The 57,671-nt window shown below is 72.2% G+C and carries 49 protein-coding genes (1 of these 49 running past the window's edge); 21 read left to right on the top strand and 28 right to left on the bottom strand.

Annotated elements, in window-relative coordinates; all coding sequences use genetic code 11:
* Positions 1-33: 33 nt before the first annotated feature.
* Positions 34-1,158: a 5-dehydro-2-deoxygluconokinase gene (gene iolC / locus N865_RS05980; protein ID WP_245603686.1), complete on the bottom strand. Its 1,125-nt coding sequence runs from the start codon at positions 1,156-1,158 to the stop codon at positions 34-36.
* Between the two features lie 5 nt (positions 1,159-1,163).
* Complete coding sequence (locus tag N865_RS05985; RefSeq protein ID WP_034802868.1) at positions 1,164-2,168, bottom strand: Gfo/Idh/MocA family protein; 1,005 nt, start codon at positions 2,166-2,168, stop codon at positions 1,164-1,166.
* Positions 2,169-2,511: 343 nt separating this feature from the next.
* On the opposite strand from N865_RS05985, the gene N865_RS05990 reads away from it, so the two are divergent.
* The 5 genes from N865_RS05990 (at position 2,512) to N865_RS06010 (ending at position 6,788) form a co-directional block, all read left to right on the top strand.
* Positions 2,512-3,510, top strand: a complete 999-nt coding sequence (locus tag N865_RS05990) for a substrate-binding domain-containing protein (RefSeq protein WP_034802871.1) — start codon at positions 2,512-2,514, stop codon at positions 3,508-3,510.
* A 72-nt stretch (positions 3,511-3,582) separates the two neighbouring features.
* Complete coding sequence (locus tag N865_RS05995; protein WP_034802874.1) at positions 3,583-4,653, top strand: ABC transporter permease; 1,071 nt, start codon at positions 3,583-3,585, stop codon at positions 4,651-4,653.
* A 1-nt stretch (position 4,654) separates the two neighbouring features.
* Positions 4,655-5,479 carry an ATP-binding cassette domain-containing protein gene (locus N865_RS06000; RefSeq protein ID WP_034802877.1) on the top strand — a complete coding sequence of 275 codons (825 nt, stop codon included), beginning with the start codon at positions 4,655-4,657 and terminating at the stop codon, positions 5,477-5,479.
* Between the two features lie 33 nt (positions 5,480-5,512).
* Positions 5,513-5,926 carry a universal stress protein gene (locus N865_RS06005; RefSeq protein WP_034802880.1) on the top strand — a complete coding sequence of 138 codons (414 nt, stop codon included), beginning with the start codon at positions 5,513-5,515 and terminating at the stop codon, positions 5,924-5,926.
* A gap of 121 nt (positions 5,927-6,047) precedes the next feature.
* Positions 6,048-6,788, top strand: coding sequence for a GntR family transcriptional regulator (locus tag N865_RS06010; protein ID WP_034802883.1), 741 nt, complete (start codon positions 6,048-6,050; stop codon positions 6,786-6,788).
* 73 nt (positions 6,789-6,861) lie between these two features.
* On the opposite strand, the gene serS is transcribed toward N865_RS06010, so the two are convergent.
* Positions 6,862-8,184, bottom strand: a complete 1,323-nt coding sequence (gene serS, locus N865_RS06015) for a serine--tRNA ligase (RefSeq protein WP_034802886.1) — start codon at positions 8,182-8,184, stop codon at positions 6,862-6,864.
* A gap of 238 nt (positions 8,185-8,422) precedes the next feature.
* Here serS and N865_RS06020 point away from each other — a divergent pair, with 238 nt between their 5' ends.
* Positions 8,423-10,081 (top strand): ABC-F family ATP-binding cassette domain-containing protein, encoded by a 1,659-nt coding sequence (locus N865_RS06020; RefSeq protein ID WP_034802889.1) that lies wholly within the window; start codon positions 8,423-8,425, stop codon positions 10,079-10,081.
* Between the two features lie 37 nt (positions 10,082-10,118).
* Here the strand turns inward: N865_RS06020 and N865_RS06025 are convergent, their stop codons facing one another.
* On the bottom strand, positions 10,119-10,379 hold the full coding sequence (locus N865_RS06025) for a GlsB/YeaQ/YmgE family stress response membrane protein (protein ID WP_034802892.1): 261 nt from the start codon (positions 10,377-10,379) through the stop codon (positions 10,119-10,121).
* Between the two features lie 105 nt (positions 10,380-10,484).
* On the opposite strand from N865_RS06025, the gene zwf reads away from it, so the two are divergent.
* Positions 10,485-11,918 (top strand): glucose-6-phosphate dehydrogenase, encoded by a 1,434-nt coding sequence (gene zwf / locus N865_RS06030; RefSeq protein WP_034802895.1) that lies wholly within the window; start codon positions 10,485-10,487, stop codon positions 11,916-11,918.
* 323 nt (positions 11,919-12,241) lie between these two features.
* Positions 12,242-15,322 carry a LuxR C-terminal-related transcriptional regulator gene (locus N865_RS23245; RefSeq protein ID WP_034802898.1) on the top strand — a complete coding sequence of 1,027 codons (3,081 nt, stop codon included), beginning with the start codon at positions 12,242-12,244 and terminating at the stop codon, positions 15,320-15,322.
* Between the two features lie 89 nt (positions 15,323-15,411).
* On the opposite strand, the gene N865_RS06040 is transcribed toward N865_RS23245, so the two are convergent.
* Both N865_RS06040 and N865_RS06045 read right to left on the bottom strand, forming a co-directional pair.
* Positions 15,412-15,774, bottom strand: a complete 363-nt coding sequence (locus N865_RS06040) for a cupin domain-containing protein (protein ID WP_034802901.1) — start codon at positions 15,772-15,774, stop codon at positions 15,412-15,414.
* Positions 15,775-15,841: 67 nt separating this feature from the next.
* On the bottom strand, positions 15,842-16,378 hold the full coding sequence (locus tag N865_RS06045; protein WP_034802904.1) for a GNAT family N-acetyltransferase: 537 nt from the start codon (positions 16,376-16,378) through the stop codon (positions 15,842-15,844).
* A 131-nt stretch (positions 16,379-16,509) separates the two neighbouring features.
* Between N865_RS06045 and N865_RS06050 the strand changes: the two genes are divergently transcribed.
* The 3 genes from N865_RS06050 to N865_RS21630 all read left to right on the top strand — a co-directional run bounded on the left by N865_RS06050 (position 16,510) and on the right by N865_RS21630 (position 18,698).
* The gene (locus N865_RS06050) at positions 16,510-16,767 is read left to right on the top strand and encodes a hypothetical protein (protein ID WP_245603687.1); all 258 of its coding nucleotides are present in this window, start codon (positions 16,510-16,512) and stop codon (positions 16,765-16,767) included.
* A 186-nt stretch (positions 16,768-16,953) separates the two neighbouring features.
* Positions 16,954-18,117, top strand: a complete 1,164-nt coding sequence (locus tag N865_RS06055) for a lysylphosphatidylglycerol synthase transmembrane domain-containing protein (protein WP_169735706.1) — start codon at positions 16,954-16,956, stop codon at positions 18,115-18,117.
* A gap of 41 nt (positions 18,118-18,158) precedes the next feature.
* On the top strand, positions 18,159-18,698 hold the full coding sequence (locus N865_RS21630; RefSeq protein WP_051510254.1) for a copper chaperone PCu(A)C: 540 nt from the start codon (positions 18,159-18,161) through the stop codon (positions 18,696-18,698).
* Here N865_RS21630 and glsA read toward each other — a convergent pair.
* Positions 18,679-19,758, bottom strand: coding sequence for a glutaminase A (gene glsA / locus N865_RS06065; RefSeq protein WP_051510255.1), 1,080 nt, complete (start codon positions 19,756-19,758; stop codon positions 18,679-18,681). The genes N865_RS21630 and glsA overlap by 20 nt on opposite strands.
* A gap of 1 nt (position 19,759) precedes the next feature.
* The gene (locus tag N865_RS06070) at positions 19,760-21,595 is read right to left on the bottom strand and encodes an SLC13 family permease (protein ID WP_034802909.1); all 1,836 of its coding nucleotides are present in this window, start codon (positions 21,593-21,595) and stop codon (positions 19,760-19,762) included.
* 279 nt (positions 21,596-21,874) lie between these two features.
* On the opposite strand from N865_RS06070, the gene N865_RS06075 reads away from it, so the two are divergent.
* Together N865_RS06075 and N865_RS06080 are read left to right on the top strand one after the other, a co-directional pair.
* Complete coding sequence (locus tag N865_RS06075; protein ID WP_034802911.1) at positions 21,875-23,413, top strand: leucyl aminopeptidase family protein; 1,539 nt, start codon at positions 21,875-21,877, stop codon at positions 23,411-23,413.
* Complete coding sequence (locus N865_RS06080; protein WP_034802913.1) at positions 23,410-25,101, top strand: AbgT family transporter; 1,692 nt, start codon at positions 23,410-23,412, stop codon at positions 25,099-25,101. Before N865_RS06075 ends, N865_RS06080 begins: the two co-directional genes overlap by 4 nt.
* A gap of 100 nt (positions 25,102-25,201) precedes the next feature.
* Here the strand turns inward: N865_RS06080 and N865_RS06085 are convergent, their stop codons facing one another.
* The 6 genes from N865_RS06085 to N865_RS06110 form a co-directional block, all read right to left on the bottom strand.
* Positions 25,202-25,708 (bottom strand): hypothetical protein, encoded by a 507-nt coding sequence (locus N865_RS06085; protein ID WP_034803085.1) that lies wholly within the window; start codon positions 25,706-25,708, stop codon positions 25,202-25,204.
* Between the two features lie 115 nt (positions 25,709-25,823).
* Entirely contained in the window at positions 25,824-26,801 is a 978-nt protein-coding gene (locus N865_RS06090) for a cation transporter (protein WP_245603691.1), read from the bottom strand.
* A 122-nt stretch (positions 26,802-26,923) separates the two neighbouring features.
* A complete protein-coding gene (locus N865_RS06095; protein ID WP_051510257.1) occupies positions 26,924-27,775 on the bottom strand; it encodes an ABC transporter permease in 852 nt (283 codons plus the stop codon).
* Positions 27,772-28,671, bottom strand: coding sequence for an ABC transporter ATP-binding protein (locus N865_RS06100; protein WP_034802915.1), 900 nt, complete (start codon positions 28,669-28,671; stop codon positions 27,772-27,774). The genes N865_RS06095 and N865_RS06100 overlap by 4 nt, the downstream gene beginning before the upstream one ends.
* A 160-nt stretch (positions 28,672-28,831) precedes the next feature.
* Positions 28,832-29,860 (bottom strand): Gfo/Idh/MocA family protein, encoded by a 1,029-nt coding sequence (locus N865_RS06105; protein WP_034802917.1) that lies wholly within the window; start codon positions 29,858-29,860, stop codon positions 28,832-28,834.
* Positions 29,857-30,408, bottom strand: a complete 552-nt coding sequence (locus tag N865_RS06110; RefSeq protein WP_034802920.1) for a DinB family protein — start codon at positions 30,406-30,408, stop codon at positions 29,857-29,859. The genes N865_RS06105 and N865_RS06110 overlap by 4 nt, the downstream gene beginning before the upstream one ends.
* Before the next feature lie 59 nt (positions 30,409-30,467).
* Here N865_RS06110 and N865_RS06115 point away from each other — a divergent pair, with 59 nt between their 5' ends.
* Positions 30,468-31,568 carry a diacylglycerol/lipid kinase family protein gene (locus tag N865_RS06115; RefSeq protein WP_034802923.1) on the top strand — a complete coding sequence of 367 codons (1,101 nt, stop codon included), beginning with the start codon at positions 30,468-30,470 and terminating at the stop codon, positions 31,566-31,568.
* Between the two features lie 89 nt (positions 31,569-31,657).
* Here N865_RS06115 and efeB read toward each other — a convergent pair whose 3' ends face one another.
* From efeB to efeU, 3 genes are all read right to left on the bottom strand, one after another.
* A complete protein-coding gene (gene efeB, locus N865_RS06120) occupies positions 31,658-33,001 on the bottom strand; it encodes an iron uptake transporter deferrochelatase/peroxidase subunit (RefSeq protein WP_084327990.1) in 1,344 nt (447 codons plus the stop codon).
* Positions 32,998-34,152 carry an iron uptake system protein EfeO gene (gene efeO, locus N865_RS06125; RefSeq protein ID WP_034802926.1) on the bottom strand — a complete coding sequence of 385 codons (1,155 nt, stop codon included), beginning with the start codon at positions 34,150-34,152 and terminating at the stop codon, positions 32,998-33,000. Before efeO ends, efeB begins: the two co-directional genes overlap by 4 nt.
* Positions 34,153-34,327: 175 nt before the next feature.
* The gene (gene efeU / locus N865_RS06130) at positions 34,328-35,176 is read right to left on the bottom strand and encodes an iron uptake transporter permease EfeU (RefSeq protein ID WP_034802929.1); all 849 of its coding nucleotides are present in this window, start codon (positions 35,174-35,176) and stop codon (positions 34,328-34,330) included.
* 238 nt (positions 35,177-35,414) lie between these two features.
* Between efeU and N865_RS06135 the strand changes: the two genes are divergently transcribed.
* Complete coding sequence (locus N865_RS06135; RefSeq protein ID WP_051510276.1) at positions 35,415-36,104, top strand: DUF2461 domain-containing protein; 690 nt, start codon at positions 35,415-35,417, stop codon at positions 36,102-36,104.
* Between the two features lie 116 nt (positions 36,105-36,220).
* On the opposite strand, the gene N865_RS06140 is transcribed toward N865_RS06135, so the two are convergent.
* The gene (locus tag N865_RS06140; protein ID WP_211244867.1) at positions 36,221-37,096 is read right to left on the bottom strand and encodes a methyltransferase domain-containing protein; all 876 of its coding nucleotides are present in this window, start codon (positions 37,094-37,096) and stop codon (positions 36,221-36,223) included.
* An 81-nt stretch (positions 37,097-37,177) separates the two neighbouring features.
* On the opposite strand from N865_RS06140, the gene N865_RS06145 reads away from it, so the two are divergent.
* Entirely contained in the window at positions 37,178-38,365 is a 1,188-nt protein-coding gene (locus N865_RS06145) for a flavin-containing monooxygenase (protein WP_034802932.1), read from the top strand.
* A gap of 24 nt (positions 38,366-38,389) precedes the next feature.
* On the opposite strand, the gene N865_RS06150 is transcribed toward N865_RS06145, so the two are convergent.
* The 5 genes from N865_RS06150 to pheA form a co-directional block, all read right to left on the bottom strand.
* Positions 38,390-40,933 (bottom strand): CHAT domain-containing protein, encoded by a 2,544-nt coding sequence (locus N865_RS06150; RefSeq protein WP_157557583.1) that lies wholly within the window; start codon positions 40,931-40,933, stop codon positions 38,390-38,392.
* Positions 40,934-41,020: 87 nt separating this feature from the next.
* Positions 41,021-41,512 (bottom strand): carboxypeptidase regulatory-like domain-containing protein, encoded by a 492-nt coding sequence (locus N865_RS06155; protein ID WP_034802938.1) that lies wholly within the window; start codon positions 41,510-41,512, stop codon positions 41,021-41,023.
* A gap of 1 nt (position 41,513) precedes the next feature.
* Positions 41,514-42,095, bottom strand: a complete 582-nt coding sequence (locus tag N865_RS06160) for an RNA polymerase sigma factor (RefSeq protein WP_034802941.1) — start codon at positions 42,093-42,095, stop codon at positions 41,514-41,516.
* Positions 42,092-43,729, bottom strand: a complete 1,638-nt coding sequence (locus N865_RS22640; RefSeq protein ID WP_051510259.1) for a S8/S53 family peptidase — start codon at positions 43,727-43,729, stop codon at positions 42,092-42,094. Before N865_RS22640 ends, N865_RS06160 begins: the two co-directional genes overlap by 4 nt.
* A 321-nt stretch (positions 43,730-44,050) precedes the next feature.
* Positions 44,051-44,998: a prephenate dehydratase gene (gene pheA, locus N865_RS06170; RefSeq protein ID WP_084327995.1), complete on the bottom strand. Its 948-nt coding sequence runs from the start codon at positions 44,996-44,998 to the stop codon at positions 44,051-44,053.
* Positions 44,999-45,157: 159 nt separating this feature from the next.
* Between pheA and N865_RS06175 the strand changes: the two genes are divergently transcribed.
* A complete protein-coding gene (locus N865_RS06175; protein ID WP_051510260.1) occupies positions 45,158-47,350 on the top strand; it encodes a hypothetical protein in 2,193 nt (730 codons plus the stop codon).
* Positions 47,351-47,410: 60 nt separating this feature from the next.
* Positions 47,411-49,393, top strand: coding sequence for a potassium transporter Kup (locus N865_RS06180; protein ID WP_245603688.1), 1,983 nt, complete (start codon positions 47,411-47,413; stop codon positions 49,391-49,393).
* Positions 49,394-49,464: 71 nt separating this feature from the next.
* On the opposite strand, the gene N865_RS06185 is transcribed toward N865_RS06180, so the two are convergent.
* From N865_RS06185 to N865_RS06200, 4 genes are all read right to left on the bottom strand, one after another.
* On the bottom strand, positions 49,465-50,217 hold the full coding sequence (locus tag N865_RS06185) for a glycosyltransferase family 2 protein (protein WP_034802944.1): 753 nt from the start codon (positions 50,215-50,217) through the stop codon (positions 49,465-49,467).
* A gap of 14 nt (positions 50,218-50,231) precedes the next feature.
* Positions 50,232-51,116: a DUF5926 family protein gene (locus tag N865_RS06190; protein WP_034802947.1), complete on the bottom strand. Its 885-nt coding sequence runs from the start codon at positions 51,114-51,116 to the stop codon at positions 50,232-50,234.
* A gap of 115 nt (positions 51,117-51,231) precedes the next feature.
* Complete coding sequence (locus N865_RS06195) at positions 51,232-52,770, bottom strand: LLM class flavin-dependent oxidoreductase (protein ID WP_034802950.1); 1,539 nt, start codon at positions 52,768-52,770, stop codon at positions 51,232-51,234.
* Positions 52,771-52,788: 18 nt separating this feature from the next.
* Positions 52,789-53,256 carry an ATP-binding protein gene (locus N865_RS06200; protein ID WP_084327997.1) on the bottom strand — a complete coding sequence of 156 codons (468 nt, stop codon included), beginning with the start codon at positions 53,254-53,256 and terminating at the stop codon, positions 52,789-52,791.
* 254 nt (positions 53,257-53,510) lie between these two features.
* Between N865_RS06200 and N865_RS06205 the strand changes: the two genes are divergently transcribed.
* Positions 53,511-54,185, top strand: a complete 675-nt coding sequence (locus tag N865_RS06205; protein ID WP_034802953.1) for a PadR family transcriptional regulator — start codon at positions 53,511-53,513, stop codon at positions 54,183-54,185.
* Between the two features lie 195 nt (positions 54,186-54,380).
* Here N865_RS06205 and N865_RS06210 read toward each other — a convergent pair whose 3' ends face one another.
* Positions 54,381-54,911 (bottom strand): nitroreductase family deazaflavin-dependent oxidoreductase, encoded by a 531-nt coding sequence (locus tag N865_RS06210; protein WP_034802956.1) that lies wholly within the window; start codon positions 54,909-54,911, stop codon positions 54,381-54,383.
* An 80-nt stretch (positions 54,912-54,991) separates the two neighbouring features.
* Here N865_RS06210 and N865_RS06215 point away from each other — a divergent pair, with 80 nt between their 5' ends.
* Together N865_RS06215 and N865_RS06220 are read left to right on the top strand one after the other, a co-directional pair.
* Positions 54,992-56,536: a cobyric acid synthase gene (locus tag N865_RS06215; protein WP_051510261.1), complete on the top strand. Its 1,545-nt coding sequence runs from the start codon at positions 54,992-54,994 to the stop codon at positions 56,534-56,536.
* 72 nt (positions 56,537-56,608) lie between these two features.
* A protein-coding gene (locus N865_RS06220) for a phosphotransferase (protein ID WP_169735707.1) crosses the window boundary here: on the top strand, positions 56,609-57,671 show its 5' portion. It continues 113 nt past the right edge of the window; only the first 1,063 of its 1,176 coding nucleotides appear in the window; its start codon is at positions 56,609-56,611; its stop codon lies beyond the right edge, outside the window.

Below are 57,671 nucleotides of genomic sequence, written 5' to 3' on the forward strand. Positions count from 1 at the left end.
CGACGGTGAGGCGCTGGGTGTTCTGGCTCGTGGTCATCGGGACTCCTCGGCGGTGGTGAGCTCGGACGTGAGCTCGGACGTGAGCTCGGCGGTGGCGGGTGCGGGGACGGCGGAGCTGCCCGCGGCGAGCAGGGCCTCCACCTCGGCCGAGGTCGGCATCGCGGTGGAGCACTCGAGCTTGGAGGCGACGATCGCCCCGGCGACGTTGGCGAAGGACAGGACGTGGCGCAGGTCCCACCCGGAGAGCAGGCCGTGGCAGAGGGCCCCACCGAACGCGTCACCGGCCCCGAGCCCGTTGACGACCTCGACCGGGAAGGGGCCGACCTCGACCCACTCGCCGCGCGTCGCCGCGAGGACGCCCTTCGGGCCCTGCTTGACGATCGCGAGCTCGACGCCGCGCTCGAGGAGGGCGTCGGCGGCGCGGTGCGGGTCGGTCTCACCGACGGCGACCTCGCACTCCTCGCGGTTGCCGACGGCGACCGTGACGTGCTCGAGGGCGGCCCCGACCTGGCGGCTCGCCTCGGCGGGGTCGTCCCAGAACATCGGCCGGTAGTCGAGGTCGAGGATCGTGTGGCGCCGCCGGCCACGGGCCTCCCAGGCCCGGAAGTGGGCGGCGCGGCTCGGCTCCTGCGACAGGCCGGTCACGGTCGACCAGTAGACGCCGGCCTCGCGGATCGCGTCGAGCGGCAGCTCGTCGGCCTCGATCATGAGGTCGGGCGCCGTCGGGTAGCGGTAGAAGTAGAGCGGAAAGTCGTCGGGCGGGAAGACCTCGCAGAACGTCACCGGGGTCGGCGGTCCGGCGACCGCGCTGACGAAGGCGTCGTCGACCCCGAAGCCGCGCAGCGCCTCGTGGATGTAGCGGCCGAACGCGTCCTGGCCGGTGCGGGTGATCAGGGCCGTCCGGTGCCCGTGCCGGGCCGAGGCGACGGCGACGTTCGTCGCGCTGCCGCCGAGGAACTTCTCGAACGTGCGGACCTTCTCGAGGCCGACGCCGTGCTGGAGCGGGTAGATGTCGACGCCCGTACGGCCGATCGCCACGACGTCGTATGCCGCCGGGCCGGGTCCGTCCTGGACGCCATCCGCCGCGGCGGGTGCGGTCGCTGCGTCAGCCGGCTGAGCGGCATACGGGCTGGTGGGGGTGCTGGTGCTGTCGGTCATGGCGCTCACAGGTCCGGGATCTCGTCGAGGGCGACGAGGCGCCCCTCGTGGCGGGAGAGCTCGCAGGCGTCGGCGACGCGGAAGGCCTGGAGGGCGTCGGCGACGGTGCACTGCGGGACGCAGACGCCGCGGGCGACGTCGACGAAGGCCCTCAGCTCGGCGCGGTACGCCGGGCGGAAGCGGTCCATGAAGGACCAGTGCTGGGGACCGCGGGGGAAGTCGACACCGGGCTCGGCGCTGCGCATGGCGAGCGAGTGGTCGAGCCCGACGGCCATGGTCCCGGCGCTGCCGGCGACCTCGAGGCGGACATCGTGCCCGCCGCCGTTGTACCGGGTGGCGGTGAGGCTGACGAGGGTGCCGTCGTCGAGGGTGAGGACGGCGGCCGCAGTGTCGACGTCGCCCGCCTCCGAGAAGAACGTCGCGCCGCGGTTGGCGCCCGTCGCGTAGACACTGACGACCTCGCGACCGGTGACGAAGCGGATGATGTCGATGTCGTGGACGCTGCAGTCACGGAAGAGCCCGCCGCTCGTCGGGATGTAGGAGGCGTGGGGCGGGGACTGGTCGCCCGTCACCGCGCGGATCGTGTGGACGAACCCGAGCTCCCCCTCGCGCAGCGCCGAGGCCACGCGACGGTAGCCGGTGTCGAAGCGACGCTGGAAACCGACCTGGACCGGCACGTCGGAGCTCTCGACGAGCTTGGCCAGCTCGACCGTCTCGGCAAGGGTCGCCGCGACGGGCTTCTCGCAGAAGGTGGGCACGCCCGCCTCGACGCCCTGGCGGAGGAGCGGTGCGTGGCCGGGGGTCGCGGTGGCGATGACGAAGCCGTCGACACCCGAGGCGAGGAGGTCCTCGGGGGTCTCGGCGAACTCGACGCCGAGACGCTGCGCGACCTCCTTGGCGGCCTCCGGGACCGCGTCGGCGACGACGACCGAGTCGACGACGTCGAGATCGCGGATGGTCTCCGCGTGAAAGGCGCCGATGCGGCCGACGCCGGCGAGGCCGATGCGCATGTGCACTCCCTGGGCACTTGAAGGGGTGGTGGTCGAGGACCGTGCTGCACCGACCGGGCAACGCCGTCCTGTCGCCACGATCGTCGCGAGGAAGGGCTCCCCCTGTCAAGCCTTTGTTAGGACATTCTGATGTTTGGTCAAATGCTTGACATGTCCATATCACGTCAGCCATCCTCCAAGTGCCGGCACCGTCGCCGAGTCGGAGAGCGAGGCTTCGGACCACCGGCCCCACGGATTCGCGGACCGCCGCGAGCCACACCACACGACCTTCGGGTCGCCGAGACACACAAAGTCGCGCCACTCCGGCGATCGCGCCATCGCGACACAACGAAAGGACTCAAAGATGACTCCGACTCGAGCTCGCAGGGGCTTGACCGTTGCCGGCGTCGTTGCCGTCGTCGCGATCGCCGCGGCGGCCTGCAGCGGCGGGGGCGCCACCAACACCACCTCGACCGGAGGGGGCGGTGGCGGCGGCGGGAACAGCGGCTACACCTTCGCCATGATCACCCACGAGACGCCCGGCGACACGTTCTGGGACCGCATCAAGGCCGGCGCCAACCAGGCCGCCAAGGACACCGGTTCCACCCTCAAGTACTCGTCAGACCCGGATGCCGCCAAGCAGGCGGTGCTGATCCAGAACGCCATCGACTCCAAGGTCGACGGCATCGCCACGACCCTGGTCACCCCGGACGCACTCATCCCCACGATCAAGAAGGCCATCGCGGCCGGGATCCCCGTGGACACCTTCAACTCGGGCATCGACTTCTTCCAGCAGGCCGGAGCGCTGACGCACTTCGCCTCCAACGAGAAGCTGGCCGGTCAGGCCGCCGGCAAGCGGGCCGCCGCGGCGGGCGCCACCAAGATCCTGTGCACCATCCAGCAGTCCGGGTCGGTGGCCCTGGAAGACCGCTGCGCGGGCGTGAAGGACACGTTCCCGAACACGGAGAACCTCCAGGTCAACGGCGCCGATGACGCCGCCGTGACCACCGCCATCCAGGCCAAGCTGACCGAGGACAAGTCGATCAACTGGATCGTCACCCTCGGTGCACCGCAGGCCCTCGACTCGATCAAGGCCGCCCAGGGCGCCGGTAGGGCGGACGTGAAGATCGGCACGTTCGACACCAACCCGGACGCGGCTCAGGCCGTCCAGGACGGCAAGATCCAGTGGTTCATCGACCAGCAGCCCTACCTGCAGGGCTACATGGCCATCACCCAGCTCTACCTGTACAAGAAGAACGGCAACGTGCTCGGCGGCGGCCAGGCCGTGCTGACCGGCCCCTCCTTCGTCGATAAGACGAACATCGCCCAGGTCATGCCGTTCATCAAGAACAACACTCGATAACCGCCTCCAGGGGGCCGGGCCGTCGAGTCAGACCAGGCAGCCCGGCCCCCACCGAACAGCACTGGAGCTGTCATGAGTAGCACTTCCGTCAAGACCGACCCGTCTCCCCCGGCCCCCAGCGAGGCGTCGAACCGGGTCACCCTCGGCTGGACCAACCGGCTGCTGGCACGTCCCGAGATCGGCGCCCTCGTCGCGGCGGTCGTCATCTTCATCTTCTTCCTCATCGTCGCGCCCGCCTTCCGCACCCCGGCATCCTTCTTCACCGTGCTCTACCAGTCCTCGACGATCGGCATCGTGGCCGTCGCGGTCGGCATGCTGATGATCGGCGGCGAGTTCGACCTCTCCGCCGGCGTCCTGGTCACCACCGCCGGGCTGTTCAACGCGATGTTCTGCTACCAGCTCGGGATCAACCTGTGGGTCGGGGCGATCCTGTCGCTGGTGCTCTGCCTGTGCATCGGGTTCCTCAACGGCTACCTCGTCATGAGGACCGGGATCCCCAGCTTCCTCATCACCCTGGGCACCTTCTTCGTGCTGCAGGGCGCCAACCTCGGCGTGACCAAGCTCGTCACCGGATCCGTGTCCAGCCCGAACATCAACCAGATGGCTGGCTACAGCTCGCTGAACTGGCTCTTCGCCAACGAGTGGGAGATCGGCTCCGTCACGCTGTCGATCACGGTCGTCTGGTGGTTCCTGTTCGTCGCAGTCTCCGCCTACGTGCTGCAGCGCACCAAGATCGGCAACTGGATCTACGCCGTCGGGGGCAACGCCGCCTCGGCTCGCGCGGTCGGCGTCCCGGTGACCCGGGTCAAGGTCGGCCTCTTCATGACCGTGTCCTTCCTCGGCTGGTTCGCCGGCATGCACTACCTGTACAACTACAACACGCTCCAGGCCGGCAACGGCGTGGGCAACGAGTTCCTCTACATCATCGCAGCGGTCGTGGGCGGCACGCTCCTGACGGGCGGCTACGGCAACGCCATCGGCGTGGCCATCGGCGCCTTCATCTTCGGCATGACGAGCCTCTGCATCGTCTACGCCGGGTGGGACCCGAACTGGTTCAAGGCCTTCCTCGGCGTCATGCTCCTGCTCGCCGTCATGGTCAACCTCTACGTCAAGAAGCTATCGACATCACGAAAGGTCGGCTGACATGACTGACACCCTGCACGAGCACGCGGACCCGCACCTCAGCGCGGGCGAACCGCTCGTCGAGATGCGCGGGATCGGCAAGACCTACGGCGCGATCCGGGCCCTCAAGGGCATCAACCTCACGGTCCGTGCGGGCGAGGTCACCTGCGTGCTCGGGGACAACGGCGCCGGCAAGTCGACGCTCATCAAGATCATCTCGGGCCTGCACCCACACAACGAGGGGACGATGAAGGTCGACGGCAAGGAGGTGTCGTTCAGCTCGCCGCGAGAGTCTCTCGCCCATGGCATCGCCACGGTCTACCAGGACCTCGCCGTCGTCTCCCTCATGGAGGTGTGGCGAAACTTCTTCCTCGGTTCCGAGATGGTCGGCAGCAGGGTCCCCTTGGCCCCGCTGAAGATCAACGACATGAAGCGCATCGCCGACGAGGAGCTGCGCAAGATGGGCATCGTCGTCAAGGACATCAACCAGCCCATCGGCACGCTCTCCGGTGGTCAGCGCCAGTGTGTCGCGATCGCCCGGGCCGTCTACTTCGGCGCGCGAGTGCTCATCCTCGACGAGCCCACCGCCGCCCTCGGCGTCAAGCAGTCGGGTGTCGTGCTCAAGTACACGGCGGCCGCACGCGACGCGGGGCTCGGCGTCGTCTTCATCACCCACAACCCACACCACGCGTACCTCGTCGGAAACCACTTCGTCATCCTCAAGCTCGGCGAGGCGGTCCTCGACAAGAAGCGCTCCGAGGTCGCCCTCGACGAGCTGACGCGCCAGATGGCGGGCGGCGACGAGCTCACCGAGCTCTCGCACGAGCTGCAGGGGTCGGCGTCGTGAGCGGCGCACCCGAGCCGGAACGGAGGTAGGGCCATGAGCGTCGCCGTGGCACACCATGTCGCTCCGACAGGGGGACCGGCCCTCGTCCTCGGCGCGAAGGAGGCCGCGTTCCGGTCGACACCGCTCGTCGTCATCCACGTCGCCGAGTCGCTCGACCAGGACATCGCCGAGGCGACCCGTGCAGGGATCTCGGACGCGGTCGAGAAGGCCCTGGCCGAGGCGAACGTCGGCCACGTGGACTGGGACCTGCGCCTCGTCGTCGCTGGGACCGACGTCGCCGAGGTCTCGAGCGCGATCCTCGACGAGGTCAAGAAGGTCGGGCCCGAGGTCCTCGTCATCGGCGCGCGGCGGAGATCACCGGTCGGGAAGGCCTTCCTCGGCAGCGTCACCCAGACGATCATCCTCGAGGCGGACCTTCCGGTCTTCGTCGTCAAGAGCTCCCGTTGACCCGGGCGTCCCATCGCCGTCGGCGCTCTCCCGACGGCGATGGGACGGCCGCTCTCACGTCAGTTTGTGCGCACATGCTGACGTCCACCTCCCCTCTCATGCGCTGGATAGGGTTTCCGCCATGGCGAAGCAGATCGACGTCCGGATCGACCGCGACACACCCGTGCCGCTCTACCACCAGCTTGCCCAGCAGCTGGAGGCCGCGATCACGAGCGGCGAGCTCTCCCCCGGCGAGGCCTTCGAGAACGAGATCGCCATGGCCGACCGGCTCGGCCTGTCCCGTCCGACCGTTCGGCGCGCCATCCAGGAGCTCGTCTCCCAGGGCCTGCTGCTGCGCCGGCGCGGGCTCGGCACCACGGTCGCCAGCCGTCAGATCCACCGCCGGGCCGAGCTGACGAGCCTCTACGACGACCTCAAGCGCGAGGGCGCCGGGGACCCGCGCACGCAGGTCCTGAGCCACGAGGTCGTCACCGACACCACCGCAGCGACGGCGATGGGCGTGCCCCTGGACACGCCGCTCCTGCGGATCGTCCGGCTCCGGAGCGACGGCGACCACCCGCTCGCCGTGCTGCGCAACTGGCTGCCACCGGCATACTCCGACATCACCGTCGAGCAGCTGACGACCTCGGGCCTCTACGCGCTGCTCCGCGACCGCGGCGCCCGCCCGGTCGTCGCCCACCAGCGGATCGGTGCGCGCCCTCCGTCGGCCGACGAGCGGCGGCACCTCTGCCTCCGGGCGTCGCAGCCGGTGCTGACGATGACGCGCACGGCCTTCGACGCGATGGGCAACCCAGTCGAGTACGGCGACCACTGCTACCGCGCCGAGGACTACTCGATCGAGGTCATGCTCGACGAGCGCTGACCCCACTCCCGGTCGATGTTTCCGCGGACCGTACGGGGTCCTGCGAAACATCGACCGGCGAGAAGGGTCGGGGCTAGAGGGGCTTGAGAACGTCGAGGCCGAGGAACGGGCGCAGCGCCTCGGGCACCCGGACCGAGCCGTCGGGCTGCTGGTGGTTCTCGAGGATGGCGACGAGCCACCGGGTCGTGCCGAGCGTCCCGTTGAGCGTGGCCACCGTCCGCGTCCCCGACCCGTTGGGGTCGCGCTCGCGCGTGTTGAGGCGCCGAGCCTGGTACGTCGTGCAGTTGGACGTCGACGTCAGCTCGCGGTAGCGGCCCTGCGTGGGCACCCAGGCCTCGCAGTCGAACTTGCGCGCGGCCGGACCGCCGAGGTCGCCCGCCGCCGTGTCGATGATCCGGTAGGGAACCTCGATCTTGGCGAGCATCTCGCGCTCCCAGTCGAGCAGGCGCTGGTGCTCGGCCTCGGCGTCCTCCGGCCGGCAGTAGCTGAACATCTCGACCTTGTGGAACTGGTGCACGCGGATGATGCCCCGGGTGTCCTTGCCGTGCGACCCGGCCTCGCGGCGGTAGCAGGCCGACCAGCCGGCATAGCGCTTGGGGCCCGTCGAGAGGTCGATGATCTCGTCCGCGTGGTAGCCGGCCAACGCCACCTCGGAGGTGCCGGTGAGGTAGAGGTCGTCGGCCTCGAGGCGGTAGACCTCCTCGGCGTGGGCGTCCATGAAGCCGGCGCCGACCATGACCTCGGGACGTGCGAGCGTAGGCGTGATCATCGCCGTGAACCCGGCCGCGGTCGCCTGAGCCATCGCCATGTTGAGCAGGGCGAGCTCGAGCAGCGCGCCGACGCCGGTGAGGTAGTAGAACCGGGCGCCGCCGACCTTGGCGCCGCGCTCCATGTCGATGGCACCGAGCAGCTCTCCGAGCTCGAGGTGGTCGCGCGGCTCGAAGCCCTCGGCCGCGAAGTCGCGGGGCGTCCCGACCGTCTCGAGCACGACGTAGTCGTCCTCGCCGCCGACGGGAACGCCGTCGATGATGACGTTGCCGACCTTGCGCAGCAGCGCGGTCAGCTCGGTCTCCGCCTCGGCGGCCATCGCCTCGAGCCCCTTGACGCGCTCGCTCAGGTGGGCGGCCTTGGTCCGGGCGTGGTGCGCGGCGGCCTCGAGCTCGGCGGCGTCGGGGTCGCCCGCCTTCTTCGCCTTCTGGAAGCGGCCCATGAGCGCGCCGACGTCCTTGCTCACCGACTTCTGCTCGGCGCGCAGCGACTCGAACTCACCGAGGGACGATCGCCGACGCTCGTCGGCGGCGAGGATCGCGTCGACGATCCCCGGGTCCTCTCCACGGGCCAGTTGCGAGGCGCGGACCCGGTCGGGTTCGTCGCGCACGAGCTTGATGTCAATCACGCGGGCCAGCCTATCGGCGCGCGCACGTCGAACGCCCACCCCGTATGCCGCCCACCTCCTCCCCGACGTGCGCCCCCGCCCGCCCAAGTGACGCTGGGCGAGCCGGCCCGGGACGAATTCCGGTGGACGGATCGGGCCGAGCGGCATACGGTTCCACCCGTGTGGATCTCCTGACGCAACCGACCCCGCCCACGTGACCTGAAGTCCGTGGGGCACCGACCGTCCTTCCAGGAGAAGCATGTCCACCACCCTCACCATCTCCGGCCTCGACGTCGCCTTCGGCGCGCGCACCCTCTTCACGGGCCTCGACCTCACCCTCGCGGACGGCGACGTGACCGCGGTCGTCGGGCCGAACGGCTCCGGCAAGTCGACCCTGATGCGCACGATCGTCGGCGAGCTGGGCATCGAGTCCGGCTCGATCCGGCTCGCGCCGCGCGATGCGACGATCGCCTGGCTGCCGCAGCTGTTGCCGGACCCGACCGAGACGCTCCTCGCCTACGCGCGGCGCCGGACCGGCGTCGAGGCCGCCGACATCGAGCTCGAGTCCGCCTCGGCGGCGCTCGCCGACGGTCGACCGGGCTCCGACGAGCGGTACGCGAGCGCCCTCGAGCGCTGGCTGGCCCTCGGCGCGGCCGACCTCGAGGAGCGCCTCCCCGACGTCGCGGCGCGGGTGGGCCTCGACGTCGACCCGAGCCGGCCGCTCGGCACCCTCTCAGGCGGGCAGGCGGCCCGCGCCTGCCTCGTCGCCGTGCTTCTCAGCCAGTACGACGTCCTCCTCCTCGACGAGCCGACCAACAACCTCGACGCCCGTGGGCTCGAGCTCATGGCCTCGTTCGTCCGGTCGCACACGGGGCCCGTCCTCATCGCGAGCCACGACCGGACCTTCCTCGACGCGGTGACGACGAACGTCGTCGAGCTCGACCTCCGCCAGCAGCGGATCAGGCACTACACGGGGAACTACAGCGACTTCGTGGCCCATCGCACGCTCGCCCGCGCGCAGGCGTGGGAGGCCTACGAGGGGTATGCCGCCGAGCGCGACGCGCTCCTCGCACAGAGCCGCCAGCGCCGCGACTGGGCCGAGAAGGGCCGGCGCAACGTCGCCACGGGAGGTGAGACCGACAAGCACATCAAGGAGAAGCACCGGGCTCGCGCCGACCGACAGGCGGCCAAGGGCGCCCGGATCGAGCGCGCCGCCGAACGCCTCGACGTCATCGACCAGCCGCGCAAGGAGTGGCAGCTGCGATACACGATCACCGAGGGTCGCCCCTCCGCGGACGTCGTGGCCACGCTGGCGGAGGCCGTGGTGGACCGCCACGACTTCCGCCTCGGGCCGGTCAGCCTCGTCGTGGGCCGTGGCGACCGGATCGCCGTCGTCGGCGACAACGGCAGCGGCAAGTCGACGCTCCTCGGCGCGCTCCTCGGCGAGCTGCCGCTCGCGTCGGGCCGCCAGTCGCTCGGTGCCCGTGTCTCGGTCGGGGTCCTCGACCAGCATCGCGGGCTGCTCGACCGCGACGACCCGCTCGTCGACGTCGTGCGCGCCGCGCTCGGCCCCGCCCGGGCGACGGGACGCGAGTGGAACCTCGCCGACGTCCGGACCCTCCTGGCGAAGTTCGGGCTCGGGGCCGAGCACGTCGCACGGCCGGCGCGGAGCCTCTCGATGGGCGAGCGGACCCGCGCCCTGATGGCCCTCTTCCAAGGGCGGGAAGTCAACGTCCTCGTCCTCGACGAGCCGACGAACCACCTCGACGTCGACGCGATCGAGCAGCTCGAGGCCGCGGTGGCGGCCTTCTCGGGGACGGTGCTCGTCGTCAGCCACGACGCGAGCCTGCTCAGCGGCATACGCCTCACGCACCGGTGGCATGTCGCGGACGGCCACGTCACCGTCGAGACCCTCTGAGCCGAGGCATCGGAGGGGCCCGACGGGTCCCGAGGGGTCAGGTCGTCGAGCGGGTGCGGCTCCAGCGCCAGATCGCCGTGACGATGAGGGCGCCGACGATCGAGCCGATGATGCCGCTCGGCCGCAGCTCGAGGCCGTCGCCCGCGACGAGGCTCGCGAGGAGACCGCCGACGAAGGAGCCGACGAGCCCGGCCACGATCGCCATGGTCCAGTCGATGCCCTTGGAGCCGCGGCCGAGGATGAGCTGCGCCGCCGCACCGACGAGCATTCCGAACAGGATGATGCCGATGATGAGCATGCCGCGAGCATAGGCGGCAGACGGGACGCGCTCTCGGTGAATCGCCGAACGACGTATCCCTTCGCTGCCCTCCCCTCGCGGCACGATCTGCGCCACGCTGGGCACATGCCAGCCACGACCGTCGTCCTGTTCGGCGCCACCGGTGACCTGTCGAAGCGCAAGCTGCTCCCCGGCCTCCTCCACCTGCACGAGGCCCAGCTGCTCGAAGGGCTGCGCGTCGTCGCGACCTCGCTCGACGAGCTGACCCGCGAGGAGTTCCTCGACCTCGTCTTCGCGTCCGTCCGCGAGCACAGCAGCCACGACGTCAGCGACGCCGACCTGCAGGAGTTCGCCGACCGGATCCACTGGGTGCCTGGTAGCGCCGGGCCGCAGGGCATCCGGGCCGCCGTCGCCGAGTCGGAGGCGATCCTCGGGACGGACTGCTGGCGGCTGCACTACCTCAGCGTGCCGCCCAAGGCGGCGCTCGCCGTCGTCCACCAGCTCGCCGAGGCCGGGCTCGTCGAGCGCAGCCGGATCATCATGGAGAAGCCGTTCGGCACCGACCTCGCGAGCGCCAGAGCCCTCAACGCCGAGCTCCACGAGGTCTTCGACGAGGAGCAGATCTTCCGCATCGACCACTTCCTCGGCAAGGAGGCGGCCCAGAACATCCTCGCCTTCCGCTTCGCCAACGGGCTCTTCGAGCCGATCTGGCACCGCAACCACATCGACCACATCCAGATCGACGTCCCGGAGACGCTGGGCCTGGCGCAGCGCGCCGACTTCTACGAGGGCACCGGCGCCTACCGCGACATGGTCGTCACGCACCTCTTCCAGGTCCTCGCGTTCACGGCGATGGAGCCGCCCACGGCCCTCGAGCCGGGGGCGATCAGCGAGGAGAAGAACAAGGTGTTCCGGTCGATGTCGCCGATCGAGCCGTCCCACGTCGTGCGCGGGCAGTACGTCGGCTACCGCGACGAGCCGGGGGTCGCGCACGACTCGCAGACCGAGACCTTCGTCGCGCTCAAGTGCTTCGTCGACAACTGGCGCTGGGCCGGCATCCCGTTCTACCTGCGCACGGGCAAGCGGATGGCGGAGGGCGCCCGGATCATCTCGATCGCCTTCAAGGAGCCGCCGCGCTCGATGTTCCCGCCGGGGTCCGGCGTCGGCGACAACGGCCCCGACCACCTCACGTTCGACCTCGCCGACAAGTCGCGGATGTCGCTGTCGTTCTACGGCAAGCGTCCCGGGCCGGGGATGCGGCTCGACAAGCTCTCGATGCAGTTCTCGATGCACGAGACCGACTGGGCCGGCTCGGTCCTCGAGGCCTACGAACGGCTCATCTACGACGCGGCGCGCGGCGACCGGACCCTCTTCACGTCGGCCGAGGGCATCGAGCGCCTCTGGGAGATCAGCCAGCCCCTCCTCGACCAGCCGCCCGTCGTCCGTCCCTACGACGTGGGCACCTGGGGCCCCAACCAGATCCACCAGCTCGTCGCGCCGTTCACGTGGCGGCTGCCCTTCGAGCGCCGTTGGCGCGACCCCAACCCGATGGGCGTCTGAGCGGACCCCCGGACGCCCGCCGTCCGGCATACGGCAGGGACGGGGGTATGCCGCTGAGTGGGCACGCGCGACCGCGTTCCCTGCGCGTCCCCTGGATGTCGTCGTGTGCGTCGCCGTCGATGAGGTCCGGACAGGCCCGTAAGGCTGCGAAGGACCCCGGCGGGGTGCGAACGATGCAGGTGAACTCTCGGTGCGCCCGTCGGGAATCACTGGCGACGGGGTCGGGGCCGTGCCATAGTGCCAATGAGCCGCAATGGCGTCCCCGGGGGGTCCAAGGCTTGCCCCACGTGCCACGGGGGACGTCCGTGCCGTGGGGAGGGGCCATGCTGGACGAGCGGTCGTTCGGCGGGCCGTCGGGTCTCGGCCGGGGTGGGGCCCCGAAGCGTCACATCCCTCGCCTGTCGACCCGAACACTGAACCGGGACCGGCTGCCGGTCCCCCAACCGCTCCAGTCCGCCCGCGAACGAGACCAGGGCACGGTCGTGCTCGTGGCCGGTGCGGTCGGTGCCGGAAAGACCTCCCTCCTGTCGTCATGGTCCGCGCAGCTGCTCGCTCGGGGCGACGGCGTCGGCTGGGCCTCGCTCGGTCGTGAGGACAACGACCCGCACGTGCTGTGGGGCACGGTCCTCGACGCCGTGCGGGACGCGACGGCCCGGCGGCCGGGCGTCCGCCCGCTCCCAGCCGGACTCGGCGACTGGGACGTCCCCGTCGACCCCGACCCGGACTTCGTCGGCCGGGTGGCCTCGGCCGTGGCGACGACCGGCGACGACATCTGGCTCCTCCTCGACGACGTCCACGTCGTCCGCGATCCTCGCTGTCTCGAGACGCTCGACCTGCTCCTGCGCTGGGCCCCGGCCAACCTCCACGTCGTGCTCGGCGCGCGGGCCGACCCCGCCCTGCGCATCGCGCGGCTGCGCATCGAGGGACGGCTGGCCGAGGTGCGCGACCATGACCTCCGGTTCACCGTCGCCGAGACCGCCAGCCTGCTCCTCGGCCATGGCATCGCCCTGAGCCAGGGCCAGCTCGCGACGCTCCACCGGCTGACCGAGGGCTGGGCGGCCGGGGTCGGCCTCGCCGCGCTCTCGCTCTCGACCGGACGCGACCCCGACGCCTTCCTCAGGGCCTTCGCGAGCGACGACGGCGCCATGGCCGGCTACCTCATCGACGAGGTCCTCGGCGGCCTGAGCGAGGACCGCCGCGACTTCCTGCTCGCGACGTGCGTGCCCGAGCGCCTCACCGTCGAGCTCGCAGGGCGCCTGTCGGGCCGGGACGACGCGGGCGCCGTGCTGCGCGAGCTCGCGGCCACCAACTCCCTCGTCACCGCCTCGACGACGGGCCTGTCGACCCACGGCCCGAGCAGCGCTCCGGTCGGCGCGGGGGTAGAGGTCGACACCGGGGACGGCAGCTCGCTCGCCCGGACGACGGACGAGACGGCAGGCGACCAGACGGGAGGCGACGAGACGGCAGGGGCCGCGACGGCCGGCCCGGTGGACTTCCCGGCGGACGGCGCCGACGAGCTCCCCGAAGGGATCCACGAAGAGGTCCCCGAGCGCCGCGAGCCGGAGGACATCGGGGCTGGCACGAGCTACCGCTACCACGCCCTGCTGCGCAGCTACCTCCGCGCCCGGCTGCAGGCCGCCAGCCTGAGCCGGTCGAGCCGGATGCACGCGGAGACGGCGGTGTGGTTCGCCGAGCGCGACCTCGCTGCCGACGCCCTCGACCATGCCGTCGCCTCCGGGCGGGCGGAGCTCGTCCGCGGCATGCTCCACCGGTATGCCCTCGGGCTGCTCCTCGACGGACGGTTCGCGACCGTCGGCCGCGCCCTGACCCGTGCGCCGGAGGACGTGCGACGACAGCCGGCCGTCGTCGCCCTGGCCGCGCTGACGAGCCTCGAGTCCGGCGACCTCGGGACTGCCGAGATGCACCTCGCGGCCCTGGCACGCGCCCGCGAGGTGACCGACGAGGCGGCCGCCGTCGCGGACGAACCGCATGTCGCCTACGAGCCCCTTCCGGTCGACCGGCTCGTCGCCCTGGCCCATCACCACGCTGCCCGCCTCGCCGGACGTCCGGACCCTGGCGCCACCGAGGTCTCCGCCACTGGGTGGGACTCCGGCTTCGGGGCGGCCTTCGCCCCGAACCTGCGTGACCTCGAGCTGATGGAGCGGATCCAGACCGCGATCACCCTGCTCAGCCGGGGCCGGACGCCCGAGGCGGCCGTCATGCTCGAGTCGGCCATGGAGACGGCCATCCGGACCGGCCACGACCACGCCGTCATGGCGTGCAAGGCGGGTCTCGCCGGCGCGGCCGCCGTGGCCGGCGACCTCGACGCCATGGAGCAGTGGGCCCTCCGTGCCATCGCCTACGCCTCCCCCCGGGGATGGGCCGCGTCACCGAAGCTGCTCATGCCCTACGTCCTCGCAGCGTCGGCGGCTCACGAACGCTACGACCTCACCCGGGCCGGTCGCCTCATCGACCTTGCCGCCGCCATCCTCGACGGAGCGGGCCCCACAGTGGGCGGACGGACACCCCGGCAGGGGATCGACCTCGACCCCGAGATCATCCGTGGCGTGCGATCCGTGGCTGCCTCGGTCGGGTTCGCGCTCGCCGAGGACGACCCCGCCCGGCGGCGCGACATCGTCACAGCTCGTGCCGAGTCCATCGCCGAGCTCGGCCCGGTCACGGGCCCGACCGGGCACGCACCGCTGACCGCGCCCCTCGCTGCCTATGAGCTCACCGAGCAGCACCGAATGGCACTGATGACCGGCCAGCTCACCGTCGCCACCGCCGTCGAGCACCTCGCGGCCCTCCGCCCGGAGCTCGAGGGCGACCTCGCCGTCATGCGCGCCCTCCACGCCCTGCGCCTCGGCCACCAGGCCGAGGCCCGAGCGCAGAGCAGCCCTGTGACGAGCGGCCTGGTGGTGCCCATGCTCGTCACGGCGACGATCAGCGCCTGGCTCGTCGAGGTGACCGTCGCCCTGCGCAACGACCAGCCGACCGTGGCCCACGAGGCGCTGCTGACCGCGCTCGACCTCGCAGCCCCGCGACACGGCATACGCATCCTGCTCCAGGTCTCCAGCGAGGTCGTCGACGCGCTCCGTGAGGCCCGGGGCCGTTTCGGGAAGCACGAGGACTTCGTCGACGAGGCCCTGGCCGTCGCCGGACGCGCCGCAGGAGAGGAGCGGACACTGCTCGCCGACGGCCTGCAGGGCGCCCCGCTCCTCAGCCCCCGCGAGCTGTCCCTCCTGCGCGACCTCCCCTCGATGCTGACCGTGGCCGAGATCGCCCGGGCCCGGGCAGTCAGCCCCAACACCATCAAGACCCAGCTGCGGTCGCTCTTCGAGAAGCTCGACGTGACGACCCGGCGCGACGCCGTGGCCACCGGTCGGCGGGCCGGACTCATCTGAGGCGCGCCGCAGTCGAGGTCCTCCGCGGGTCGGAGGTGCTCGGGGATGAGAAGGTCAACGGCCCGGTCGCCGCGACGTGGATGAGCCCCTCAGATGGCCTCGACCACGGCGGTCAGGTCCCCACCGGCGTTCCCCGTGTTGACGACGCCGGCCGGCTCGAGAAGCAGCGCCTTCACGTGGCCGTCGGCCCGGGGGCAGTGCTCCACGCCGCGCGGGACCACGAACAGCTGACCCGGTCCCAGGGTCACGTCCCCGTCGCGCAGCTGGATGGTCAAGGTGCCTTCGATGACGAGGAAGAGCTCGTCGGTGTCGTCATGGGTGTGCCAGACGAACTCGCCCTGCACCTTCACGAGCTTGACCTCGTAGTCGTTGAGCCTGGCCACGAGCTTGGGCGACCAGAGATCCGAGAAGAGCTCGAACTTCTCGGCGAGGTCCACGACATCGGTGCTCATACGCCCAGTGTGCCGTCGACGGCGGCTGCTCGTCGGGGTGGCGTCCCGGGTGGCGACGTCCGGTCCGTCAGCCAGCAAGGGCGGCGATCTCGGGCGGGTACTCGACCCGCCCTCGCACGAGCGGGTCGTAGCCGGACAGCAGGTACACCTGAGCGGCCTCCGGGGGCGCCCAGTCCGGCAGCTCGAGGGCGATCCCATGTGCCGGGGCGAACGTGAACCCGAGCCGCCCGTAGAAGCGGGGGCTGCCCTCGAGGACCACGAGCGGCTCGCCGCGGCGGTCCGCCTCCTCAACCGCGGCGCGCACCAGAGCCGAGCCGATCCCTCGCCCCTCGTACTCAGGCGCCACGGCGAGCGGGGTCAGGGTCAGGATCTCTCGCCGGTTGCCTGCATCGTCGACCAGGTCGGTGCCGCTCAGCATGACGTAACCGACGACACGGTCGTCGGCCCGGGCGACGAGCGCGAACCCGGCCCGGTAACGCGGCGACACGCGGATGGCCGCGACCATGTCGGCCACCTTCGGCTCCTTCGCGAACGCGCGGCGCACGACCTCGTCCACCGCGGCGTGGTCGGCAGGCAGCTCGGCGTCGATGACCAGATCGTCCACAGCGGCACGCTAGGTCCCCCTGCGGCCCCCGCGCCACGCGTTTGTCGGTTTCGCCGGGCCGATCGGGTCGTGTCACCTCTCAGGGGTGAGTCGCCGGACGGCCGGCGCCCTCATGATGTGAGGTGCCGAGCGTGGGCTCGGCACAGCGAGGGATGACCAACGACGACCCGTCCGGAGGTGTCATGCGCTACGAATTCGTCCTCGCCGAGCGAATCCCCGAGACGGCGCGGGCCGCGTTCCCCGAGCTCGAGAAGTCCGACGTGCTCGTCGCCCAGACCGGCACCGTCCTCTACGGCCCGGTGACCGACCAGCCGCACCTGCACGGCCTGCTCGACCGGTTTCAGGACCTCGGCCTGACCGTGGTCGAGATGCGCCAGCTGCCCGACTGAGGGCGCGACCGAGGGCGCGACCGGGCGGTTGTGCGCCCAGCCGGGCGAGGCTGCGCCCGACCGTGCGCGCCACGCCGAATGACCCCGACGGAGCCTGGCCGAGCCGGTGGCGCTCACACCATGAGGGTGATGCAGGGGGCCGTCCAGCGGGTGATGCTGCAGTCCGACACAGTCGAGGAGGTCCGCGTGGAGGACGACCCCACAGGTCCGGTCCCCGGGGCCATGGACCCGGAGGCCACGCCCTCCGGCGACGCCGTCGACCCTGACGCCGGGCTCGGGGTGGCGCCCGAGGAACCGAGCGGCCGGGCGCTCCTCGCGATGACCCTGCGCATCGGGGTCACCGTCGCGGGCCTCTGGTACTTCAGCCGCGTCGTCCGACGCATCGACTGGGCCCAGGTGTGGGAAGCCGTCCGTGACATCACCTTCGCCCAGTCGGTCGTCCTGCTCTGCATCGTCGCCGTGCGTCAGGTCTTCAACGCCGCGCCGCTCGCGCTCTTCGTGCCTCGCCTCGGACTTCGCCGCGCGCTCGCGAACGACCTGTCGGCCAACCTGGTCGCGACCGCCGCGCCGCCTCCGGCCGACGTCGTCCTGCGCATCGCGATGATCCGCTCGTGGCGGATCCCGGTCGCAGACGGGGTCGGCGGGATCACCCTCAACACGCTGACGTACTACGTGGCCCGGTTCGGCGCCCCCGTGCTCGGCCTCCTCCTCGCCTTCGCGGTGGGGCAGGTCCAGCCGTCGTTCGCCTACACCGCCCTCGTCAGCGGGGCGATCAGCCTGGCCGTCGTCATCGGGCTCGCCATTGCGACCCGCGGGGAGGCAGCGGCCTCGAAGGCCGCCCGCCTCGTCGCCACGCAGGTGCGCCGCGTCGCGTCCAAGGTCAACCCGGACGACTGGGCGCGCCGAGCCACCGAGTTCGTGTCCCACGTGTCCGACCGGCTGCGCGCCCGGAGCCTCTCGGCGGGGGCGTGCCAGTTCGGCCTCGTCCTGACCGAGGCCCTGCTCCTGCTCGTGTCGCTCCGCTTCGCCGGTGTGCCCGCGAGTGTCGCGACGGCGGCGTCGGTCTTCATCGCGTTGCTCATCAGCTACCCGCTCACGGCCCTGCCGTTCGCGGGAGTGGGCGTCCTCGACGCCTCGGTCCTGGCGATCCTCGGGCTCGACCAAGGCCCGTACGAGGCGACGGCCGTCGCAGGCATGGTGGTCTTCCGCACCTGCTGGGTGCTCGTGCCACTCGCCCTGGGCACGATGACCGTCGCGTGGTGGCGCCGGACCTACGGCGCCACCGTCGAGGAGGCCTCCGATCCGCCCGACCCGCCCGAGGCGCCACGGGGGGAGCCGATCACCCCGTGAGGGGGAGGCCGGCGTGCCGAGTCCGGTCCTAGCGTCACGTCATGCGCCCGAAGAGCCTGGCCGCCCTCGCCGCCGCCGCGTCCCTCGTCCTGGCCGGTTCGGCCTGCTCCCAGTCGAACGAGGCGGTCGACGCCCGCATCGCCAACCCGCTCCGCGGTAACAGCGTCAACGCGATGGTCGGCGACATCCGGCTGCTCGCGACCCGGGTCGAGGCGCCGAGCGACAGCGTCCATCTCACCAACGGCAACGTCGGGCTGTTCACGACGTTCGCCAACGACGGCAACGCACCCGACCGCCTCGTCGCCGTCAGTACCGTCTATGCCCGCCAGGTCGTCCTCCGCGACGGCCTCGGCGGCCCCGACGCGCCCATCTCGGTCCCCGTGCCGGCGCGGGGCGTCGCCTCCCTTCAGTATCCGGGCGGCCTCCACCTCGAGCTGGTCGACCTCAAGTTCGACGTCCGGGGAGGCAGCTTCCTGCCGGTCAGCTTCCGGTTCGAGAAGGCCGGGTCGATCACCGTCAACGTCTTCGTCGAGGGCTTCTCCCTCGCCACCGTCTCGCCGGTCACCCCGAGCTCGAGCTGAGCGCCGGGCCCGTCGCCACCGAGGTCCCAGGATCCCCAGGGGCAACGGGCGGAACCGGCCTCGACGAGAACAGGTTGAGCCCCAGCGCGGCCGACAGGTCGCGGGTGATGAGCTGGCCCCGCACGCTGTTGCCCGCCGCGTCGAGCCGGGGCGACCAGGTCGCCATGCCGCCCTTGCCCGGAGCCACGGTGACGATCGCGCCACTGACGCCGCTCTTGCCGGGAAGGCCGATGTCGTGCAGCCAGTCGCCCGAGAGCTCGTAGAGGCCGGCCGTCGCCATGACGGCGAGGACGCGCGCGCACGTGTCGGCGCTGACGACGCGCACTCCCGTGACCGGGTTGACGCCCCCGTCGGCGAGCGTCGCCCCCATGACGGCGAGGTCGTGGACGTCCACCCGGAGCGAGCACTGGCGCGTGTAGAGGTCGAGGGCGACGTCCGGGTCGGAGTAGACCCGGCCGTAGCTGTGCAGGAGGTGGGCGATGCCGCGGTTGCGCCCGTTGGTGCGTGACTCGCCGTCGTAGACCTCCTCGTCGACGTCGAGGTCACGCCCGGCGAACCGAGACAACCCCTCGTGCAGCCAGCCCCACGCCGCGTCGGCGCCCCGGTCCGCCCCGGCGAGACGGAGCGCAAGGCTCGTCGTCGCGATCGCCCCGGCGTTCACCATCGGGTTCATCGTCCGCTGCTCGTTGAGCTCGACCGCCATGACGGAGTTGAACGGCATACCTGTGGCGTTGACCCCGAGCAGGGTGTGGACCTCCGCCGGCCCCAGCGCGTCGTGGACGAGAGCGAGGACGAACGGCTTCGAGACGCTCTGGATCGAGAAGCCCGTCCCGACGTCGCCGGCCTCGACGCTCTCGCCCGCGACCGAGACGACGGAGACCGCGCAGGCGTCCGGATCGGCCTTCGCGAGCGTGGGGATGTAGGTCGCGACCGAGCCGGTGTCGTCACCGCGGTGAGCGGCATACGCCTCGGTGACGAGCCGCCCGACCTCGGCACGGCCCGGCAGACGGCCGGTGGAGACGCGGCCGGCCGCGACGTCGGGCCACGGGTGGTCGACCATGTCAGAACCTCCACACGAGCGGGATGACGGCGAGGGAGACGCCGAGCCAGAGGAGCATGACGGGCAGCCCGAGCTTCCAGTAGTCGCCGAATCGGTAGCCCCCCGGGCCCATGACCATGAGGTTCGCCGGGGTCGAGATCGGCGTGAGGAGGGCGGCCGCTCCCGCCACGGCGATGAGCATGAGGACGGGCTGCACGGACACGTGCGTCTCCTGGGCGGCCGCGACGGCGATCGGCGTGACGATGAGGACCGTCGCCGTGTTGCTGATGACCTGTCCGATGACCCCCGTGAGGACGAAGAGGGCGACGAGGAGCAGGTAGGGCCGTCCGCTGCCGACGATGTCGATGAGCCGCCCGGCCACGGCGTCAGCAGCGCCGCTGGTGCGGATCGCGGTGGAGAGCGGGATGAGGCCCCCGATGAGCACGACGGTCTGCCAGGAGACGGCCCGGTACGCCTGGCTCGACGTGATGACCCGGAGGAGCACCATGGCCGTCGCCGCCGCGAGCCCCGCGATCGCGGGAGGCACGAGGCCGAGCGCGAGCGCGACCACCATGGCGGCGAGGACGGCGATGGCCCGCCCCGACCGGGGACCGAGCGGCACGGCCTGCCGGCGCACGAGGTCGGGCGAGTCGACGAGGAGGACGTCACGGTCGTCGACGAGGGCGTCGATCGCCGGCCACGTCCCGTGGACGAGGATGCTGTCCCCGGGTGCGACCTCGACGGGGTTGGCCCCGACGTCCTTGCCGAGCCGGCGGATCCGGAGCACGACGATCTCGTTGCCGCGCATCTGGCCCGGGAAGAGCTCCTCGCCGACGAGCGGCGACCGGGGCGGGACGACCACCTCGCTCACCCCCACCTCGCGGGTCATGAGCGCGCCGGACGCCGTCGTGACGGGCCGCATCGCCACCGCGAGGCCGCCCTCGACGACGAGCCGGCTCACCGCGTCGGAGGCTCCCGTCACGACGAGCACGTCGTCCGGCTGCAGGGCCTGCGACGGCTCGAGACGCTCCCCGCCGGCACGCCCCTCCGCGCCCGTGTGACGCTGGACCCCGATGAGCCCGACGTCCGGGTGGCCGAGCGGCCCGGTCGCCTCGACCTCAGCGACGGTCACGCCGACGAGCGGGGACGTCGGGCGCACGCGCAGCCGGTAGAAGCCCCCCTCGAGCTCGTAGTACTCCGCGAGCCGCCCGGCGTGCCTGCTGAGGTCCCGGGGCGGCGGGCCGACGACCTCACGGGGCAGGACCCGCGGCCCGACGACGAGCGCCACGAGGATCGTGCCGACGACGAGGGGCACGCCGACGACGGTGAACTCGAAGAAGCCGAACCCGTCGCCGCCCGCCTGCTGCGCCGCCTCCGAGACGATGACGTTGATCGGGCTGCCGGTCAGGGCGAGGAGCGAGCCCGCGCTTCCGGTGAAGACCATCGGCATGAGCATGCGCGACGGGGAGACGCCGATCCGGACCGCGAGCACGAGCACCATGGGCAACAGCGCGGCGACCGAGCCGTTGAGGGTGATGACGGCCGTCAGCAGGGCGCAGAGCCCGAGCACGGCGACGAAGAGTCGCGTCGTCCCCTCCCCGACGAGGTCGATGAGCCGCTGCCCCGCCCACGTGGTCACCCCGGTCGCGTCGATGGCCTCGCTGACGATGAAGAGCGAGGCGATGAAGACGACCACCGGGTCGCCGAAGCCGGAGAGGGCCTCCTCCGCGGACACGAGCCCGGTCGCGTACAGCGCGAGCGCCGTGAGGATCGCGACGACCCCGACGGACAGGCGGTTCCAGACGAACAGCGCGACCGTCGCCGCCAGGATGAGCAGGCTCGTCGTCGCGGGGCTCACGTCGCCGCTCCCCGTGCTCCCCGGGCTCCCCGTGGTCCGAGCAGGTCCATGCGGGTCATGCGACCTCCCAAGGATCAGCGCGCCGGGACGTTCGCTCGACGCTAGCGACGGGCGTTCGTGGCCGACTTCACCCTGACGGGGTGACACCCCGCGCGGGCCGGATGCCGCATCACGTCCGTATGCCGGGTGGCTCGGCCTCGCCGAAGGCTCACCCCGTTGGGGTGAATCCGCACGCACGGGCCGGCCGCAATCCTGAGATGTCCCTCGGAAGGAGCCGCCGTGAGCACACCAGCCACCCTCGCGATCGATCCCATCCCCTCCTGGCGCCGACCCGTCTCGGTGACCGTCGCGCCCGACCTCCCGCCGCTCGCCGAGGCCGGGGCGACGGCCGTCCCGGTCGCCGAGGGCGCAGACGCCCCGGCGGCGCTCGGCTTCGACCGGGCGGCGCTCGCCGCCGCCGGCTTCGAGGGGAAGCGCGGGCAGACCCTCGTCGTGCCCAGCGCCGAGGGCCGGGCCCTCGTCGCGGTCGGCATCGGCGCGGGCCAGACGGTCGACGCGAGCCTCGTGCGCGACCTCGCGGCGTCGTTCGCCCTCGCCGTGCCCCACCAGCGGCACCTCGCGGTCTCGCTGCCGAGCACCGAGACCGCCCTCTCGCCCGGCGACTTCGCCGAGGCGGTGACGGAGGGTGTGCTCCTCGCCCGGTGGCGCTTCCACGTCGGCAAGGGCGGCGACGAGCCACTCCTCGAGTCACTCGTCGTCGTCGCCCCCGACGCGGTCGCGGACGAGGTCCGCGAGGGTGTGCGCCGTGGCCAGGTCCTCGCCCGGGCCTCCAACCTCGGCCGTGACCTCGCGAACTGCCCGGCGGCGATCCTCACCGCCACCCGCATCGCCCACGTCGCCGAGGAGATCGGGCCCGGGGTCGGGCTCGAGGTGGAGGTCTTCGACAAGGCGCAGCTCGTCGAGATGGGCTGCGGCGGGCTCCTCGGGGTCAACCTCGGCAGCGTCGAGGAGCCGCGGATGATCCGCCTGCGCTACGTGCCGGCGGAGCCCAAGGGCCACCTCGCCCTCGTCGGCAAGGGGATCATGTACGACTCCGGCGGCATCAGCCTCAAGCCGAGCGACGAGTCGCACGCCCAGATGAAGAACGACATGACCGGCGCGGCGACCGTCCTCGCCTCGATGACCGCCCTGGAGGCCCTCGGCTGCACGACGGAGGTCACCGGCTACCTCATGTGCACCGACAACATGCCGTCCGGCTCGGCGCTCAAGCTCGGTGACGTCCTCACGATGCGCAACGGCCTCACGGTGGAGGTCCTCAACACGGATGCCGAGGGGCGGCTGGTCATGGCCGACGCCCTCGCCCTCGCTGCCGAGCAGGGTGTCGACGCCATCGTCGACATCGCGACGCTCACCGGGGCCTGCCTGCGCACCTTCGGCGTCGACCTCGCGGGCGTCATGGGCAACAGCCAGGAGCTCGTCGACCAGGTCACGCACGCGGGGACGACGGTCGACGAACCGGTCTGGCAGCTGCCGCTCCACCGGCCCTACCGCAAGCAGCTCGACTCGGCCGTCGCCGACCTGACGAACATGGGCGGACCGAACGCCGGGTCCATCACGGCCGCGCTCTTCCTCGAGGAGTTCGTCGACGGCCGGCCGTGGGCGCACATCGACATCGCCGGCACGGCCCAGCTCCCGGCGGCCAGCACGTGGCACAACAAGGGGGCGACGGGGTTCGGCAGCCGCCTCCTCGTCGAGCTGGCGCTCCGCTTCACGCCACCACCCGCCGTCGAGGGCTCGTCCGCAGGAGGGAACGCATGAGCGCCGTCGCCACCCCACCGGCCGACGAGCCGGCGACAAAGGAGAAGAACGGCGGCACCCAGCGCTTCCTCGACGCCATCGAGCGACTCGGCAACAAGGTCCCGCACCCGGCCCTGATCTTCCTCGGGCTCATCGTCGGGGTCATCATCCTGTCGCACATCCTCTACCTGACCGGGGCGAGCGTGACGACCGACGTCGCCGAGCCCTCGACGGTGCCCGTCTACCCGGACTACGAGCAGGGCACGTCGATCCCGTCCCTGCCGCACACGCCGGTCCCGCCGGTGCCGGACTACGAGATCCAGCAGGAGACGATCTCGGTCAACAGCCTCCTCACGGCCGACGGCATCCGGTTCATCTTCACGACGGCCGTGCAGAACTTCAACGACTTCGGCGTCGTGGCCGTCATCCTCGTCGCGATGATCGGCGTCGGCGTCGCCGAGGAGTCCGGCCTCATCGCGGCGCTCATCCGCAAGATGGTCAAGGTCGCGCCGGCCGGGCTCATCACCTTCATCATCATCCTGCTCGGCGGTATCTCGAGCGTCGCGTCCGACGCCGGCTACCTCGTGCTCATCCCCCTCGGCGCAGCAGCGTTCGTCTCCCTCGGGCGGCATCCGCTCGCGGGCATCGCCGCCGCGTATGCCGGTGTGAGCGCGGCCTTCTTCGTCAACATCCTCATCACGCCGGCCGACGGCATCATCACCGAGGTCACCAACGAGACGATCGGGCTCGTCGCGCCGGGCGTCACCCTCAACGTCACGCAGAACTACTTCTTCAGCTCCGCGTCGCTCTTCTTCTGCGCGCTCGTCATGACGTGGATCACCGAGAAGCTCCTCGAGCCGCGCCTCGGCAAGTGGGACCCGAAGGAGGCACCCGAGGACCACGAGGAGGCCGCCACCGACCAGGTCCTCACCGACGAGGAGCTGGCCCTCGAGTCGCGCGGCCTGCGCCTCTCCGGCTACTGGGTCCTCGTCGCGGTGGCGGTCGTCGCGCTGCTGACCTTCCTGCCCAACGCGCCGCTGCGCAACCCGGAGACGGGCGAGATCTTCGGCTCGTCGCCCTTCATGAGCAGCCTGCTCTTCATCATCTCGATGCTCTTCCTCGCGGCCGGCCTCGGCTACGGGCGAGGCGCCAAGACGCTGATGGGCAGCACCAACGTCATCAACGCGATCGTCAAGACCTTCAACGGGCTCGGCGGGCTCATCTTCCTGATGCTCCTCATCGCGCAGTTCATCGCATACTTCAACTACTCGAACATCTCCAAGCTCGCCGCGACGGGCCTCGCCGACCTCCTCGAGAGCGCCAACATCGGGGCGCTCGCGCTCCTCGTCGGCTTCATCCTCCTCGTGGCGGTCATCGACCTGATCATGCCGGGGGTCATCCCGAAGTGGGCGATCCTCGCGCCGATCTTCATCCCGCTCTTCTACCGCCTCGGCATCGCACCGCAGACCGTCATCGCGGCCTACCGGGTCGGCGACGGACCCATGAACGTCATCACGCCGCTCATGGTCTACCTGCCGTTCATCGTGCTCGTCTGCCAGCGCTACAACCGCAAGTCGGGCCTCGGCACGGTGGTGTCGATGATGATCCCCTACACGGCCATCGTGCTCGTCACGTGGATCATCTTCTTCGTCGTGTGGTACCTCGTCGGGATCCCGTGGGGGCCGGGCGCTCCCGTCCATCTCAACTGAACGCAGCACGCTCCGAGACACCCAGGCGCCCCCGGTCCGTGGCCGGGGGCGCCTCCATAGGGGATGACCGGCCCGTATGCCGCCGGGCCGGCTCCCGGGGCTACCTGACGTCGCGCTTGGCCTGGCGACGCGCACCCTGCGACCGCGACGACGCGTCCTTCTTGATCCCGCCCGTCGTCTTCCGGGTCCGGGTGGCCGGTCCGGTCGAGGTGGGCCCGCTCTTCCTGCGCGCGGCCGGGCCGGTGCTCGGCGCCGCGGACATCCTGGCCTCCTTCGCCGCGGCGAGCCGCTCGGCCTTGAGGTCGGCGGCCGCCTTGCGTGCGACGACGTCGACCCGCTTGCTCACCCGGGCGAGGGCGATCTCGAAGATCTCCGCCTTGTCGGCGTTGCGGCGGTTCGCCGGGCGGGCGGCGCCACGACCGCCCTTGGCGGCGACCCGCGTCGCGGCCTGGCGGCGGTAGAGCTTGACGTACTTCGTACGGGCCCTGCGGACCCTCGTGTGGAGCTCGAGGAGTGCGTCCTCGTCGAGCTCCTCCATCCGCTCCGGCTCCGTCTCCCGGACGAGGTCGGCCTCGGCCTCGGTGAGGATGCCGTGTAGCGAGGTCATGATCGACATGGGGTCCGCCCTTCGGTTTCGGTAATGCTCGGTTTCGGTGGTGCTCGGTTCTGGTGGTTCTCGGTCTGGATGGGTTCGTGCGGGTGTCGGCCGGGGGTCGGTGCCGTCAGGCGAGCTGCCACGTGGGGTCGCACGACAGCTCGACGTTGAGCCACACGGCATACGTCGGTGCGGCGAGTCGCTCGAGGAGGGCCGCGCGGAGCCGGTCGATGCGGGAGACGTCCCACTCGCCGACCTCGACGACGTGGTCGACCTCGAGGTAGAGCCGAGCGCCGGTCTTCGTCATGCGGATGACCGGCTCGTGGAGGCCCATCGACGCGCACACCTCGGTGACGGCGGCGCGCGCGGGTGTCTCGATCGCCTCGGGAGGCCGCATCTCGAGGAGCTCGCGGAACATCGTCCGCACGAGGCGCAGCGGGGCCGGCAGGACGATGAGGGAGACGACGAGGACGAGGACCGGGTCGACGTAGCGGCCCGCCGTCGCCTTGGCGTCCCCCTCCGGCAGGAGCGCGACGACACTGAACCCGACGAGGATGGCGACCGAGAGGAGGCTCGCGATCCGCCACCCCAGCTCTTCCGCGGCGACGAGCTCGTCGCGACGCGCGGGCGTCCTCAAGCGGAGCGCCACGCCGATGCAGAGGACCGCCGCCACAGCGGCATACAGCAGCGCCGAGCCCGTCTCGACGTCGTCGCCGCCTGCGAGGATCACGAGGACGGCGTCCGTCACGGCGTATGCCGTGAAGCCGAGACGGGCGATCCCCTGCGCGCCGATCGCCATCGGGAGCATCGCCTGGCGCCCGTAGGGGAAGGCGGGCGAGTCGCCGGCCGCGGCGGCGCGGGCCGCGGCGAGTGACAGGAGGCTCATGACGAGCCCGATCCCTGCGGAGACCCCGTCGAAGAGGATCACGCGGGAACCGGCCGCGAGACCCCAGACCACGGCGAGCACCGCCGACACGGCACCCGCGACCACGGACAGCCTCAGGGCGCCATAGGAGGCCCGGTCCTGCGCGGCATCGGTCATCTCGTCTCCCACCGGGGCGTGGTGCTCCGTCGCACGGTTCCACGAGGGGGTCCCGGCGATCATCACCCCACCAGGGTGATGATCCAGCCCCGGACGGGATCCTCGCGCCCGGCCGGTCACACGCCGAGTGGCCGGCTCCCCCTCCGGGACGGAACCGGCCACTCGGCGGCGGCTGGGCGCGCGGGCTACTTCACCTCGGCGCGGGTCAGGCGCCAGATGCCGACGGCGAGCGGCAGGACGACCCAGAGGCCGACCGAGGTGCCGAGCCGGGCCCACTGCTCAGTCGTCAGCGACCCCTCGAAGAGCGGCTGCATCGTCCGGTTGAGATCGAGCCAGCGACCCACGTCGCCCACCCAGCTGACGAGCGAGCCGAGGATCGACCACGCGGTCGGCAGGACGAAGTAGACGACGACCGCGGCGGGCGTGTTCTTGAACAGCATGCCGAAGCCGACCCCCTGGGCCAGGCCGAGCAGGACGTAGAGCGACGCGCCGAGCAGGGTGAGGCCCGCGATGCTCCAGTCGCCCTCGATGCCGCGGAAGGTGATCGCCGCCTGGTGCGCGACGACAGCGAGCACGAAGGACAGCACGAGCGCCCCGACCCCGACGAGCAGCGCGGCGACGAGCTTGGCCCACGCCACCCGGCCGCGCCTCGGCTCGAGACCGAACGTCACGAGGCCGGTGCGCTGCGACCACTCCGACGTCACGGCGAGGATGCCGACGACCGGCAGGATGATCGCCTGCGGCATCGTCGTCGCCTGGAGGTAGTCCTCGAAGCTGTGCTGGCCGCCGTTGTTGAAGAAGAGGATGACGAGCGCCGTCGCGATGACGGCCCCGATCCCGATGACGAGCCAGCGACCGGCTCGGGTGTCGAGCATCTTGCGCAGCTCGACGTGGACGAGCCGCGCGAACGTCACACCGGTCCTCGGCCGCTCCCCCGGGATGCGGCTCGGGACCGTGGCGGTCGTGGGCAGCGGGGACTCGGCGTGCTTGGAGACCCCTGCCGGCCCAGCGGCATACGACGTGGTCGTGGTGCTCATGCCGCCACCGCCTCTCGGGCCGCACCCGCGGTGAGCTCGAGGAACATCTCCTCGAGTCCTCGGCTGTCGCCCCCGCGCAGCTCGTAGAGGACGATGTCGTGCGCTGCGGCGATGCGGCCGACCGTGAGCGGCTCCGCCTCGACCTGGAGGCCGCCGGTCGCGGCCCGCGTCGCGACGACCGAGTCGGCGGCGAGCGCGGCGAGCAGGCGCTCGTCGTCGGTCGAGCGGACGATCGTGCCGGCCCCCGCCAGGAGCTCCTCCTTCGTGCCCTGGGCAACGATCCGGCCGTGGCCGATGACGATGATCTCGTCGGCCACGCGCTCGATCTCGTTGAGGAGGTGCGAGCTGAGCAGGACCGTGCCGCCCTCGTTGGCGTATCCGCGGAGCAGGTCGCGCATCCAGCGGATGCCCGCAGGGTCGAGGCCGTTGGCCGGCTCGTCGAGGATGAGGACCTCTGGGTCGCCGAGGAGCGCGTGCGCGATGCCGAGGCGCTGACGCATCCCGAGCGAGTAGTTCCGGACCCGGCGCGATGCCTCCTTGTCGGTCAGGCCCACGAGCTCGATCATCTCGTCGACCCGGCGACGGTCGACGCCCATGAGGATGGCGCCCAGGGTCAGGACCTCTCGACCGGTCCGGCCGGCGTGCTGGGCGGACGCGTCGAGCAGGACGCCGACGTGACGGCCCGGGTTGGGCAGGTGGCCGTAGGGCCGGCCGAGGACCGTCGCGGTCCCCGAGGTGGCGGGGGTGAGGCCCGCCATGACGCGCATGGCCGTGCTCTTGCCAGCGCCGTTGGGTCCGAGGAAGCCGGTGACGAGACCGGGCTTGACCTCGAACGAGACGTCGTCGACGGCCGTGAACGGGCCGTACCGCTTCGTGAGTCGCTCCACTGTGATCATGGGGTTCACCCTCTCGCCGCGCCGGTGGCACCGGCCATTGGGGTTGCTCCCCACCCGACCCCGGACCCTGCCGCCGCCGACCCTGAGTCGACTCAGGGTCGAACCCCGAGAGACCCGGGTCGTGCGCACCACAACAAGCCCGCCCGGGCGAAGAACATCCTCACTCGCCGGGGTAGGTGACTCCGGTCTGGCGGCGGACCTCGTCCATCGCCTCCATCACGCGCAGCGTGGCCGCGTGCGGCATCGAGGTCGTCTCGGTCGAGCCGGCGACGAGGCAGCGGGCGAACTCGGCCGCCTCGTAGCTGAAGCCGCGCAAGTTGTCGGGCAGCGCGCCGTCGTACGTGTCGAGGACCGCGCCGTCGCGACTGACGAGGCGCACCACGTTGGGGGCGTAGAACCGGCCGTCGATCTCGAGGCGCGCGTCCGTACCGGCCACGACGGCCGAGCACGGCGTCGCCGCGTTCATCGTGCACGACAGCAGCCCTTGCGCGCCCGCCTCGCCGGTCACGACGATGCTCGTGGCCTCGTCGACGCCGAGCTCGGTCAGGGTGCCCGTCCCCGAGACCGAGGCGAACCCGCCGAACAGCATGTCGGAGAAGGAGATCGGGTAGACGCCGAGATCGAGCAGGGCGCCACCGGCGAGCTCGGGCTGCGAGAGCCGGGCCGGCCCGTCGGGGTAGAGCTTCTGGCCGTGGTCGGCGAAGACCACGACGATCTCGCCGAGCAGCCCTCCGTCGACGGCCTGCTTCACGACGTCGTAGTGCGGCAGGTAGCGGCTCCACATGGCCTCGGCGGCGAGCAGCCCCCGCTCCGTCGCGGCGTCGAGCACCTGACGGGCCTCGGCCGCGCTCCGCGTGAACGCCTTCTCGACGAGGACGGGCTTGCCGGCCTCGAGCGCCAGCAGGGCGTGGTCACGGTGCTCGGAGTGCGGCGAGGCGACGTAGACCGCGTCGACTCCGTCGTCGGTGACGAGCTCCTCGTAGCTGCCGTAGGCCCGTTCGATGCCGAACTCGTCGGCGAAGCCCCGCGCCCGGTCCGCGTTGCGCGAACCCACCGCGACAACCTGCGACGCGGTTCCGACGGCGACCGCCTCGGCGAACGTGTGCGCGATGCCGCCCGGGCCGAGGATGCCCCAGCGGATCGCCGGAGCCTCGTGCGGGTCGGGGGTGAGCGGTCCGGGGAGGGTCATGCGTTCACGTCCCAGAGGTGGTGGATGACGTCGTGCAGGAAGTACTTCGCGAGGCTGTCGGTCGTGAAGCGCGAGCCGTTGCTCCGCTCGGCCGGCCACGTCCACTGCTCGCCGACGGGCAGCGCGTATGCCGCTGCCGCCGCGTCGAACGCGCGGGTGACCTCACGCCTCACCTCCGACGGGTCGGAGCGCCAGTAGGCCTTCTCGAGCGCGGTCTCGTCCTGGTCCCAGTTGGCGAAGTGGACGAGCTCGCCGCCGCCGGCGAGGATCTGCTCGACCCGGCCGCGCATGACGTCACAGACGTCGCGGACGTGACAGACGTACTCGAGCGGAGACCACACCCCGGACGACGGGCGGGTGCGCACGTCGGCGCGACCGAGCACGGCGGCATACCGGCTGGAGGCGTCGTGGAGGATCTCGGGGATGCCGTCGACGCGGACGTCGCGCGCGTCGAAGCCGCAGTCGGGGCAGTGGCGCGAGAGGACCCAGGTCCAGTCGGCGGAGTCGGGGGTCGATGGCCCCGGGTCGGTGAGCGGAGCGTCGGACATGGGCTCAGCGTACGACCGGCGGGTTCGGGGTGCGGCGGGACCTCCGATAGCGTGCGTTCGTGCTCAAGGATCAACTGCCGTGGATCGTCCTCGGCATCGTCGTCGTCGTGCTCGTCGTCGCGGGCATCGTCCTGTCCAGGGTCGATGTCACGTCGCCGGTGAGCCTGCGTCGGCGCGTGCGCCCGCACCGCGGGCACTTCCGCAACGGGGAGGTCCCTCCTGCCGACCTCAAGCAGGCCGCGATCGTCATCAACCCGACGAAGTTCACCGACCAGGGCCCGGTCCGCGAGCGCATCGCCGCGACCTGCCGCGCGGTGGGCTGGGGCGAGCCGCTCTTCTACGAGACGACGGCCGAGGACCCGGGACGCGGCCAGGCGATGCAGGCCGTCAAGGACGGCGCCAAGGTCGTCTGCAGCCTCGGGGGCGACGGCACGGTCCGCCACGTCGCGAGCGGTCTCGTCGGCACGGAGACCCCGCTCGGGATCCTCCCGGGTGGCACCGGCAACCTCCTCGCCCGCAACCTCGACCTCCCGGTCGACGCCTTCGACACGGCCATGACGGTGGCGCTGACGGGCCGCAACCGCCGGATCGACGTCGGCGAGCTCGTCCTCGGCGACACCGACCGCGACGGCAACCCGGTCGGGCCGAGCGAGTCGCACTACTTCCTCGTCATCAGCGGCATCGGGATGGACGCCGCGATCATGGCCGGCACCAACGAGAACCTCAAGAGCAAGGTCGGCTGGGCCGCCTACATGCTCTCGGGGGTCAAGAGCCTCGTGTCGCCCGAGTTCCGCACGACGATCAGGCTCGACACCGACCCGGAGTTCCGCCGCCGCGCGCGGGGGGTCATGATCGGCAACTGCGGGCGCCTCCTCGGCGGCCTCGTCCTCATGCCCAACGCCCGGGTCGACGACAACCAGCTCGACGTCGTGATCGCGTCGCCCAAGGGCGTCGTGGGCTGGGTCCCGGTCGCGACGCGCGTCCTGACCCGACAGCGCAAGGGGCACCCGACGCTCGACCAGCGCACGTGCCAGGAGGTGCGCGTCCGGGTCGACCGTCCGCTGCCTGTCCAGGTCGACGGCGACGTCGTCGGCGAGGCGACCGAGGTCAACGCGATCGTCCGTCCGGGCGTCCTCTCGGTCCGCGTCAGCGCGACCTGAGGCGCGGACCTGAGGCGCGCGACCTGAGGCGCCCGACCTGAGGCGCGGCGCGGCCCGGACTGCGCGGCCCCGGCAGCGCCGACCCGTCGTCAGGCGAAGAGCGCCTGGCCCCACCACTCGCCGGGCTGCGTGCCGGGCGGGCACGCGAAGACGGCCGACCCGTTGTGCTCGATGTACTCGTTCAGCCCGTCGGCCTTGGCCAGCGCGCGCTGCATCGGGACGAACTGCGTCCCGGGGTTGCGCATGAACGCGATGAAGAAGAGCCCGGCGTCGAGGTGCCCGACGCCGTCGGTGCCGTCGGTGAAGTTGTAGCCGCGACGCAGGATCCGTATGCCGCCGAGCTGGCTCGCGTGGGCGAGGCGCACGTGGGCGTTGAGCGGGATCGCCGGCGAGCCGTCGGGTCCCTTGCGCGCGAAGTCGGGCTCGTCGAACTCCCTGGCCGCTCCGAGGGGTGCACCCTCCTTCTTGTCGCGGCCGATGACGTCCTCCTGCTCCTGGAGGTTGGTCCGGTCCCAGACCTCGATGTGCATGCGGATGCGGCGCGCGACGAGGTAGGAGCCGCCGGCCATCCACGCGCCGCCGCCCGTCTCGTCGGCGGGCGCGACCCAGACGTGCTCGGTCAGGCCCGCGGGGTCCTCCGCCTTGAGGTTGTTGGTGCCGTCCTTGAAGCCGAACATGTTGCGCGGTGTCGCCTGCGCGGTCGACGTCGAGGAGGTCCGGCCGAAGCCGAGCTGCGACCACCGCACGGAGACGACGCCGAAGCCGAGCCGGACGAGGTTGCGGACCGCGTGGACCGCGACCTGCGGGTCGTTGGCGCAGGCCTGGATGCAGAGGTCGCCGCCGGAGCGTCGCGGGTCGAGCTGGTCGCCGGCGAACTCCGGCAGCTCCTCGAGGGCGGCGGGCCGGCGGTCGGCGAGCCCGAACCGCTCGTCGAAGAGGGACGGGCCGAAGCCGATCGTGATCGTGAGCCCCGAAGCCGGCAGACCGTAGGCCTCGCCGGTGTCCTCGGGGACACGGTTGGGGCCGCCGCCGACAAGGCCTCCCGGCGCGGCCTCGGCGCCCGCGGTCATCCGCTCGGCGGCGCGCGTCCAGGTCTTGAGCAGCTCGACGAGCTCGGCCCGGTCCTTCGTCACGACGTCGAGCGCGACGAAGTGGAGGCGGTCCTGCGCGGGCGTGACGATGCCGGCCTGGTGCGGGCCGTGGAAGGCGATCGGGGCGTCGAGCCCGAGCGTCGTGGACCCCGCCGACGCGGGAGAGGGCTCGCTCGCGGAGGCCCGCCCGGCGGCATACGTGCCCGCGGCTCCCGCGACCACCCCGGCGAGGGCGGCCGACCCGGAGACGCCGAGGAGCCGGCGGCGGCTCAGGCCACCGCCGGCGGCCGGACCCGCCTCCACGTCAGGCGTGTCGGAGGGCAGCGGCGACGACTCGGTCACGCGGTCTCCACGACCCCCGGCACCTTCGCGACCTGCTCGGCGAGCGCGTCGAGGGAGACCGAGAGGGCCTTGATATCCGCCTGGGTAAGCGCGGTGTAGCTCTTGTAGTCCTCGCCGGTGCGGTGCGACTCGAGCAGCGTCTTCAGCTCGGCGAACCGGGCGTCGAGCGCCTTCTGGAGCTCGGGGTTGCGGGCGGTGACGACGGGGCGGAGCGCGGCGAGCGCCTGCTGCGAGCCCTCGAGGTTGCCGTCGAAGTCCCACAGGTCGGTGTGCGAGTAGCGCTCCTCCTCACCGGTGATCTTGCCGGTCGCGACCTCGTCGAGCAGGGCCTTGGCGCCGTTCGCGATCGACAGGGCGGTCGGCTCGACGGTCTTGGACTTCTCCGCGATCTGCTTGACGTCGGCGAGGAGCTGGTCGGCGACGGCGGAGGAGTCCTTCTGGAGGCCGTCCTTCCAGAGGTCCTTCTCGAGGCGGTGGTAGCCGGTGAAGGCCATGCCCTCGGCGATGACGTCCTCGCGGCCGTCGATCTTCGGGTCGAGGTCGCCGAAGCTCTCGGCGACCGGCTCGATGGCCTCCCACGGGTGGCGGGCCTCCGCGTAGAGGGCCTTGGCCTTCGCGACGTCGCCCGCCTTGACGGCCGCGACGAAGGCCGCCGTCTCCTCGACGAACTCGTCGGCCTCGTGGGCGACGAACGTCTTGTAGTCGGCGATGGCCTTGGCGACCGTCGCGTCGGTGCTGCCCTTGGCGGCGGTGCCGGTCACGGTGAAGGGGGCGCGGATGCCGTCGCCGACCATGCCGGGCTTGCACGCGGTCGTCAGGGTGCCAGGCTCGGTCGCCTCGATCTTGAGCTCGCGCGAGAGGCCCGGGGTGATGTTCTCGACCTCGCCGACGATCCGGTCGCCCTCGCCGTAGACGTAGAACTCGTTGACCTTCGTCCCGGTGTTGGTCACCTCGAAGGTGATCGTCCCGGCCTTGGCGGTCGTCGAGCTCAGCTCACACGTCGTGTCGGTGGCCTTGACGGTGATGGTGCCGCTCGCGGCCCCGGTCGACGTCGAGCCGGTGCCGGCCTTGTCGGTGCAGCCGGCGAGGGCGAGCGCCGCCGTGAGCGACAGGGCGAGGGGCGCGGCGAGGCGCAGGACGGGGCGGGACATGGTGCTCCTGTGGTGCGAGGGCGTCGTGAGTCGACGTGGGCGGGGGCGGGGGACGCGCGTCCGTATGCCGCTGGGCCGGTTCGGTCGGCCGGTGCGGTCGGCGCGCAGCGGGGGTCGTGCTGGGTCTTGCTGGGTCTTGCTGGGTCTTGCTGGGTCTTGGTGGGTCGGGCAGGGGTCAGGCGGCGACGGACTGCTTCGGCTCGGCGGCGACCGGCTTGGGCGCGCGGACCGGGCGGAGGAAGAGCGTGAGGACGACGCCGACGTAGAGCGTCCAGGCGATGGCCTGCAGGACGGTCGTCGCGGGCGTGAAGTTGAAGATGCCCTTGAGGAGCGTGGCGTACCAGCTGTCCGGGTTGATGGTGCTGCTCACGTCGAAGGCGAGGGTGTTGAGGCCCGGGAGGACGCCCGCCTCCTGCAGGTCGTGGATGCCGTAGGCGAGGATGCCGCCGGCCACGAGGATGAGCAGGATGCCGGTGTAGCGGAAGAACTTCGCGAGGTTGATCTTGACCGCACCGCGGTAGATGAGCCAACCGAGCACGATCGCGCCGCCGAGTCCGAGGACCCAGCCGAGGAGGGGCTGGTTGTTGCCCTGTCCGGCGGCCTGCGTCGTCGCGTAGAAGAAGATCGCGGTCTCGAGGCCCTCGCGTCCGACGCCGAGGAAGCCGACGAGGGCGATGGCGAGCGGGCCGAGGTCGAGCGCCTTGTCGAGGCGGCCCTTGAGCTCGCCCGACATGGTCCGGGAAGCGGTGCGCATCCAGAAGACCATGCCCGTCACGAAGGCGACGGCGAGGATCGAGGCGGAGCCGCCGATCATCTCCTGGGCCTCGAAGGACAGCTGGCTCGTGCCGTAGGTCAGGATCGCCCCGAGGGCCACGGCGAGGGCGACGGCGACGCCGACCCCCAGCCAGACGTAGCGCAGGGCCCAGCGCCGGTCGGTCTTGACGAGGAAGGCGACGAGGATGACCACGACGAGCGCGGCCTCGAGGCCCTCACGGAGTCCGATGAGCGCGTTGCTGGCGAGCACGGCGTCCTTCTTCCTGGGGAGGTACGGTCTGGGGCTCACAGGGGGCGCTCAGGATTTAGAGCATGTCTGCGTGCCGGAAATCAGCAAAGCACAGGTAAGCCTCACCTAACAAGCCGGGTCGCACGATGAGACACGTCACACCCTCGTCACACCCTCGTCGCGGCCCTTGCCACGCCCTCGCCACGCACCCGCCGACACGCCTCTTGCCGCGGTGCCCGTGCGGTGGCACGGTCGCGTCATGAGCGAGAAGAGGGACCCAGCCCGATCCGGGCCGCGGGGGGCCGGCTCTGCACCGCCTTTCGCGGGCTTCTCCGACCGGGCGCTCGCCTTCTACGAGGGGCTCGAGGCCGACAACTCCCGGGCCTACTGGCAGGACCACCGGGCCGTCTTCGAGGACGACGTCAAGGGCCCGATGCTCGCGCTCCTCGACGCGCTCGAGCCGGACTTCGGCCCGGCGAGGCTCTTCCGGCCCAACCGCGACACCCGCTTCAGCGCCGACAAGTCCCCCTACAAGACACAGATCGGCGCGCTCGTCGGCGACCGGCCCGGGCTCGGCTACTACGTCCAGCTCTCGGCTCGGGGCCTCGCGGCCGGCGGTGGCTTCCGCTCCCACTCACCCGCCCAGACTGCGCGTCTGAGGGCCGCCGTCGCCACGGACCGACCGGGCGCCGAGCTCGTCGGCCTCCTCGACGGGCTGCGCGCGGCCGGGTTCGTCGACCGCGGCGAACAGGTGCGAACGACCCCGCGCGGCTACCCCGCAGACCATCCGCGGATCGCGACCCTGCGCTTCAAGGAGCTCATGCTCATCCGCTCTTTCGGCGAGCCGGAGTGGCTCGGTTCGGCGCGCACCCTCGACGAGGTCCGCGGCACCTGGGAGCGGATCCGCCCACTCCTCGACTGGGTCACCGCCCACGTCGGCACCGACTGACGCCTCCCGCGCCCCCACCTTCCGCGCAACACACCGAGCCCCGGCCAACCTCGACGGTTGCACCCGTCGACGTTGCCCGGTGCCCGGTGTGTTGCGAGGTGGGCCGAGTGGCGGGGTCAGGCGGGCTTGCGGGCGACCACGGCGAACATCGTCACCGAGATGAAGGCGGTCCCGGCCTCGGCGGCGGCCGTCACCTCGGCGACGAGCCCCTCGACCTCCTCACGGGTCAGGTGCCCGTCCGCGACGGCCGCCTCGGCGTTGGCGCGCAGGAGACCTCCGTTGACGACGGCGAGCGGCGGCATGATCAGCGCGGAAGAGCCGATGTCGGGGTCCACGTCGAGCCCGGCCGAGCGCAGCTGGTTGGCGAGGTGGCGCCCGGAGAAGGGGTTGGCCATGCGGCTCCAGTTCGACTCGGCATACCGCCTCAGCAGCTGCGGGTCGCCCGGGTGCGTGACGACCGTGCCCCAGTCGCTGTCGAGGATCGCGACGCGCCCGCCCGGGCGGAGCACGCGGGCGAAGTCGTCGACCGCCGCCTGGGGGTCGTCGAGGTGCTGGAGGACGCGCTCGCACCGCAGGACGTCGACGCTGCCGTCGTCGAGGGGCAGCGCCGCGGCCTCGCCCTCGACGAAGGACGCCGTGGTCGCACCGGCGCTCGCGGCACGCTCCTGCGCGACCCCGCGGAGGCCTGGGTTCGGCTCGACCCCGATGGCCCGACCGGACTGCCCGACGAGCTCGGCGAGGCGCAGGACCTCGCTGCCGGTCCCCGACCCCACGTCGACCGCGGTCTCGCCGGGGCGCGGGTCGAGCGCCGCGAGCGACCACGCACGCAGGCGCACGACCGCCGGTTGCTCGGCCTGGACGTCGAGCGTCTGGACGAGGGCCGCGAGCCGGGCATCGCCGCCCTCGCCGATGCGGTCCTTGTTGAACATCCCCGGCGCGGGAGCGGCCACCGGCCCGCCCCCGTCACCACTCCCCTGCGGCCCTGGCGACATGGATCCATGATGGGGCGTCTTCACCGCCGCGTCACCTCAAATGCCCGAGACGCGCCGTCATCCGGTCGCTACGTTGGGCCCGTGACACGACGCAACACACCGGTCGACGCCCTCGTCGTCGGCGGCGGCCCCGCGGGGCTCGCCGTGGCCGCGACCCTCGGCCAGCGCGGCCTCCACGCCCTCGTCCTCGAGCGCGGCGACCACGTCGGCAGCTCGTGGCGGCGCCACTACGACCGCCTCCACCTCCACACTCCGCGAGAGCTCTCCGGCCTGCCCGGCCTGCCCATCCCGAAGGAGATGGGCCGCTGGGTCGCCCGCGACGACGTCGTGCGCTACCTCGAGCTGTATGCCGCTCACCACGACCTCGACATCCGCTTCGGTTCCGAGGTGGTGCGTCTCGACCGGTCCGCCGACGGGCACGGGTGGGTGGTCACGCTCGCGGGGGGCGAGACGCTCACGGCGCCCTACGCGGTCGTCGCCACGGGCTTCAACCACACGCCTCGTGAACCGAATGTGCCTGGGCTGCAGGACTATTCCGGCCGCATCGTTCTCGCCCGCGACTACCGCACCGGCGCGGACTTCGCAGGCAACGACGTGCTCGTGGTCGGCACGGGCAACACGGGCACCGAGATCGCCGTCGACCTCTCCGAGCAGGGCGCGAGCCGGGTCCGCCTCGCCGTCCGGACCGTGCCCCACATCCAGCGCCGCTCCTCCGGTCCGTATGCCGCGCAGTACGGCGGCATCGCCATCCGCCACCTGCCCACCGCCGTCGCGGACCGCGCCGCGGCGCTCGTGTCACGGGCGACGACACCCGACCTCACGGCATACGGCCTTCCACGCCCCGACACGGGGATGGTGACGCGAGTCGTCGAGGACAATGCGATCCCGGTCGTCGACGTGGGGATCATCGAGGCGATCCAGTCCCGTCGGGTCGAGCCGGTTGCCGCGCTCACGGCCTTCGACGGGGGCGCGGTCGTCCTCGCGGACGGGTCGCGGATCGAGCCCGATGCGGTGGTCCTCGCGACCGGCTACACGCGTGGGCTCGAGCCCCTGCTCGGGCACCTCGGCGTGCTCGACGAGAAGGGACGGCCCGTCGTGACGGGAGGCCGGACGGACCCGCGGGCCAAGGGCCTGTGGTTCATCGGCTTCAGCAACACGATCTCGGGGCTGCTTCGCGAGATCGGCATCGACGCGAAGAAGATCGCCATCGCCATGGGTATGGCTCGGCAGGACCGGCTGAGGGAGCTCGACGCCGCCGCCTCGGGGTGACACCACGGCCCGCGACGGACCGGATCACCTCGCGTCGGTGAACAGACCACCGAGGTGGACGAACGCCGCGGCGACCGGGTCCGTTGCGGCAATGGCCGCCGCGAGGGCCTCGTCGCTCGTGACCCCGCGCGCGAGACCCTCGTGGTGCCGCGTCATGGCGGCGGCCGCGACGTCGTCGGGCACCGGCGACACGGCGGCGACGACCGAGCGCGCGCCGAGCGAGTGGACGGCCGCGGCCATCCCGAGCTGCTCCTCACCCGGCCGCGAGACCGCCGAGCCGACGTCGCAGGCGGAGAGCACGACGTGTGCGGCCGAGACCCCCGACGACTGGAGCTCGTGGGCGAAGGCGGGTCCGTCGTGCAGGGCCAGCGACGAGAAGAGCGGCGACTGGGTCTGGTGGGTCCCGTGGGCCCCGACATGGACGACGTGGTCTCGCGCGAGCGCGGCGACGAGGCCGCTCGCCGACGACGGACTGGCGAGCTCGACCGTGGCGCCGCGGCCCCGCCACGCGGCCGCGACCGCGGCAGCCTCGGCCTCCGCGCGAGGCACTGCAGGCCCGACGCTCACGTGAACCGCAGGCGGCTGCCCGTCGTGCGTTGCGCCGGGGCCGACCCGACGGGCGAACGACGTGAGCGAGCGCGCCAAGGTGACGGGTGCGCCGGAGAGCGACGGGAGCAGCGCCCACGGCAGCGCCGAGACCTCCTCGCAGGTCACGAGGACGAGGCCCCCACGTCGGACCCCCCACGGGCGCACGAGGGCGTCGTCGAGCTGCTGGGCCGAGGCCCGCAGCGAGCCCCAGACGGCCGCGGTAAGGGGTCCGAGCTGACGGGTCGTGGCGGCCCTGAGGTCGAGGCGCATCCGCTGGGCCAGGTCGGCGGCGGCTGACACCGGCATGAGGTCGCGCAGCCGCGCGCGTCCTCCGACGATGCCGACACCCCAGAGCCGGCCGCCATGGGTGAAGAACCAGAGCAGGTCCCGGTCGGCTCGGGCGAGCGCCTCCCGGCCCTCACGGACACGGAGGTCGAGCGCCGCCGTCCCACCCGACCGGCTGCTGAGGGCCCAGTCCCGGGCGCGGATCTCGCGCTCGAGCGTGCCCGCGCGCCGCCGCAGCCGCGCCAGCTGGTCGGGGTCGGGATCCGCGCGCAGCTGGGCGTGCACCGCGCGCAGCTGTTCGGTGAGCGCCGCGAGCTGCTCGTCGGCCGGGCGTTCGAGCGACGGCAGGCGGTCGGTCGCGCTGCGCCACCGCTCTAGCGCCTCGAGGACGGCCGAGCTGCCACGGGGCAGGGCGAGCTCGATGTCGAGGGAGGCGAGGCGGACACCGTGGACGGCCCGCGCGGTGCGCAGGTCGAGACTCGCACTCCCGTGCAGGCCGGCCGCGAGGCGGCGGGCTGCGACGGAGAGGGCCCGCCGTGCCGCCGTCGCCTCCCCGGCGGCGGCATGGACCTCCGCCGTCACGGCGGCCGTGGCGAGCTCGTCCGACACCGACGCGGGTCGATGGCCGTCGGACCCGGCGAGTCTCTGACGGGCTGCCTCGACGTCGCCGACAGCCAGGAGCGCATCTGCCGCGGTCAGCCGGGCTGCGTGGGCGAGCTCGGAGTCGCCCACCTTCTCGGCGGCCGCGACCAGCTCGTCGGCCGTGGCCGCTGCTGCCCGGGGCAGGTCGGCGCTCGCCTCGACGAGGTCCGTGGCTCGCGCCCGCTCTCGACGCCACCGCTCGAGGTCGATGAGCAGGCCCAGGACGCGGGCCTTCGTCTCCCAGGCCATCGCGTCCAGCCGGGCGTATCCCTCGCGGGCCGCCTCGGCCGACGCCGTTGCGAGGTCGAGGCGCCCCTCGAGGCGATGTGCCCGAGCGAGCTCGAGGTCGAACTCGGCGCGCATGGCCCGCTCGTCGTCGCCCACGCGAGCGCGCGCCCCACCCAGCACCTCGACGGCCTCACTGACGAGGCCCGCCTCGAGGAGGACCCGGGCGCGGTCGAGGGCCTCCGTCCCCAGCGAGACGTCCTCGACGAGCTCGTCGGCCTCGGCGATGAGAGCGAGGGCTCGTGGCAGGTCGCCGACGAGGTAGGTGGCGTAACCCTCGTTGTGGCGCGCCATCCGCTCCTCGGCGCCGAAGCCCTGCTCGTGGGCGAGGCTGGCGGCCACGGCGAAGGACGAGAGCGCCTCGTGGGGTCGAGCCAGCTCGAGGGCCAGCATCCCGCGGCTCAGGTGAACCGAGCACTGCTCGCGCGGAGCGAAGGCGTCGAGGTGGCTCAGGGCCCGCTGCAGCTCGTTCCACGCGGTCGCGAGGTCGCCCCCCCGGCCGTGGATGTTGGCGCTCTGGTAGGCGATCCGCGGGGTGAGGCCCGGGTCCCCCGCCTGACGCGCGACCTCCTCGGCTGCCCGGAGCCTGGCCCGCGCAGGCTTCAGGCCCGCGACGAGGAAGTCGGACAGCGCCAGGGTGATGAGGGTGTTGCACCGGAGCACGAGCCACTCGTGCTCCGGCACACCTCCCGCGATCGCGTCGAGCGCCCCGAGGGCCTCCCCGAGCAGCCTGACCGCCTCGGCCGGTCGACCGGCGCTGTTGGCCACCACCGCCTGCTCACGCAGGTTCCGGACGAGGGAGAGCGTGTGGTTGCCGTCGATGGTCGGGTGTCGCCTTCCCCTGTCAGGGGCCGGTCACACCTGGATCGTCGGGGTGATGACCGGCCGGGTCGTCTCGTCGCCGGGCTCGACCATGATCACGAAGTGGATCGGCCCATGAGGGAGATCATCCATAACAAATCGGCCGTTCGCATCGGAAATGACCGATGTGCTGCCCTCGCTCGTCACCGCCTCGATGCTCGCGCCCGGCGCCGTCACCCAGCCGTCGACCCGAACCCGGCCCTCGATGTCGGACTCGTTGGCGGTGACCATGAGGCTCACGGAGGCGGCCGAGAACGTGACCGACTCGGTCGGCATCGGCTCGACCGGCGCTGAGGGGCCGCGGGTGGCGAGCATCGCCGAGTCCATCAGCTCGGCGACCTCGGCGTGCAACGCCTGGACCGTGAGCGCGAACTTGATCCGCTCGGTGAGGTCGACCGGAACGGGGTCGGCATGGGCGTAGAGGGCTCGCACCTGCGCGAGGTTGGCGAGGTCCTTGTCGTCGATGACGTCCTTGTGCGAGCTCATGTCACACCGCCCATCCGGGGTCGGAGCCGAGGGTGAGCCTCAGCTTCTGGAGGCACCGGCCACGGGTCGGGCCGATGCTGCCCACCGGCATCCCCAGCGACTCGGCAATCGCCGCGTAGTCGGGACGGTCGGCGAAGGCGATCACACGGATCAGCTCCTGGCATCGCGGAGACAGGCTGGCGATGTGCTGCCAGAGCACCCTCTGGCGCTCGCTGAGGATCGACTGGGCCTCGGGGTCGAGGCTCTGGGCCGGGGCCTCCGGCACCTCCTCGACGCCGATCTCGCGGCGGGACCCGCGGGCCAGGCGCCACACCTCGCGCTTGACGACGACGACGAGCCAGCCGAGCACGGCTGCCGGCTCGTTGATCGACTCGGCGCGGTCGACGAGCTGGAGGAAGGCGGTCTGGACGGCGTCCTCGCACATCGAGGGCGTCCCGCCCTGGGAGCGCGCGGCATTCCACAGCACGGGCGTCACGAGGTCGACGAGGGACGAGAGCCGCTCGCGGTCCCCGGCCCGGTAGGCCGCGAAGGCCTGACCGGCGAGGGTCCCGAGACCGTCGGGCGCGGTCGGGGTGGGGGTCATGAGGTCTTCCTTCCGAGGCAGGACCGAAGGGCGCGGATCGCGCGCTTGCGCATCACGGTGGCATCGACGTCGGCGAGGTCCTTCGCCGCGACGAGCTCCGCCGCGAGCTCTGCGGCGAGGACGGGGGTCGCGAACGACGTGCCGCTCCAGACCCCGAAGCCACCCTGGTAGTTATCGGGGTCCATCGTCGTGCGCACCGGGTCGGTGCCGCCCACCGAGACGGACGGCTGCCCGGCCCCGTCGACCATGGGCAGCGTGCTGACCAGGTTGACCCCGGGCCGCATGGCGCTGACGACTGGCAGGGCGTTGGAGAAGAGGGCCACCGAGCGGCCGTCGGGGTTGAGCGCGCCGACGCTGGCGAGCGGCGGGCGCGAGCTGGGCCGGATGGACTTCGGCGGGTCAGCCGCGAGCGCCGCAGGCACGAAGGGCGCCGTCGACGCGTCGTTGCCGACCCCGGCCACGACGAGCACCCCGTGCTCGGCGAAGCGGCGCAGCAGGAGCGCGACGGGGCCGGAGAGGTAGCCGGCGTCCTCGGCGTAGTAGCCCATCGAGAGCGAGAGGACGTCGATGCAGTCCTCCGGCCGCCCCTCGAGCTGGCCGTCGATGTGCCGCTCGAGCAGGGCCCGCAGGGCGATGATCACGTCGCCCTCCTCGGCGACTCCGTCGTTGCCCATCACCGGGATCGAGAGGATCGTCGCCTCGGGGCAGCCCTGGCGGATGAGGCCGGCGATGAACGTCCCGTGGCCCTCCAGGCCGCCACGGACGCCGGTCAACGAGTCGGTCACCGAGATCGCCGCAGCCTGGGCCGTCGCGTCGGGCACGAGCTCCCCGTCGGCGACGGCGAGACGGATGACCCGGGCGTCGTCCTCGAACCACGGGTGGGCCGCGAGCGCCGTGTCGGGGATGGCGACGACCGGCGGGCGGTCGAGGGAGCGCGCCCGGAGGGCCGGGTCTGCGAGGGTCACGCTGACCGGCATACGGCCTCCGCGGCCGGGGACCTCGTACTCCATGAGGGCCTCGATGCCGCCCCAGTGGCCGATCCCGCCCCAGTGGCCGATGCCACCCCAGTGGCCGATCCCGCCCCAGTGGCCGATCCCGCCCCAGTGACCGTCGATGCCACCCCAGTGGCCACCGATCCCGCCCCAGTGACCCGGAGCCGGGAAGACGACGTGCTCGAGGCTGACCGACTCGGCGACCCGTGCATGAGCCACCCGCAGCCGCTGGAGCACCGTCCACGCATCAGGCGGCGAGTCCGGCGCGAGAGCGGCCGGGACGTCGGGCGAACGGTCGGCGCTCGTGATGGTGGTGAGGACGACGCTCGTCACCCAGATGTCGTCGAGCTCGTCACGCGGGGCCGTGCGCTGGCTGCGGAGACCGCGCACCCGTTCGAGCCGGCGCTGGCTCTTCTCGGTCGGCGCGTAGGCCACGCCCTGCTCCGCGAGGGCGTCTCCGAGCTCGTCGAGCAGCGGGGCCCGCTCATCCGTCGGGTAGCCGATGACGAGGAGCCGGTCGGCGAGATAGAGCGTCGGAAGCGGTGGCGCGCCGCCACCTGGCCGGGCCGCGTTGACGGGGTCGAGGGCTCGCACGAGCGGCCGCTCGGGCGGGGTCGGGGTTCCGGGTGGGACCTCGGACATGGGATGTGCTCCTGGGGCGTCGTCAGAACATGCGTTACGAGACTGTCACCCGCACAGTGCGAGCGGGCCGATTCCTGATACATCGACCGTTTCGGAAACTTTCGGAACTTCTTCCGCCGGGGATGTATCAGAGGCGGAATGACCCGCTCTGACGCTGCGGGGGCCAACGGGTCGCCGGACCAGGGGGCGTCGCGGAGGGGCGGCGGGTCCGGTGCCCCGTGGAAGTCCAGGGCTGCTCAGGGGGGTGGCCCGGGTGAGGGGGCGTCGACGGAGACCGTCGACGCCCCCCTTCCACGTTCCCTCGCGCCGGCCGCCTCCGTGTCAGCCGCGCAGCTCCTCGAGCCACGCCCGGGCCTCGTCGAAGTCGTTCTCGGACGTGCCCGGCCTCGTCCCGGCCCGCACCCCGTCGGCCCGGCGGTAGGACCCGAGGAACCGGACGTCGGCACACACCCGCTTGAGGCCCATCAGCGTCTCGCCGACCCGGGCGTCCTTGACGTGGCCCTCGATGTCGATCGAGAAGCAGTACCTGCCCATCGCCTCCCCCGTGGGCCGCGACTCGAGCCGGGTGAGGTTGACCCCGCGCACGGCGAACTGCTCGAGGAGCTCGAGGAGGCCACCGGCGTGGTCGTCCTGCTGGTAGAGCACGAGGGTCGTCTTGTCGGACCCGGTCGGCTCGGGCAGCGTGCCCGGCCGCGACACGAGGACGAACCGGGTGACCGCAGCCCGGTTGTCCCCGATGTCATCTGCGAGCACGACGAGCCCCTCGTTCGAGGCCGCCACGGGAGCACAGACCCCCGCGTCGAACATGACATCGCCGGGTGCCCCGAGGGCTGCCGCGCTCGCTGCGGTCGACAGCGTCGGGACGTATGCCGCGTCGGGGAGGTGAGCACTCATCCAGCCGCGGACCTGGGCCCACGCGTGCGAGTGGGTGCCGACCGCGCGGACCGAGCTCAGCGGCATACCGGGGCGGGCGCAGAGGACAAAGGTGATGGGGACGAGGACCTCGCCGATGACGACGAGGGGGTCGCCCGTGGCGAGCGCGTCGAGCGTCGCCGAGACCCCGCCCTCGACCGAGTTCTCGATGGGCACCATCGCGGCGTCGATGTCGCCGGCCCGGAGGGCTGCGAGCGCGGCGTCGACGGACCCGAAGGGGACCTGCTCTCGGCCGTCGGCGCCGTCCCACGCGTCGAGGGCCATCTGCGTGAACGTGCCGCGCGGACCGAGGTAGCCGAAGCGGTGCAGCTGGTCGGGGGTGCGGTGCGGGGTCACGACGGGTCCTTCGATCGTGCGGGAAGGGGGATGCGGCGGGCGGGGTGCGGCCCGGCCGCCACGCTGGGCACGCTACTCGCGAGTCGGCCGGCACCGTCCTGCCATTTCAGCCCGTGACCGGCGGACCTCGCGTTCAGGGACGGTTTGTAGGGTGTCCCCGTGATCCGCCGGCATCCGACCAAGACGCTCATCGTCGTCCTGATGCTGCTGGCGGCTGCCCTCGGGCTGGCCTACGTCGGCCGCTCGGGCGTTCCCGTCCCCGCGACCAAGGAACCCGCCCCCGGCGACTCGCTCGTCGTCGTCGGCCTCGGCGGGGTGTCCTGGGACGACGTGTCCGCCAAGGACACGCCCGTGCTCTGGGGGCTGCTCCGTGACGGCGCGGCCGCCTCGGTCTCCGTCAAGACCCTCCACCTGACGACCTGTCCGACCGACGGGTGGGCGACGATCTCGTCTGCGGAGGCCGCCGGCCCGGAGGCCTCCACCGACCGGCCCGAGTGCACGGACCAGCCGAAGATCGTCGGCGACGCGACGCATGGCTACACCGTCGAGGGCTTCGACGCCCTCGCCGAGGCGTCGCGCAACGCCGCCTTCAAGGCGCGCCTCGGGCTCCTCGGCGACAGCTTCGCCGCCGACAAGACGTGCCTGCAGGCGATCGGCCCCGGCGCCGGGCTGGCCGCTGCCACGTCCGACGGCAAGGTCGCCCGGTACAGCCCCTTCCAGGCCACGACCCTGGTCTCCGACCTCGCCCAGTGCCCGGTGTCGATCGTCGACGTGGGCGCGATCCTCGAGACCGACCCCGACCCGGCCAAGCAGGTCGAGCGGATCAACTCCCTCGAGCGTCGCATCGAGCAGGTCATGGACGCGATGCCCAACGGCGCCGACCTCGTCGTCGTGGGCCTGTCCGACCGCGACCGGGAGGAGCGCCTCCGGGTCCTCACCGCGACCGGCCCCCACTACGCACCCGGCATCCTCGCGTCCGGCTCGACCCGCACCGTCGGCATCGCACAGCTCTCCGACGTCACGGCGACGATCCTCCAGCGCGGCGGCGTCGTCCCCGCGATCCCCATCGGCGGGCGGGCCCTCAGCGTCGTCCCGTCCGAGAACAACAGCGAGGCGACGGCCGCGAGCAAGCTGACGGTGCTCACCGACGTCGACACCAAGGCCGACGCCATGCACCGCGTCGTGGCCCCCTTCCTCGGGATCTGGATCGCCGGCACCGCGCTCGTGATGTTCGTCCTCTGGGTCATGTGGCGCCGCGCGAGACCGTGGAACACCCGCCTGACCCGCCAGCGCGTCCTGCGCCTCGTGCGCCTCACCGGCATCCTCAGCGCCGGTATGCCGGCCGCGACCTTCCTGGCCAACCTCGTCCCGTGGTGGCGATGGTCCACCTCGACGTGGACCCTGACCGGGCTCCTGCTCGTCCTCGTCCTCGCCATCAGCGGCCTGCTCGCCGCGGTCAGCCTCAACGGCCCATGGAGCTCCTCCGCGCTCGGCCCGCTCGCCGCGATGTCCGCGATCACGGCGAGCGTCATCGGCATCGACCTGCTCACCGGCTCGCACCTGCAGATCTCCTCGATCTTCGGGCTCCAGCCGCTCGTCGGCGGCCGCTTCTATGGCATGGGCAACGTCGCGTTCGCGCTCTACGGCGCCGCGGTTCTGCTCCTCTGCGCCTCCATGGCCCACGCCCTCAAGCGTCGCAACGCCCCGCGGCTGGCCGTCCTCGCGGTCGTCATCATCGGCGGGGTCGCCCTCGCCGTCGACGTCCTGCCGGCGTGGGGCGCCGACTTCGGCGGCCCGATCGCCCTCGTCCCGGCTCTCGGCTTCCTGCTCCTGTCGGTCATGGGCGTGCGCGTCACCGTCCGCAACCTCACCGTCGTCGTCCTCGCCGCCGGGCTCGTCGTCGGCCTCGTCTGCTACCTCGACTGGAGGCGGCCGCCGCAGCTGCGCTCGCACCCGGGCCAGTTCCTCCAGTCGGTCATCGACGGCGGGGCGTGGGACATCATCGCCCGCAAGTTCGCGGCCAACGTCGACCTCGCCACGCACCTGCCGATCCTCCTCGGCGCCGTGACCGTGCTCCTCGCCCTCGCCACGTGGATCGTGATCCGCCCCGGCGTGCTCGGGACCGACCCGTTCCGCCGGCTCGTCGAGGAGGCGCCCCTGCTGCGCAGCGGCCTCATCTCGATCCTCGCCATGTGCCTCATCGGCTTCCTCACCAACGACTCGGGCGCGGCCATCCCGCCGGTGGCGGCCCTGTTCACCGTGCCGCTCGTCACCTCGGCCGTCACGCACTTCATGACGATCGAGCGCCGCAACCAGCCGGTGCGCCGACGCCGAGACCGCCACCACCTCTGAGGATCCTGCGAAAGCGGCGGGGTGCCCACGCGCCCGCGGCGGCAGTGGCAGGATGACAGGGTGGCCACGGCCCCCAGTCACGGACGCGGGGTGGGCCGGCCGTGGAGGCGGTCAGCGTCCTCCCCTGCCGGGTCGGAGCCGCCTGCCGCGGAACCGGGGCACCCGCACGGCGGTCGCGCCGTCGCGCTGGCCTTCGCCGCCCTCGGCGTCGTCTTCGGCGACATCGGCACGAGCCCGCTCTACGCCATGCAGACGGTCTTCAGCCTCGAGCACAACCGCGTCCAGGTGACCCGGTCCGACGTCTTCGGGGTCATCTCGATGGTGATCTGGTCGATCACGATCATCGTGTCGATGAAGTACGTCGCCCTGGCGATGCGGGCCGACAACGAGGGCGAGGGCGGGATCCTCGCGCTCGTCGCCCTCCTGCGGACCCACCTCGTGGCGCCCCGGCGGGCCCGCGCCGTCGTGATCATGGGCATCGTCGGCGCCGCCCTGTTCTTCGGCGACGCAGTCATCACGCCGGCGATCTCCGTCATGTCGGCGATCGAGGGGGTCGTCGTCGTCGACCCCTCCCTCGGCGACCTCGTCCTGCCGCTCTCGCTCGTGATCCTCACCGTGCTCTTCGCGGTGCAGCGGTGGGGCACCCAGGTCATCGGCCGGGCGTTCGGACCCGTCATGACCCTGTGGTTCGTCGTGCTGGCCGTGCTCGGGGTGCCGCACATCGTCCACAACCCGCAGATCCTGCTGGCCGTGTCGCCGACGTATGCGCTCGCCTTCGTCCTCGAGCACCCGCTCATCGCCTTCGTCGCCATGGGCGGGGTCGTGCTGACGATCACCGGGGCCGAGGCGCTCTACGCCGACATGGGCCACTTCGGCGCGGGGGCCATCCGCCGGGCCTGGTACGTCGTCGTCTTCCCCTCCCTTGCCCTCACGTACTTCGGCCAGGGCGCGATGATCCTCGACGACCCCTCCACCGTGGCCAACCCCTTCTTCCGGATGGCTCCCTCCTGGGCGACCCTCCCGCTCGTCGTCCTCGCCACCCTGGCGACGGTCATCGCCTCCCAGGCCGTCATTTCCGGCGCCTACTCCGTGTCGCGCCAGGCGGTGCGGCTCGGCATGCTCCCCCGCATGCTCGTGCGACAGACCTCGCGCGAGGAGGGTGGCCAGATCTACGTCCCGGTCATGAACTGGATCCTCTTCGTCGGCGTCGTCGTGCTCATCGCCGTCTTCCGTAGCTCCAGCCGGCTGGCCACCGCGTACGGCCTCGCCGTCACCGGCACCCTGCTCCTCACGAGCGCCCTCTTCCTCGTCCTCGCGCGGGAGGTCTGGCGGGTCGAGCGCTGGAAGATCATCACGTATGTCGTCCTCGTCGTCACGCTCGAGCTGACGTTCCTCGGGGCCAACCTCACGAAGATCGTCAGCGGCGGCTGGCTGCCGCTCCTCATCGCGGCAGCGGTCGTCGCGCTCATGACGACGTGGCGCCAGGGCTCGACGGCCCTGCACGAGGAGGAGCGCTACCTCGAAGGGCCACTCCCCGTCTTCGTCAGGATGATCCGCCACCACGACATCCCGCGCGTGCCCGGCGTGGCCGTCTTCCCCCACTCCAACGCGACGACGACCCCGCTGGCCCTGCGCGCCAACGTCGACTTCAACCGCGTCGTCCACGAGCACGTCATCCTCGTCCAGATCGTCAACGAGAACGTCCCGCACATCAGGCACGTCGACCGGGTGGAGGTCAACGACCTCGGCGACGCCGCGGACGGGTTCGTCCACGTCGCCGTCCACGTCGGGTTCGCGGACAGCCAGGACATCCCCAAGGGCCTCGCCCTCGCGATCGGCAAGACGCCCGAGCTCGACGTCGACATCGACGACGCGCACTACTTCCTCTCCGTGCTCACGGTGCACGCGACCGGCCCCCGGGGCCTCAAGACCTGGCGCAAGCGCCTCTACGCGTGGATGTACCACAACGCGGCCAACCGGACCGAGGTCTTCCACCTGCCCCCGGACCGGACCATCGTCATGGGCGCCCACGTCGAGCTGTAGGGGCGGCTCACAGACCGAGCGACCGTATGCCGCTCGCCCGCCCCCCGGCATACGGCCGAGCCGCCCGGTCCTCAGCCGTCAGCCCCTGAGGCCGTCGGGCCCAACCGCCGGCGCAGGCGGCGCACCCCGATGGCGAGCGCGACGTCGCGGTACTGCGCCGCCCGGTGGACCTGCGAGCGCCAGTCGGTGCCCGTGACCCGGTGGTGGAGGTCGCACGGCACCTCGACGATGCGCAGCCCGGCGTCGAGGACGTCGATCGTCATGCCGACCTCGACCCCCCACCCACGGGCGAACGGCGTCGCTGCCTCGATGGCGGCGGGCGAGAGGCAGCGCATGCCCGACAACGGCTGGGCGGGCGACCACCCGGTCAGCTCCTCGATGCCGCGCCGGGCGAGGCCGACGACGAAGCCGTGGCCGCCCCCGGCGGTGCTCTGGGCCGGAAGGGTCGCGATGGTCATGTCGGCCTCACCGTGCGCGACCGGGCCGACGAGCGCACCGACGGCCTGGGCCGACGCCTCGAGGTCGGCGTCGACGAAGAGGACCGAGGCCCGGTCGTCGAGGCGTCCGACGCGGCGCAGGCCGGTGACGCGGCCGAGGCCGCTCATCATCGCGTCGGCCTTGCCGTAGTTGCGCGAGTGGCGCACGACCTCGGCGCCCTCGTGGGCGGCGATGCGGGCCGTCCCGTCGGTCGAGCCGTCGTCGACGACGATGACGACCTCGACCCCGGGGATGTGCCGGACGCCGGCGATCGTCTCGGCGATCCGGGCGGCCTCGTCCTTGGCGGGGATGATGACGACGACAGGCAGGGTCGATCCCGCGGCCATCGCTCGTCCCCCTTTCAGCGCAGGGTGACCTGGCGGTTGGTCAGGCCGGCGCGGGCGCCGCGCTCTGCGGCGTCGAGCGGCTCGGTCGACGCCGCGGCGGCTTCGATGCGGTCCTTCATCTCGGCCACGGCGGGCTCGAAGCTGGCCGCCTCGGCAGAGGGGTCGACCTCCCAGACCGGGATGAGCAGGCCGCTGGACCGGAAGCAGCCGAGGAGCCGGCCGTCGTCGCCGAGCGTGCTCGTGCCGGCGGCGTGGAGGCGGGCGAGGGCCGTCGTCGCGGTGTCCTCGTCGTGGGGCAGGACCCAGCGGACGTAGGCGCGGTCGCCGATGAGGCACCAGTAGGCCGACGGGGCCGAGGCGAGCTTCGTCGTCGGGATGGCCGACTCGTTGGCGCGCTCGAGCGACTCCTTGCCGTCGGCGTCGAGGTCGGCGTCGGCGACCCAGAAGTCGAAGCCCTCGTGGACGGTGATCTCGAAGGGCGCCGAGGTGTCGATGAGGTCCTGGAGGCGGATAGTGTCGACGGTCGAGACGGGCAGGGTCTGCACGGGCGAGCCCGGCTCGGCCGCGACGGCGAGCTCGATGGCGTGGGCGATGTCGCGGCTCGTGTCGCCGCTCGCGTTGCCCGACTGGATGCCGACGAGGACCTCGCCCGACTCCCGGTGCAGGCCGGGCCAGGCGAGCGGGAGCACCGTGGCGATGGTGATCTCGTCGGGGGCACCCTCGGGGGCCTTGCCCTTCGCGAAGCGGACCGTGGCCGTGGCGGCCGGGACGATCTCGCGCATCGCGACCCAGTCGGTCTCGTTCGGCAGGCCCTCGAAGGGCCGGGAGACGAACGGTGCGGGAGCGGGACGTGAGGTGCGGTCCGCGCGCTCGCGGGGACGCCGAGATGCCTTACCCATGCGCGCCACCTTAGTGGCCCGCCCGCCGGGCCACGGACGCCAGTCCCATGGGCGGGTCCATCAGCCCGTATGCCGCTGGGCCGGCTCCCTGCCCACGCCGCCCGGGCGAGGCGGCTCACGGACGAGCGGCCGGCTCTGAGTCGAGGGCTGCGGCCAAGGGCTCGAGCGCGACGACGTCGGCGGGCGACGCGAGGTCGGGCGGCGCGATGAACACGGTCGAGACGCCACCGGCGACGAGACTGCGCAGCCGCTCGGCGTGCTCGTGCACGGTCGCGGCGTGGTGCCGCGCGGCGTAGGTCGCGGCCGCGGTCCCGCCCCGGAGCCGCTCGACGCGGGCCCACACGTCGTCGCGGTCGCGGCCGACGACCGGGAGGTCGAGCAGCGTCACGAGGGCGTCGTCGGGGTTCTTCCCGGCCCGGGCGACCTCGGCGAGGTAGGTCTTCGCCTTGGCCAGCCCTGCCTCGTCCGAGGGAACGTTGCACCCGTCGCCCAGCTGCGCGGCGATCCGCAGGGACCGCGCGCCCCCTCCGCCGACGATGACGGGGATCTCTCGGACCGGCCGCGGGTAGCACGTCGTCTCGGGGAGCGAGACTCGCTGACCGGCATACGGCTTGGTCCCGGGAGCCCAGAGGGCGCGCATCGTCTCGATGGCCGCCTCCAGCGCGTCGAGACGGTCCTTCGCAGGGGGGAGCGCCAGGCGGTAGCCCGCGTGCTCGCGCTCCCACCAGCCCGCCCCGACACCGACGAACACCCGCCCGCCGGAGAGGGCGGACAGGGTGGCCGCTGCCTTCGCGACGATGCCGGGTTCCCGGAAGGTGACCGGTGTGACGAGCGTGCCGAGCCAGAGGGTCGACGTCGAGGCGGCGAGCGCCCCGAGGGTGACCCACGGCTCGGGGACGGGGTCCCAGGCGCGCCCGACCTGGGGGATCTGGATGAGGTGGTCCATCAGCGCGATGCCGGCGAAGCCGCTGTCCTCGGCCGCGGTGGCCATCGCGCGGAGCCAACCGAGCAGGTCCTCGTCAGCGGGGAAACGTGAGAGCTGGAGGACCAGACCGCGCGGCCCCCGCTCCGTGCCGCTCTGGGCCCGATCCGGTGGGCGCGCCGTCCGACGGGCTCCCGCACGAGCCGGCCTCCCCGGCGTGTCCTCGAGGACGGCGGAGCCGCTCCCGTCGACGACGAGGATCTCGTCCCAGCCCTCCGCCGACAGCTCCGACCGGGCCGCCCGTGCCGCCGTGACCTGGCTCGCGAGGACGCGGGCCGGGACCGGGCGGTCGCGCTGGGAGGCCCGTGAGCGGCATACGTCGGCGGGGGTGTCGAGGACCACGGCGACCGCGGGGAGCCCGGCCCCCCGAGCCTGCTCGAGCCAGCGGCGGCGGCGTGCTGCATCGGTCCCGAGCGTGTCGACGACCGTCGTGAGCCGGCGCGCGAGGCGGGCGGCGACGACCTGCTCGAGGATGGCGAAGGCGTCGACCGAGGCGTCGAGGTCGGCGGTGCCACTGCCGACGACGGCACGGAGGGCGTCGGACGAGACGACCTCAGCGGGTCGGTAGCGCTGCGCGGACCAGGTGGTCTTCCCCGCGCCGGCAGGCCCGACGAGCACGACGAGGGCCGGGTCCGGCAGCCGCGGCTCCGCGGTCCCGGCCGGGCGCCCCATGACCGCGCGACCCGGAGCTCAGTGGGAGCGGCGGCGCGAGGGCCCGCCGAGCGAGGCCCAGACCGTGCGGCCGTTGGACTCCTCGAGGACGCCCCACTCGTGGGCGAGGGAGCGGACGATGCGCAGGCCACGCCCGCCGAGGCCCCACGTCGTGGGCGGTGCGGGGCGGGGAACCGTGGGGCCCCCGCCGTCGGTCACCTCGACCTCGACGACGTTGTTCTTGACCTTCCAGTGCACGCGGATGTTGCCGTCGGACAGCGGCCTCGCGTGCCGGACCGCATTGGCGACGAGCTCGCTGACGACGATCTCGGACTCGTCGATGACCTGGGGCGGCACCTCCCGTGACAGGAGGTCGGAGACGAGCTCCTTGCGGATCCGGGGGGCGGCCGACGGGGCCCACGGGATGCGGACGGTTCGCTTCTCGCTCACGGGCGTCTGGACGGCGCTGCTCGCGGCTGCCTGACCATCTCCCTGGTTGGTCGTCACCCTGCCTCCTTCAGCGGCGCGGTCCGCGCCTTGCGATGCACGGTAACGAACCCTGCTGCTGACCTCAACGAGGCCCCCGATCGCCGGGATGTCGGGCCACCGTCTCCCCTCCGAGACAGTGCGCGCACCACGTGTGGCCAGCACATACCCGCGCGACCCCCTATCGCAACATTTGGGGTTGGCAACGGAACAGTCGCGATATATCGTCGAAGTATCGCGACTGTTCTCAGCCGCCTCGACGCAAGGAGAACACCATGAACAGCAACCAGGAACCCGGCTGGGGCCGGGGATGGGGCGACTGGTCCCAGGGAGCACCCGGATGGCGACCCCCGGGGCCGGGCTTCCACGGGCACGGCCGAGGTCGCGGCCGCCCCGGCCCGCCGCCGTGGGTGCAGGACCTCGTCCGGCAGTTCGGCGGCCCGGGCGGATTCGGAGGCGAGTTCGGCGGCCGACGTGGCGGCCGGGCGCGCCGCGGTGACGTCCGGGCCGCGATCCTCGACGTCCTCGCCGGCGACGAGATGAACGGCTACCAGCTCATCCAGCAGATCGCCGAGCGCTCGGGCGGAGCCTGGAAGCCAAGCCCCGGCTCGGTCTACCCGACCGTGCAGCAGCTCGAGGACGAAGGGCTCGTCGAGGGCCGCGACGTCGACGGTCGGCGCCTCCTTCGCCTCACCGACGAGGGCCGCGCCTACGTCGAGGAGCACCCCGACGAGATGGCGGAGACGTGGCGACCGTTCGAGGCCACGCCCGAGGAGCAGTCGGCGAGCGGCGGCTCCGGCGATCTCATGCCGGTCGTCGGGCAGGTCATGGGCGCCATGTGGACCGTCGTCACGACGGGCACGGCCCAGCAGCGCGCCGAGGCCGCCGAGATCCTCACCGAGACGCGCCGCAAGCTCTACGGCCTGCTCGCCGACGGCGACCCCGAGTGACGCGTCCCGGCTGAGCGTCCCAGCCGACGCAGAACGAGGTGTATGCCGCTGAGCCCGCTCAGCGGCATACGCCTCGTTCGTCGCGGGCCACCTGCGGATCACCTGGCGGATCACCGGGCGTCTGGTGCTGTCAGGACAACACCAGACGCACGATGATCCGCAGGCAGATCGTGCGTCAGTCCGACCCGGCGCCGATCAGCTGGCCTCCGCGACGTCATGGACGGCCGTCGCGGGGCGCAGGAGGAAGAAGCCCAGGTCCCGGCCGCCGGCGCGCTGCTCGTAGACGGCATAGCCCGGGTAGACCGAGACCGCGAGCTCGCGGAGGCGGTCACGCTCGTCACCGGTGATGTGCTCCGCGACGACCGCGTGGGTGACGTCGTCGAGCTCGAGCGTCGCCTCGGGAGTCGCGAGGAGGTTGAAGTACCACGCGGGCGGGCGCTCCTGGCCGAAGCACGAGGCGATGACGCCCCAGCCCTCCTCGAACGGCAGCATGAGGAGCGGGACGGTGCGCGGGAGCCCGCTCCGGGCACCGGTCGTCGTCAGCATCCCGACCGGCGCGCCCGCGATCCACCCGCTGAACGTCCGCCGATGCGGCGCGAGGCGATGGCCGGCCCGGTCGACGTGGTGGAGCGTCCGCTTGAGCAGCCACGACCCCGGCCCGGTCGCGCCGAACCACCGCACGGCACGCTGGGTCGCCGTCGCCTCCTCGAAGACTCGAACTGCCATGGCTGCACCGTAGTGGGCGCCGTCCTCCCGCGACCAGAACGGGTGGCGCAGCGCCGAGCGGGGTCGGGCAGGATGGCCGGATGCCTTCACCCTCGGCCTCCGGGCTCCTCGTGGCAGGGACGTCGTCAGACGCCGGCAAGTCCGTCCTCGTCGCGGGCCTCTGCCGCGCCCTCGCGCGTCGCGGCCTGCGCGTCGCCCCCTTCAAGGCGCAGAACATGTCGAACAACTCGATGGTCTGCCTCGACGGCGGCGAGATCGGCCGGGCGCAGTACCTCCAGGCCCAGGCCGCGCGCGTCGTGCCGACCACGGCGATGAACCCCGTCCTGCTCAAGCCCGGCACGGACCGCCGCGCCTTCGTCGTCGTCCGCGGCGAGCCCGCGGGCACGCTCGAGGCAGGAGATTATGCCGCTGGGCGCGCTCATCTCGCCGAGGCAGCGTTCGCCGCCTACCGGGAGCTCGAGACCACGTACGACCTCGTCGTGTGCGAGGGCGCGGGGTCTCCTGCGGAGGTCAACCTGAGGTCCGGCGACTACGTCAACATGGGGCTCGCGCGTGAGTTCGGCCTGCCCGTCGTCGTCATCGGGGACATCGACCGCGGCGGCATCCTCGCCTCCCTGTACGGGACGTGGGCGCTGCTCGAGGACGAGGACCGCGCGCTGCTCACGTCCTTCGTCATCAACAAGTTCCGAGGAGACGTGTCGGTCCTCGAGCCGGGACTGGCCGAGATCACGGCTCGGACCGGCGTGCCGTTCCACGGGGTCGTGCCGTGGCTGCTCGACGTCTGGCTCGACAGCGAGGACACGCTCGAGGTCGGGCACTGGCGCGCATCAACCGCCCTGTCGGCCACGGCCCGCGACCGGCTCAAGGTGGCCGTCGTCCGGCTCCCCCGGATCTCCAACGCGACCGATGTCGACGCCCTGGCCGTGGAGCCGGGGGTGGACGTGCTGGTCACGGTCGATCCCGCTGTCGTCGAGGCTGCCGACCTCGTCGTGCTGCCCGGGTCGCGTTCAACGACAAGCGATCTCGCGTGGCTCCGCGAGCGCGGCCTCGCCGACGTGCTGTCGCGTCTGGCAGCCTCGGGACGACCGGTGCTCGGGATCTGCGGCGGCTACCAGATGCTGGCGCGGGAGATCGAGGACGACGTCGAGGGCCGCGTCGGGGTCGTTCCCGGTCTCGGCCTGCTGCCGATCCGCGTCGAGTTCGGTGCCGACAAGGTCCTCGCCCGGCCCAGCGGGACGTGGCGCGGCCACGAGGTCGAGGCCTACGAGATCCACCACGGCATCGCGCGACGGCTGCCTCCGCCCCCAGGGGAGGTCGCTGATCCGCCCGCTGTGCAGGGCTTCCTCGACGGTTGGAACGACGGGCCGGTGTGGGGAACCATGTGGCACGGCACCTTCGAGAACGACGACTTCAGGCGGGCGTGGCTGACCGTGGTCGCCCGGGCCGTCGGGTCCGAGTGGCAGCCGACCCTCGACGCGCCGGGCTTCGCCGAGCGCCGCGAACGGATGCTCGACACCCTGGCCGACGCCCTCGAGGAGCACGTCGACATCGACGCCCTCCTTGCCCCCACGCGGGTGGGCACCGGGGCGGATGTCAGTGCGGGGACCCGGTCGCAATCTCGTTGACGTAGCCCCTGCGAGCGCCGACCATCGATGGATCGGGGACAGGCCGGCGCGACGGGCGAGGTGGGGCGTGTCATGGGCGGAAGGACGGTGCTCGGGGCTGCAGACGTCAGCGACGAGCTGCTGGCGACGATGGTCGCGTCGAGCCTCGGCGTCGGCCGCGTCGAGCTTGTCACGACCGAGGCTGAGGTCTTCCCGTACGACCTCGACGCGCTGACCACGGCCGGACGCTTCTGGGTGCGGGGCACGGCGCGAGTCGTCGACCCGGGTGACGGCGCGCTGCCCGCGGTCAGCACGGCGCCGTTCGCCTTCTTCGTCAAGGTGGTCCAGTCGTGGGCCCGGTCGCCCCTGTTCGCGATGGTGCCCGAGCCGATGCGCGAGGCCGCCCTGCGCATGGTGCCGTGGCGGACCGAGCCCGAGGTCTACCGGTCGTCGCTCGAGGCCGCGCTGCCCGCCGGCCTGCGGATGCCGCGAGCGCTCGGAGTCGTCGACCTCGACGAGCTGTCGGCGGCGGTGTGGCTCATGCCGGTCGCGATCCGCTCGGTGCCGTGGGACCACGACCGTCATGTCCGCGCGGCCCGCCTGCTCGGGCGCCTCGCAGCGAGTCCGGCGGTGCGGCCCTACAGCGAGGCCGCCGCTCAGCAGGGAGGACGCTCGGTGCGGGACTATGCTGCCGGCCGCCTAGAACACCTCATCCTGCCCGCCCTGCGAAGTGACGAGTTGTGGGAGCACCCGCTCGTCTCCGAGGCGTTCCGCGACGAGCTGCGTGGCCGGCTCCGTGCTGCTGCCGACGCCGTCCCCGCGTATCTCGGCGAGCTCGACGCGGTTCCCCTCGGCACGAGCCACGGTGACGCGTGCACGCGCAACCTCCTCGTCACGGACGCGGATGACGGCTTCACGCTCATCGACTTCGGTTTCTGGGGACGCAGCCAGCTTGGCGCCGACCTGGGCCAGCTGCTGCTCGGCGAGGTGCAGATGGGTGAGCGGCCGGCCCGCGAGCTCCCGGCGCTCGAGGCGGCCTGTCTGACCGCCTATGTCGAGGGACTGCGCGACGAGGGCTGCGACGCCGACGCGGGCGTCGTGCGACGGTCGCACGCCCTCCTCATGCTCCTCTTCTCGGGCCTGTCGGCAGTCCCGT

This window comes from Intrasporangium oryzae NRRL B-24470 (assembly GCF_000576595.1).
GTDB classification, from domain to species: Bacteria; Actinomycetota; Actinomycetes; order Actinomycetales; family Dermatophilaceae; genus Intrasporangium_C; species Intrasporangium_C oryzae.

Excerpts from the sequence above, each read along its gene's own strand:
- N865_RS06210 (WP_034802956.1), bottom strand. The coding sequence starts at position 54,911 with ATGGCAGTTCGAGTCTTCGAGGAGGCGACGGCGACCCAGCGTGCCGTG.
- iolC (WP_245603686.1), bottom strand. The coding sequence starts at position 1,158 with ATGACCGACAGCACCAGCACCCCCACCAGCCCGTATGCCGCTCAGCCG.
- N865_RS06215 (WP_051510261.1), top strand. The coding sequence starts at position 54,992 with ATGCCTTCACCCTCGGCCTCCGGGCTCCTCGTGGCAGGGACGTCGTCA.
- efeO (WP_034802926.1), bottom strand. The coding sequence starts at position 34,152 with ATGTCCCGCCCCGTCCTGCGCCTCGCCGCGCCCCTCGCCCTGTCGCTC.
- N865_RS06105 (WP_034802917.1), bottom strand. The coding sequence starts at position 29,860 with ATGACCCTCCCCGGACCGCTCACCCCCGACCCGCACGAGGCTCCGGCG.
- N865_RS05985 (WP_034802868.1), bottom strand. The coding sequence starts at position 2,168 with ATGCGCATCGGCCTCGCCGGCGTCGGCCGCATCGGCGCCTTTCACGCG.
- N865_RS06185 (WP_034802944.1), bottom strand. The coding sequence starts at position 50,217 with ATGGCCGCGGGATCGACCCTGCCTGTCGTCGTCATCATCCCCGCCAAG.
- N865_RS22640 (WP_051510259.1), bottom strand. The coding sequence starts at position 43,729 with ATGTCCGAGGTCCCACCCGGAACCCCGACCCCGCCCGAGCGGCCGCTC.
- N865_RS06085 (WP_034803085.1), bottom strand. The coding sequence starts at position 25,708 with ATGACCTCGCTACACGGCATCCTCACCGAGGCCGAGGCCGACCTCGTC.
- N865_RS06090 (WP_245603691.1), bottom strand. The coding sequence starts at position 26,801 with ATGATCGCCGGGACCCCCTCGTGGAACCGTGCGACGGAGCACCACGCC.
- glsA (WP_051510255.1), bottom strand. The coding sequence starts at position 19,758 with ATGGTCGACCACCCGTGGCCCGACGTCGCGGCCGGCCGCGTCTCCACC.
- N865_RS06190 (WP_034802947.1), bottom strand. The coding sequence starts at position 51,116 with ATGGGTAAGGCATCTCGGCGTCCCCGCGAGCGCGCGGACCGCACCTCA.
- N865_RS06010 (WP_034802883.1), top strand. The coding sequence starts at position 6,048 with ATGGCGAAGCAGATCGACGTCCGGATCGACCGCGACACACCCGTGCCG.
- N865_RS06195 (WP_034802950.1), bottom strand. The coding sequence starts at position 52,770 with ATGGGGCGCCCGGCCGGGACCGCGGAGCCGCGGCTGCCGGACCCGGCC.
- N865_RS06140 (WP_211244867.1), bottom strand. The coding sequence starts at position 37,096 with ATGTCGCCAGGGCCGCAGGGGAGTGGTGACGGGGGCGGGCCGGTGGCC.
- N865_RS05995 (WP_034802874.1), top strand. The coding sequence starts at position 3,583 with ATGAGTAGCACTTCCGTCAAGACCGACCCGTCTCCCCCGGCCCCCAGC.
- N865_RS06020 (WP_034802889.1), top strand. The coding sequence starts at position 8,423 with ATGTCCACCACCCTCACCATCTCCGGCCTCGACGTCGCCTTCGGCGCG.
- N865_RS06135 (WP_051510276.1), top strand. The coding sequence starts at position 35,415 with ATGAGCGAGAAGAGGGACCCAGCCCGATCCGGGCCGCGGGGGGCCGGC.
- N865_RS06005 (WP_034802880.1), top strand. The coding sequence starts at position 5,513 with ATGAGCGTCGCCGTGGCACACCATGTCGCTCCGACAGGGGGACCGGCC.
- N865_RS06040 (WP_034802901.1), bottom strand. The coding sequence starts at position 15,774 with ATGAGCACCGATGTCGTGGACCTCGCCGAGAAGTTCGAGCTCTTCTCG.
- N865_RS06110 (WP_034802920.1), bottom strand. The coding sequence starts at position 30,408 with ATGTCCGACGCTCCGCTCACCGACCCGGGGCCATCGACCCCCGACTCC.
- N865_RS06095 (WP_051510257.1), bottom strand. The coding sequence starts at position 27,775 with ATGAGCACCACGACCACGTCGTATGCCGCTGGGCCGGCAGGGGTCTCC.
- N865_RS06160 (WP_034802941.1), bottom strand. The coding sequence starts at position 42,095 with ATGACCCCCACCCCGACCGCGCCCGACGGTCTCGGGACCCTCGCCGGT.
- N865_RS06000 (WP_034802877.1), top strand. The coding sequence starts at position 4,655 with ATGACTGACACCCTGCACGAGCACGCGGACCCGCACCTCAGCGCGGGC.
- N865_RS06025 (WP_034802892.1), bottom strand. The coding sequence starts at position 10,379 with ATGCTCATCATCGGCATCATCCTGTTCGGAATGCTCGTCGGTGCGGCG.
- N865_RS06205 (WP_034802953.1), top strand. The coding sequence starts at position 53,511 with ATGAACAGCAACCAGGAACCCGGCTGGGGCCGGGGATGGGGCGACTGG.
- zwf (WP_034802895.1), top strand. The coding sequence starts at position 10,485 with ATGCCAGCCACGACCGTCGTCCTGTTCGGCGCCACCGGTGACCTGTCG.
- N865_RS23245 (WP_034802898.1), top strand. The coding sequence starts at position 12,242 with ATGCTGGACGAGCGGTCGTTCGGCGGGCCGTCGGGTCTCGGCCGGGGT.
- N865_RS06155 (WP_034802938.1), bottom strand. The coding sequence starts at position 41,512 with ATGAGCTCGCACAAGGACGTCATCGACGACAAGGACCTCGCCAACCTC.
- N865_RS05990 (WP_034802871.1), top strand. The coding sequence starts at position 2,512 with ATGACTCCGACTCGAGCTCGCAGGGGCTTGACCGTTGCCGGCGTCGTT.
- N865_RS21630 (WP_051510254.1), top strand. The coding sequence starts at position 18,159 with ATGCGCCCGAAGAGCCTGGCCGCCCTCGCCGCCGCCGCGTCCCTCGTC.
- N865_RS06100 (WP_034802915.1), bottom strand. The coding sequence starts at position 28,671 with ATGATCACAGTGGAGCGACTCACGAAGCGGTACGGCCCGTTCACGGCC.
- N865_RS06080 (WP_034802913.1), top strand. The coding sequence starts at position 23,410 with ATGAGCGCCGTCGCCACCCCACCGGCCGACGAGCCGGCGACAAAGGAG.